Origin of the sequence: Saccharopolyspora rectivirgula DSM 43747 (genome assembly GCF_000497205.1) — a bacterium.
Lineage (GTDB): Bacteria > Actinomycetota > Actinomycetes > Mycobacteriales > Pseudonocardiaceae > Saccharopolyspora > Saccharopolyspora rectivirgula.
In genome coordinates, this window is record NZ_AYJW01000024.1 from 1 (window position 1) to 54,263 (window position 54,263).

The 54,263-nt window shown below is 69.6% G+C and carries 48 protein-coding genes and 3 tRNA genes; 13 read left to right on the forward strand and 38 right to left on the reverse strand.

What is annotated here, in order from left to right; translation table 11 throughout:
- Positions 1 to 73: 73 nt before the first annotated feature.
- Complete coding sequence (locus SREC43747_RS0108730; RefSeq protein WP_051387891.1) at positions 74 to 766, reverse strand: DAK2 domain-containing protein; 693 nt, start codon at positions 764 to 766, stop codon at positions 74 to 76.
- A 293-nt stretch (positions 767 to 1,059) separates the two neighbouring features.
- On the opposite strand from SREC43747_RS0108730, the gene rpmB reads away from it, so the two are divergent.
- Positions 1,060 to 1,251, forward strand: coding sequence for a 50S ribosomal protein L28 (gene rpmB / locus SREC43747_RS0108735; RefSeq protein ID WP_029720808.1), 192 nt, complete (start codon positions 1,060 to 1,062; stop codon positions 1,249 to 1,251).
- A gap of 115 nt (positions 1,252 to 1,366) precedes the next feature.
- Here rpmB and SREC43747_RS0108740 read toward each other — a convergent pair whose 3' ends face one another.
- Entirely contained in the window at positions 1,367 to 2,041 is a 675-nt protein-coding gene (locus SREC43747_RS0108740) for a uracil-DNA glycosylase (RefSeq protein WP_029720809.1), read from the reverse strand.
- Between the two features lie 374 nt (positions 2,042 to 2,415).
- On the opposite strand from SREC43747_RS0108740, the gene SREC43747_RS0108745 reads away from it, so the two are divergent.
- The gene (locus tag SREC43747_RS0108745; protein WP_029720811.1) at positions 2,416 to 3,762 is read left to right on the forward strand and encodes an MFS transporter; all 1,347 of its coding nucleotides are present in this window, start codon (positions 2,416 to 2,418) and stop codon (positions 3,760 to 3,762) included.
- A 54-nt stretch (positions 3,763 to 3,816) separates the two neighbouring features.
- Here the strand turns inward: SREC43747_RS0108745 and SREC43747_RS0108750 are convergent, their stop codons facing one another.
- Entirely contained in the window at positions 3,817 to 4,782 is a 966-nt protein-coding gene (locus tag SREC43747_RS0108750; protein WP_029720812.1) for a thiamine-phosphate kinase, read from the reverse strand.
- Between the two features lie 96 nt (positions 4,783 to 4,878).
- Between SREC43747_RS0108750 and SREC43747_RS0108755 the strand changes: the two genes are divergently transcribed.
- Both SREC43747_RS0108755 and SREC43747_RS0108760 read left to right on the forward strand, forming a co-directional pair.
- The gene (locus SREC43747_RS0108755; protein ID WP_029720813.1) at positions 4,879 to 5,112 is read left to right on the forward strand and encodes an Lrp/AsnC family transcriptional regulator; all 234 of its coding nucleotides are present in this window, start codon (positions 4,879 to 4,881) and stop codon (positions 5,110 to 5,112) included.
- 49 nt (positions 5,113 to 5,161) lie between these two features.
- The gene (locus SREC43747_RS0108760) at positions 5,162 to 5,740 is read left to right on the forward strand and encodes a DUF3515 domain-containing protein (protein ID WP_236623097.1); all 579 of its coding nucleotides are present in this window, start codon (positions 5,162 to 5,164) and stop codon (positions 5,738 to 5,740) included.
- A gap of 9 nt (positions 5,741 to 5,749) precedes the next feature.
- On the opposite strand, the gene SREC43747_RS0108765 is transcribed toward SREC43747_RS0108760, so the two are convergent.
- The 6 genes from SREC43747_RS0108765 to SREC43747_RS0108795 all read right to left on the reverse strand — a co-directional run bounded on the left by SREC43747_RS0108765 (position 5,750) and on the right by SREC43747_RS0108795 (position 12,326).
- Positions 5,750 to 6,841: a D-alanine--D-alanine ligase family protein gene (locus SREC43747_RS0108765; RefSeq protein ID WP_029720815.1), complete on the reverse strand. Its 1,092-nt coding sequence runs from the start codon at positions 6,839 to 6,841 to the stop codon at positions 5,750 to 5,752.
- Positions 6,842 to 6,877: 36 nt separating this feature from the next.
- The gene (pdxR, locus tag SREC43747_RS0108770) at positions 6,878 to 8,290 is read right to left on the reverse strand and encodes a MocR-like pyridoxine biosynthesis transcription factor PdxR (protein ID WP_029720816.1); all 1,413 of its coding nucleotides are present in this window, start codon (positions 8,288 to 8,290) and stop codon (positions 6,878 to 6,880) included.
- A 397-nt stretch (positions 8,291 to 8,687) separates the two neighbouring features.
- Positions 8,688 to 9,176 carry a cysteine dioxygenase gene (locus tag SREC43747_RS0108780; protein WP_051387893.1) on the reverse strand — a complete coding sequence of 163 codons (489 nt, stop codon included), beginning with the start codon at positions 9,174 to 9,176 and terminating at the stop codon, positions 8,688 to 8,690.
- Between the two features lie 255 nt (positions 9,177 to 9,431).
- Positions 9,432 to 10,553 (reverse strand): cystathionine gamma-lyase, encoded by a 1,122-nt coding sequence (locus SREC43747_RS0108785; RefSeq protein WP_029720818.1) that lies wholly within the window; start codon positions 10,551 to 10,553, stop codon positions 9,432 to 9,434.
- Complete coding sequence (locus tag SREC43747_RS0108790; protein WP_029720819.1) at positions 10,550 to 11,557, reverse strand: NAD(P)H-dependent glycerol-3-phosphate dehydrogenase; 1,008 nt, start codon at positions 11,555 to 11,557, stop codon at positions 10,550 to 10,552. The genes SREC43747_RS0108785 and SREC43747_RS0108790 overlap by 4 nt, the downstream gene beginning before the upstream one ends.
- Complete coding sequence (locus SREC43747_RS0108795; protein WP_029720820.1) at positions 11,544 to 12,326, reverse strand: lysophospholipid acyltransferase family protein; 783 nt, start codon at positions 12,324 to 12,326, stop codon at positions 11,544 to 11,546. The genes SREC43747_RS0108790 and SREC43747_RS0108795 overlap by 14 nt, the downstream gene beginning before the upstream one ends.
- Before the next feature lie 142 nt (positions 12,327 to 12,468).
- Between SREC43747_RS0108795 and cofC the strand changes: the two genes are divergently transcribed.
- Genes cofC through SREC43747_RS0108810 form a run of 3 tightly spaced genes read left to right on the forward strand, consistent with a single transcriptional unit; the run spans position 12,469 to position 16,384 of the window.
- Entirely contained in the window at positions 12,469 to 13,101 is a 633-nt protein-coding gene (gene cofC, locus SREC43747_RS0108800) for a 2-phospho-L-lactate guanylyltransferase (protein WP_029720821.1), read from the forward strand.
- A gap of 35 nt (positions 13,102 to 13,136) precedes the next feature.
- Positions 13,137 to 15,383 carry an RNA degradosome polyphosphate kinase gene (locus SREC43747_RS0108805; RefSeq protein WP_029720822.1) on the forward strand — a complete coding sequence of 749 codons (2,247 nt, stop codon included), beginning with the start codon at positions 13,137 to 13,139 and terminating at the stop codon, positions 15,381 to 15,383.
- Positions 15,383 to 16,384, forward strand: coding sequence for an NUDIX hydrolase (locus tag SREC43747_RS0108810; protein WP_081722492.1), 1,002 nt, complete (start codon positions 15,383 to 15,385; stop codon positions 16,382 to 16,384). Before SREC43747_RS0108805 ends, SREC43747_RS0108810 begins: the two co-directional genes overlap by 1 nt.
- Before the next feature lie 247 nt (positions 16,385 to 16,631).
- Here SREC43747_RS0108810 and SREC43747_RS20555 read toward each other — a convergent pair whose 3' ends face one another.
- The 3 genes from SREC43747_RS20555 to leuC all read right to left on the reverse strand — a co-directional run bounded on the left by SREC43747_RS20555 (position 16,632) and on the right by leuC (position 19,636).
- A complete protein-coding gene (locus tag SREC43747_RS20555; RefSeq protein WP_081722499.1) occupies positions 16,632 to 17,327 on the reverse strand; it encodes an HU family DNA-binding protein in 696 nt (231 codons plus the stop codon).
- 233 nt (positions 17,328 to 17,560) lie between these two features.
- A complete protein-coding gene (gene leuD, locus SREC43747_RS0108820) occupies positions 17,561 to 18,163 on the reverse strand; it encodes a 3-isopropylmalate dehydratase small subunit (protein WP_029720825.1) in 603 nt (200 codons plus the stop codon).
- A gap of 69 nt (positions 18,164 to 18,232) precedes the next feature.
- A complete protein-coding gene (leuC, locus tag SREC43747_RS0108825) occupies positions 18,233 to 19,636 on the reverse strand; it encodes a 3-isopropylmalate dehydratase large subunit (RefSeq protein ID WP_029720826.1) in 1,404 nt (467 codons plus the stop codon).
- A gap of 88 nt (positions 19,637 to 19,724) precedes the next feature.
- Here leuC and SREC43747_RS0108830 point away from each other — a divergent pair, with 88 nt between their 5' ends.
- On the forward strand, positions 19,725 to 20,426 hold the full coding sequence (locus SREC43747_RS0108830; protein ID WP_051387894.1) for an IclR family transcriptional regulator: 702 nt from the start codon (positions 19,725 to 19,727) through the stop codon (positions 20,424 to 20,426).
- Positions 20,427 to 20,483: 57 nt separating this feature from the next.
- Here SREC43747_RS0108830 and SREC43747_RS0108835 read toward each other — a convergent pair.
- From SREC43747_RS0108835 to gltX, 5 genes are all read right to left on the reverse strand, one after another.
- Positions 20,484 to 20,556 (reverse strand) — tRNA-Glu (locus SREC43747_RS0108835).
- 204 nt (positions 20,557 to 20,760) lie between these two features.
- Positions 20,761 to 20,833, reverse strand: a tRNA-Glu gene (locus SREC43747_RS0108840).
- Positions 20,834 to 20,866: 33 nt separating this feature from the next.
- Positions 20,867 to 20,938 (reverse strand) — tRNA-Gln (locus tag SREC43747_RS0108845).
- Positions 20,939 to 21,113: 175 nt separating this feature from the next.
- The gene (locus tag SREC43747_RS0108850; RefSeq protein ID WP_081722493.1) at positions 21,114 to 21,872 is read right to left on the reverse strand and encodes an HAD family hydrolase; all 759 of its coding nucleotides are present in this window, start codon (positions 21,870 to 21,872) and stop codon (positions 21,114 to 21,116) included.
- A gap of 187 nt (positions 21,873 to 22,059) precedes the next feature.
- Positions 22,060 to 23,550, reverse strand: a complete 1,491-nt coding sequence (gene gltX, locus SREC43747_RS0108855) for a glutamate--tRNA ligase (RefSeq protein ID WP_029720829.1) — start codon at positions 23,548 to 23,550, stop codon at positions 22,060 to 22,062.
- 96 nt (positions 23,551 to 23,646) lie between these two features.
- Here gltX and SREC43747_RS0108860 point away from each other — a divergent pair, with 96 nt between their 5' ends.
- Positions 23,647 to 24,876 (forward strand): FAD-dependent oxidoreductase, encoded by a 1,230-nt coding sequence (locus tag SREC43747_RS0108860; RefSeq protein WP_029720830.1) that lies wholly within the window; start codon positions 23,647 to 23,649, stop codon positions 24,874 to 24,876.
- 10 nt (positions 24,877 to 24,886) lie between these two features.
- Here the strand turns inward: SREC43747_RS0108860 and SREC43747_RS0108865 are convergent, their stop codons facing one another.
- The 8 genes from SREC43747_RS0108865 to SREC43747_RS0108900 form a co-directional block, all read right to left on the reverse strand.
- Positions 24,887 to 25,669: a fumarylacetoacetate hydrolase family protein gene (locus tag SREC43747_RS0108865; protein ID WP_029720832.1), complete on the reverse strand. Its 783-nt coding sequence runs from the start codon at positions 25,667 to 25,669 to the stop codon at positions 24,887 to 24,889.
- Between the two features lie 112 nt (positions 25,670 to 25,781).
- Positions 25,782 to 27,416 carry a citramalate synthase gene (gene cimA / locus SREC43747_RS0108870; protein WP_029720833.1) on the reverse strand — a complete coding sequence of 545 codons (1,635 nt, stop codon included), beginning with the start codon at positions 27,414 to 27,416 and terminating at the stop codon, positions 25,782 to 25,784.
- A 291-nt stretch (positions 27,417 to 27,707) separates the two neighbouring features.
- Positions 27,708 to 28,751 carry a 3-isopropylmalate dehydrogenase gene (locus SREC43747_RS0108875; protein ID WP_029720834.1) on the reverse strand — a complete coding sequence of 348 codons (1,044 nt, stop codon included), beginning with the start codon at positions 28,749 to 28,751 and terminating at the stop codon, positions 27,708 to 27,710.
- A 212-nt stretch (positions 28,752 to 28,963) separates the two neighbouring features.
- Positions 28,964 to 30,559 (reverse strand): phosphoglycerate dehydrogenase, encoded by a 1,596-nt coding sequence (serA, locus tag SREC43747_RS0108880; RefSeq protein ID WP_029720836.1) that lies wholly within the window; start codon positions 30,557 to 30,559, stop codon positions 28,964 to 28,966.
- A gap of 199 nt (positions 30,560 to 30,758) precedes the next feature.
- Positions 30,759 to 31,004: a DUF397 domain-containing protein gene (locus SREC43747_RS0108885; RefSeq protein WP_029720838.1), complete on the reverse strand. Its 246-nt coding sequence runs from the start codon at positions 31,002 to 31,004 to the stop codon at positions 30,759 to 30,761.
- A gap of 117 nt (positions 31,005 to 31,121) precedes the next feature.
- Positions 31,122 to 32,117, reverse strand: a complete 996-nt coding sequence (gene ilvC / locus SREC43747_RS0108890; protein WP_029720839.1) for a ketol-acid reductoisomerase — start codon at positions 32,115 to 32,117, stop codon at positions 31,122 to 31,124.
- 71 nt (positions 32,118 to 32,188) lie between these two features.
- Positions 32,189 to 32,695 carry an acetolactate synthase small subunit gene (gene ilvN, locus SREC43747_RS0108895; RefSeq protein ID WP_029720840.1) on the reverse strand — a complete coding sequence of 169 codons (507 nt, stop codon included), beginning with the start codon at positions 32,693 to 32,695 and terminating at the stop codon, positions 32,189 to 32,191.
- An 8-nt stretch (positions 32,696 to 32,703) separates the two neighbouring features.
- On the reverse strand, positions 32,704 to 34,533 hold the full coding sequence (locus tag SREC43747_RS0108900; RefSeq protein ID WP_037331646.1) for an acetolactate synthase large subunit: 1,830 nt from the start codon (positions 34,531 to 34,533) through the stop codon (positions 32,704 to 32,706).
- 267 nt (positions 34,534 to 34,800) lie between these two features.
- On the opposite strand from SREC43747_RS0108900, the gene SREC43747_RS20230 reads away from it, so the two are divergent.
- Positions 34,801 to 35,361, forward strand: coding sequence for a PH domain-containing protein (locus tag SREC43747_RS20230; RefSeq protein WP_051387895.1), 561 nt, complete (start codon positions 34,801 to 34,803; stop codon positions 35,359 to 35,361).
- Between the two features lie 147 nt (positions 35,362 to 35,508).
- Complete coding sequence (gene ilvD, locus SREC43747_RS0108910; RefSeq protein WP_029720843.1) at positions 35,509 to 37,353, forward strand: dihydroxy-acid dehydratase; 1,845 nt, start codon at positions 35,509 to 35,511, stop codon at positions 37,351 to 37,353.
- A gap of 64 nt (positions 37,354 to 37,417) precedes the next feature.
- Here ilvD and SREC43747_RS0108915 read toward each other — a convergent pair whose 3' ends face one another.
- Positions 37,418 to 38,101: a DoxX family protein gene (locus SREC43747_RS0108915; protein ID WP_081722495.1), complete on the reverse strand. Its 684-nt coding sequence runs from the start codon at positions 38,099 to 38,101 to the stop codon at positions 37,418 to 37,420.
- Between the two features lie 193 nt (positions 38,102 to 38,294).
- Here SREC43747_RS0108915 and SREC43747_RS0108920 point away from each other — a divergent pair, with 193 nt between their 5' ends.
- Positions 38,295 to 39,452, forward strand: coding sequence for a PQQ-dependent sugar dehydrogenase (locus SREC43747_RS0108920; RefSeq protein WP_306413772.1), 1,158 nt, complete (start codon positions 38,295 to 38,297; stop codon positions 39,450 to 39,452).
- A gap of 87 nt (positions 39,453 to 39,539) precedes the next feature.
- Here the strand turns inward: SREC43747_RS0108920 and gatB are convergent, their stop codons facing one another.
- From gatB to gatC, 4 genes are read right to left on the reverse strand one after another with little or no spacing between them, the layout of a single operon-like run.
- Positions 39,540 to 41,045 (reverse strand): Asp-tRNA(Asn)/Glu-tRNA(Gln) amidotransferase subunit GatB, encoded by a 1,506-nt coding sequence (gene gatB, locus SREC43747_RS0108925; protein WP_029720846.1) that lies wholly within the window; start codon positions 41,043 to 41,045, stop codon positions 39,540 to 39,542.
- On the reverse strand, positions 41,042 to 41,239 hold the full coding sequence (locus tag SREC43747_RS0108930; protein ID WP_029720847.1) for a hypothetical protein: 198 nt from the start codon (positions 41,237 to 41,239) through the stop codon (positions 41,042 to 41,044). Before SREC43747_RS0108930 ends, gatB begins: the two co-directional genes overlap by 4 nt.
- Positions 41,239 to 42,768: an Asp-tRNA(Asn)/Glu-tRNA(Gln) amidotransferase subunit GatA gene (gatA, locus tag SREC43747_RS0108935; RefSeq protein ID WP_029720849.1), complete on the reverse strand. Its 1,530-nt coding sequence runs from the start codon at positions 42,766 to 42,768 to the stop codon at positions 41,239 to 41,241. Before gatA ends, SREC43747_RS0108930 begins: the two co-directional genes overlap by 1 nt.
- A complete protein-coding gene (gene gatC, locus SREC43747_RS0108940; RefSeq protein WP_029720850.1) occupies positions 42,768 to 43,067 on the reverse strand; it encodes an Asp-tRNA(Asn)/Glu-tRNA(Gln) amidotransferase subunit GatC in 300 nt (99 codons plus the stop codon). Before gatC ends, gatA begins: the two co-directional genes overlap by 1 nt.
- 289 nt (positions 43,068 to 43,356) lie before the next feature.
- On the opposite strand from gatC, the gene SREC43747_RS0108945 reads away from it, so the two are divergent.
- Positions 43,357 to 44,010, forward strand: a complete 654-nt coding sequence (locus tag SREC43747_RS0108945) for an ACT domain-containing protein (protein WP_029720851.1) — start codon at positions 43,357 to 43,359, stop codon at positions 44,008 to 44,010.
- A gap of 58 nt (positions 44,011 to 44,068) precedes the next feature.
- Here the strand turns inward: SREC43747_RS0108945 and ligA are convergent, their stop codons facing one another.
- From ligA to SREC43747_RS0108985, 8 genes are all read right to left on the reverse strand, one after another.
- Positions 44,069 to 46,207, reverse strand: coding sequence for an NAD-dependent DNA ligase LigA (gene ligA, locus SREC43747_RS0108950; RefSeq protein WP_029720852.1), 2,139 nt, complete (start codon positions 46,205 to 46,207; stop codon positions 44,069 to 44,071).
- A gap of 83 nt (positions 46,208 to 46,290) precedes the next feature.
- Positions 46,291 to 46,980, reverse strand: coding sequence for a hypothetical protein (locus SREC43747_RS0108955; protein WP_029720854.1), 690 nt, complete (start codon positions 46,978 to 46,980; stop codon positions 46,291 to 46,293).
- A 46-nt stretch (positions 46,981 to 47,026) separates the two neighbouring features.
- Positions 47,027 to 48,043: a DUF6461 domain-containing protein gene (locus SREC43747_RS0108960; RefSeq protein WP_029720856.1), complete on the reverse strand. Its 1,017-nt coding sequence runs from the start codon at positions 48,041 to 48,043 to the stop codon at positions 47,027 to 47,029.
- 81 nt (positions 48,044 to 48,124) lie between these two features.
- Positions 48,125 to 49,561 carry an NAD(P)/FAD-dependent oxidoreductase gene (locus tag SREC43747_RS0108965; protein ID WP_051387897.1) on the reverse strand — a complete coding sequence of 479 codons (1,437 nt, stop codon included), beginning with the start codon at positions 49,559 to 49,561 and terminating at the stop codon, positions 48,125 to 48,127.
- Positions 49,562 to 49,944: 383 nt separating this feature from the next.
- Positions 49,945 to 50,976, reverse strand: a complete 1,032-nt coding sequence (locus tag SREC43747_RS0108970; RefSeq protein ID WP_029720859.1) for a methionine synthase — start codon at positions 50,974 to 50,976, stop codon at positions 49,945 to 49,947.
- A 45-nt stretch (positions 50,977 to 51,021) separates the two neighbouring features.
- Positions 51,022 to 52,554 (reverse strand): acyl-CoA synthetase, encoded by a 1,533-nt coding sequence (locus tag SREC43747_RS0108975; protein WP_029720860.1) that lies wholly within the window; start codon positions 52,552 to 52,554, stop codon positions 51,022 to 51,024.
- A 122-nt stretch (positions 52,555 to 52,676) separates the two neighbouring features.
- The gene (gene mnmA, locus SREC43747_RS0108980) at positions 52,677 to 53,765 is read right to left on the reverse strand and encodes a tRNA 2-thiouridine(34) synthase MnmA (RefSeq protein WP_029720861.1); all 1,089 of its coding nucleotides are present in this window, start codon (positions 53,763 to 53,765) and stop codon (positions 52,677 to 52,679) included.
- A gap of 4 nt (positions 53,766 to 53,769) precedes the next feature.
- A partial coding sequence (locus SREC43747_RS0108985) for an aminotransferase class V-fold PLP-dependent enzyme (protein WP_029720862.1) occupies positions 53,770 to 54,263 on the reverse strand: 494 nt, incomplete at its 5' end.

The window sequence follows — 54,263 nt, forward strand, 5'->3', positions numbered from 1 at the left end:
AGAAGCAGATCGACGGCACCGACGTGCGCGGCACCGCCCGGCTGTTCGATCTGCTTCTCGAGCTCCCCGATGCTCAGCCGGATGATGCCGAGGTCGAGGGCGACCCGTGCTCACCGGGGTCGCCGCCACCAGCTGCGGGAGCGTCCGGCGCCACCCGCTCCCCGTCGCACACCACCGCGTGCAGCGCGTCCAGCACCACCACCAGGCCCCGGCCGCCGGCGTCCACGACACCCGCCGCCGACAGCGCCGGCAACTGCTCGCGCGTGGCCGCCAGCGCTTTGACCGCGGCGCGGGTCACCGCACGGACCACCACGTCCAGCCGCTGGCTCTCCGGAGCCGCCGCCACGGCTTCGCCCAACACCGAGAGGAAGGTGCCGGGAGCGGGTTCGGCCACCGCCCGGCGGGCGCGCTCCTCGGCCCCGCGCAGCGCGTCGCGGAAGAGTGCCCCGTCCGCGTCGGCCGCTTCCTCCGGCACCTGGTCGGCCAAGCCGCGCAAGAACTGCGACAGCAACATCCCGGAGTTGCCGCTGGCCCCGGCGAGCGCTCCGCGGGCCAGCTCGCGCAGCACCCCGCCGAGGGTGTGGCAGTCCGACTCGTCCAGAGCCGCCACCGCCGAACGCGCGGTCTGCAGCAGATTGGTCCCGGTGTCCCCGTCGGCCACCGGGAACACGTTGATCCGATCGATCGCGTCACGCTCCGCGGTCAGCAGGGCCAGCGCCAGATCTGCCCAGCGGCGCGCAGCCGCCGCATTCAGCGTCCGCAGCAATCAGACCTCCACCGCAGCTGTTGACGTTCCGGCAACCGACCCTAGCCGCGCAGCCGCCGGGCCCCGCGGGCCGCGCCCTGCCCCCTGCATCGGCGGATACCGCCGGGTGGGCTACACTGATCCGGTCTTAGGTGGCGATGGCCCAGGGCAACCGGAACAACTCCGGGCGACGCCGCCGCAACGGCGGTGAACAGCAAGCGCAGTCACCCCTGGGTGACCGGACTCACGCAAGTGAGACTCGCTTGCGTGGCTTCATCGCTGTAACCGTCAACGCAAAGTTAGGGGTGTCTGACGTGGCTGCCGTCTGCGACGTCTGTGGCAAGGGACCAGGCTTCGGCAACTCGGTCTCACACTCCCACCGGAAGACCAGGCGCCGGTGGAACCCGAACATCCAGACCGTGCACGCCAAGATCGGTCTTTCGCAGCGCAAGCGCATGAACGTGTGCACCTCCTGCATCAGGGCCGGCAAGGTGGTGCGCGGCTGAGCTGAGCCGCGTGTAGCTTCACGAAAACCCCGGGTGGTCCACCCGGGGTTTTCAGCGTGCGCGCAAAACCGCAGAAGCCACCGGCAGCGGCCCGGCCGGAGGGCGTCGCAGCTGCTTACGGCAGCTTCCAATCCACCGGTGGCACGCCGTGCTTCTCCAGGATCTCGTTGGCCCGGCTGAACGGCCGGGAGCCGAAGAAGCCGCGGTCGGCGGACATCGGACTGGGGTGCGCGGACTCGATGCACTCCACACCGGGCATGAGCGGGCGCAGCTCCCTGGCGTGCCGGCCCCACAGGATCGCCACCATGGGCTCCTCCCGGGCGGCCAGCGCCCGGATCGCCTGGGCGGTGACCTCTTCCCACCCCTTGCCGCGGTGCGACCCCGGCTTGCCGGGCTCGACGGTCAGCGCCCGGTTGAGCAGCAGCACCCCTTGCCGCGTCCAGGGGGTCAGGTCTCCGCTGGACGGCGTGGGGTGCCCCAAGTCGTCGGAGTACTCGCGGAAGATGTTGACCAGACTGCGCGGCGGCTTCACCCCCGGAGCCACCGAGAAGCTGAGGCCGACCGGATGCCCCGGAGTCGGGTAGGGGTCTTGCCCGACGATCAGCACACGAACGTCGTGGAACGGCTGCTGGAACGCGCGTAGCACGTGCTGCGGCGCGGGCAGGTAGGTGCGGCCTGCGGCGACCTCCGCGCGCAGGAATTCACCCATGGCCCGGATCCGGTCCTCGACCGGGGCCAGAGCTTCCGCCCAGCCCGCTTCCACCAGTTCATGCAGGGGACGTGGGGCCATGACTGAGAACGATAGCGGCACGCCGAGATCAACCGACTGGAGCCCCTCCTGAACACGATTCAGCGCAACGTCAAGTGACTGAAATCACACAACGTGTTGCCCCAACTACGTGTGTCCGCTATCACACCACACGAATTGGTGCGCGTCCGGGCGCCATTTCCGCCTGTCAGGCAGCGAATATTGATGTCAAACCCACCCCGCGTCCCCCGCGCCCCCGCGGCACCGGTTCCGTGAGGTTTCACATAAAGAAAAAGCTAACGAAAAGGCTCCATCTCGGGGAATTGGTGGCCCAGCTCTTGCTGCTCAGCTAGGTTCCCGGTATTCGCTGTCAACCGCGTCCGAGGAACTGAAGACCGGAGGTGGGCCGCATTCCCATGAGTTCGCAGGCAAAGGCCGAAAACCCGGACAAAGAGCAACGGTCGCTGCTTCGCCGTGCAGTGGGTGCTGCGGCTATCGGAAACTGCACCGAGTGGTACGACTTCGGTGTCTACGCTTACGTAGCGGCTTACGTGGGCCACCAGTTCTTCCCCGGACCGTGGGAAACCCTCTCCGCTTTCGGGGTATTCGCAATTTCGTTCCTGCTCAGGCCGCTCGGCAGTTTCTTTTTCGGCCCCCTCGGCGACCGCATCGGCCGGCAGCGCGTGCTGGCCCTGACGATCCTGCTGATGTCGGGCTCGACCTTCGTCATCGGCCTGTTGCCCACCTACCACACCATCGGTCTCCTGGCGCCGATGCTGCTGCTGGCCTGCCGGATGTTGCAGGGCTTTTCCACCGGCGGTGAATACGGTGGTGCGGCCACCTACATCGCCGAGTACGCCCCGGACAAACGGCGCGGTTTTTACGGCAGCTGGCTGGAATTCGGAACGCTGGTCGGATTCGGCCTCGGCGCCCTCATCCCCACCATTCTGATCTTGAATCTGGAACCCACCCAGATGGAGACCTGGGGCTGGCGCATCCCGTTCTTGATCGCCGGTCCGCTCGGTGGTGTCGGGCTTTATCTGCGCTCCAAACTCGAAGACACGCCGGCGTTCAAGCAGTTGGAGCAAAAGCAGCAGATCGCCCGCTCCCCGCTCAAGGATTTGGTGCGCGACTGGTGGCGGCAGCTGCTGATTTTGATGGGGATCGTGCTCCTCATCAACATCGCCAATTACACGATCCTCACCTACATGGAGACCTACCTCGGCGACGCGCTCGACATCGAGCAGGGCCAGGAATACCAGGTCCTGGTTCCGCTCCTGCTCGCCGTGGCGTTCATGCTGGTGCTGATCACCCCGGTGGGGGCGCTGTCCGACCGGGTCGGTCGCAAGCCGGTGTTCCTGTCCGCCGCGATCTGCTTCCTGGTGCTGCCCATCCCGGCGTTCACCCTCATCAGCCAGGGCACCATGCTGAGCATCGTGGCCGGCCTCGGCCTGCTGGCGATCGGACACGTGCAGCTGATCGGTCCGCTCGCGGCGACCCTGCCCGCCATGTTCCCGACCAAGGTCCGCTACGCGGCCTTCTGCGTCGGGTACAACATCTCCACCGCCCTGTTCGGCGGCACCGCGCCGCTGATCAACGACTCGGTGGTCACCTCGACCGGGAACACCTTCTTCCCCGCGTACTACCTGATGGGGGCGGCGCTGGTGGCCCTGGTCCCGATCATGCTGATGACCGAGACCGCCCGGCGGCCGCTGCTGCAGGAAGCGCAGACCCCGTCGACCAAGCCCGCCGCGGCGAACTGACCGGCGGAGCGAAGCCGGCCGCTCCACCCGCTCACCAGCGCGGAGCGGCCGGCTTCACCGCCAGTGCTGCCAGCCGCCCGGGCCTTCGTAGACCGCTCCGTCCACGGTGACCCCGGATCCCTCGCCGACCACACCGATCTGCCGCCACCCCTCCGGTAACGGCCGGCCGGCGGGAAAAGTGGCCGCCAACGCCTGGTCCTCCCCTCCGGTGAGAACCCAGTGCCTGGCGTCAGCACCCAGCGCCGACGCCACCTCGCTGAGCCGTTGCGGCACCTCGAGCATCTCGGTCCGGACGTCGATGGAGACCGCCGAAGCGTCCGCGATGTGCCCCAGCTCGGCCAGCAGACCGTCGGAGGTGTCGATCATCGAAGTCGCTCCGCCCGCCGCGGCCCGCGGCCCCGCCGCGTACGGCGGCTCCGGCACGCGATGGGCCCCGACCACCGAGAGCGGGGACCGGAACCCGCGTCCCAGGACCGCCAACCCAGCGGCCGACCAGCCGATCCGGCCGGCCACCGCCACCACGTCCCCCGGCCGAGCCCCGGACCGGGTCACCGGATCCCGCCCCTGCAGATCGCCGAGCGCGGTGACCGAAATGGTCAGCACCGGGGACGAGACCATGTCCCCGCCGACCAGGCTGATCCCGGCGCGACCGGCTTCCTCCCACATGCCCTCGGCCAGCTCGTCGACCACGCTCGACGACAGGTCCGGCGGACAGCTGAGACCGACCAGCACCCCGGTGGGCACCGCGCCCATCGCGGCGACGTCGGAGAGGTTCACCGCCACCGCCTTGCGCCCCACCTGGTGCGGAGAAGACCAGTCGAACCGGAAGTGGACCTGCTCCACCAGCACATCGGTGGTGGCCACCACCCGCCCGTCAGGGGCGGCGACAACCGCCGCGTCATCTCCCGGCCCGATCAGCGTGCCCGGCGACTGCTCGCGGCCGGAGGTCACCCGGTCGATAAGACCGAACTCTCCCACCTGGGAAACGGTCTCTTCGTCCCGCGGCGTTTGCGCAGCCAACTGGGACCTTCCTTCCTTGAGCATCCGCTCGATTCAATGGGGTAACTTTCTGCCAGTTTCCTATCCGAGCACATGGGCGAGACGAAAGGGCACACCGTGGTGCAGGCGTACATCCTGATCCAAACCGAAGTCGGCAAGGCCGCCGCGGTGGCGGCGCAGATCTCCGGCACCCCCGGCATCATCAGCGCCGAGGACGTGACCGGCCCCTACGACGTGATCGTGCGCGCCGAGGCGGAGAACGTGGACCAGCTGGGGCAGCTGGTGGCCACGCACATCCAGAACGTGGAGGGGATCACCCGCACCCTCACCTGCCCGGTGGTGCACCTGTAGCAGCCGGGGGGTCGCGGAGATCAGCGAGCCGCGTGCTGTAGTGGGAGGCGTGGACGACCAGTCTCCTTCCGGAGTGCCCAAGCCGGTGCTGATCGTGGCGGTCACCCTCACCGCGCTGCTGGCGGTAGCGGTCGCCGCCCTGGGCGGCTACTCCCGCTACACCCAGCACCAGCAGGAGCAGCAACAGCAAGCTGCCGAACAAGCGCGGCGCAGCGGCCCACTGCCACTCGCCCCTGTGCCAGCGGCCGAAGCCGACACCCCGGAGTGCCGGGCGGTGCTCGACGCGCTGCCCGCCGAGCTCGAGCTCGACGGAGACCGGGTCCCGCGTCGGCAGCTCGCCGAACCGGCACCACCGGCCACCGTCGCCTGGGGCGACCGCGATCACGACCCGGTGGTGCTGCGCTGCGGCCTGGACGACCCCGCCGAGCTGACCCCCACCTCGAAGCTGGTGGACGTGTCCGGAGTGAGCTGGTTCGAGCTCGCCGAAGGCAGCAACAGCACCTGGCTGGCCGTGGACCGACCGGTCCGCGTCGCCCTGACCCTGCCGGCGGGCACCGGAACCGGACCCATCCAGGACATCTCGGAGCTGTTGGCCAAGACGCTGCCGAAGCAGCCCGTCTTCCCGTGACCCGCTCCCTCAGCGCAGCCCGGTGCCCCGGGCCAGCGCGGTTTCGATCAGGGTGGTCAGCAGGTCCGGGTAGGCCAGACCGGCGTGCGCCCACATCCGCGGGTACAGCGAGATCGAGGTGAAGCCGGGCATGGTGTTGAGCTCGTTGACCACCGGCCGGCCGTCCTCGGGCAGGAAGAAGTCCACGCGAGCCAGCCCCTGGCAGTCCACCGCTCGGAAGGCGCGCACCGCCTGCTGCCGCAACCGCTCGGTCACCTCGTCGTCGAGCTTGGCCGGCACGTCGAACTCGGTGACGTCGTCGAGGTACTTCGACTCGTAGTCGTACCAGTCGGTCTTGCCGGTGACCCGCAGTTCCGAGGGGTAGGAGGACTCCACCCTGCCGTCCGGGAACTCCAGCACGGCGCACTCCACTTCCCGGCCCACCACCGCGGCCTCGACGATGACCTTCGGATCGGTGCGCCGGGCTTCGGCGATGGCGGCGTCCAACTGCGACCAATCGGTGACCTTGGAGATGCCCAGCGACGATCCGCCGCGCGCGGGTTTGACGAACACCGGCAGCCCCAGCCGCTCCCGCTGGCGCTCGTCGAGCGTCTCCTCATCGCGGCGCAGGATCTCGTAGCGGCCCACCTCGAGCCCCTCGGCCTGCAGCAGCTTCTTGGTGAACTCCTTGTCCATCGACACAGCGCTGGCCAGCACGCCCGCCCCGACGTAGGGCACCCCGGCCATCTCCAGCAGCCCCTGGATCGTGCCGTCCTCGCCGAACGGGCCGTGCAGCACCGGGAAGACCACGTCGACCTCCGACAGCACTTCCCCAGCGCGGTCGGACTGCAACGACAGCAGCTCGTGCCGGGTGGTGTCGGCGGGGAGGACGACCGGCGTGCCGGGAGCCACTTCCGGCTCCTTGCGGTCCCGGATGCGCAGCTGCTCCGGGTCATCGGTGCCGAGCACCCACGCGCCCTCGCTGGTGATGCCGACCGGGACGACCTCGAAACGCTCGCGGTCCAAGTTCTCCAGGACGCTACCGGCGGACACGCAGGAAATGCCGTGCTCGGTGCTGCGCCCACCGAAGATGACCGCTACCCGGATCTTGCGCTGTGTCATGCGCGGGACCATACCTGGCCCTCCCCGTTCTGCTGATTACGTGTCCGTGCACAGCCGGGCCAGCACCGGCAGGGCCCGCTCCAGGTCATCGCGGTCGCACGAAGCGTAACCAAGAGCTATGCCGAACCACTGCTGCGGCCCGCAATGGTGGCGCTGCAACCCGTCCAGCACCAGCCCCTCGGCCCGTGCCCGGGAAACCACCCGCTGTTCAGTCTCTGCGTCCGCCAGGGGCACCACCACGTGAGCCCCCGCCCGGTCACCGAATGCGCTGATGCCCGCCGCGGCCAGCTGCTGGACCACCAGCTGCCGCCGCTGGGACAGCTCCCTCCGCAGGCGGCGCAGGTGCCGCCCCAGGTCGCCGTGCCGGACGAACTCCACCAGCACCCGCTGACCGGCCATGGCCGGCCCCGTCCCGGTGCGTTCGCGGTGGCGGAGCACCGCGTCGACCACGTGGCCGGGAGCCAGCATCCACCCGGCGCCCAGCGTCGGGCTGAGGATCTTGCTGGTGGTGCCCAGGTGCACCACCACGTCCGGGGCCAGCGCCGCCAGCACCGGCAGCGGAGCGACATCGTAGCGCAGCTCGCCGTCGTAATCGTCCTCGATGATCAGCCAGTTCTCCTCGCGGGCGCGGTCGACCAGAGCGCTGCGCCGCCCGGCGGGCAACCGGCCACCGAGCGGGTACTGGTGCGCCGGGGAGCAGTAGACCGCGCGGACCCCGCGCGGCACCGCCTCCACCACGAGCCCGGCGTGGTCCACCGGGGCCGGCACCACCCGCACCCCGGCCTGCCGAAAGGTCTCGACGGCCCGCTGGTACCCGGGCTCTTCGACCGCCACCGCAGCTCCTGGCGGGAACACGGCCGCGGCCAGCTCGGCCACGGCCGCCGTGGTCCCACCCGTGGCGAGCACGCTCTCCGGGGTCAAGCCGTGCACCACCAGCCCGCGGTGCCGCAGCAGGTGCTCCACGACCACGTCGCGGTACTCCGGCAACCCCGCGCGCACCGGCCGGGAATCCGGTCCGCGGTCGGCGGCCGCCCGCCACGCCCGGCGCCACGCCGCGCGGTCGATCCCAGCCACCCACGGCTCGCCGGGGGTCAGCGTCACCAGCGGTTCGGCCGGCGAGCGCTGGGCGTCCACCGCGACGTGCCGCGGGACCGGGCGACTGCCGGGCGGTGCGGTGGTGACGTAGGTGCCCGAGCCGCGACGACCGGCGATCCACCCCTCGGCGTGCAGCTGTTCGTACGCGGCAGCGGTGACGGTGCGGCTCACCCCCAGGTGCTTGGCCAGCGACCGGGTGGAGGGCAGCCGGTCGCCACCGCGCAGTTGCCCGACCACCGCTGCGTGCCGCAGTGCGTCGGCGAGCTGCACGGCCAGCGGCCGGGGATCTTCGCGGCGCAGTTCGACGGCCAGCTCCAGCAGCGGGGAACGCATCGCCGGCACAGCAGGTGGCATTTCGCAGAGCTCCTCAATCCGCCCCTCGATGATGCCACTCGCCGGATTCCCCCGTCCGGTGGGCGACTTCCGATCACGCCCTCCCGCGCAGCCCCGTGCTGGCCGCAGCGAACGCGGCAGCCGCTCCGGACCCTCCCGGGAACACCACCGGTTCCTCCACGGCGACCGGGAAATCCCCGCGGTGGCGGCGAAAACCGAGCGGCGCACCGCCGCGGTCGTCCACCGGGGCGCGCGTTCCCGGCGCGGACCTCCCCCGGAACCGCTCAGGAGACCGGGAATCCCACCCCGCGCTCGTCGCCCACCCGAACCACCCAGCACGACTTCCGCGTCCTCCGTCCGGGATCACTGTGGACGGGAAACGGGTCGCTGGGAGGGCAACGAAACGGCCGCTCCGCGATCACCGCTCCCGACGAGCTCGGCAAGAGCAGGTGTCATCCGCTTCCAGCGCGGGCAGCGGACCGGGAACGGGCCGGTGGTGGCGGCTCGGCCGGTACACGTGGATGCTCACCGCCGGGTCCGTGCCGGCGTTGCGCACCTGGTGCACGTACCCGGGGGCGAAAACCCGCGTCTGACCGGCCACCAGTTGGTGGATGACCTCGACCCCGCGCACCACCCGCTCGGTGAGCGCACCGGTGATCAATGTGAACGCTCCGGTCGCCGGGCCGTGCTCGTGCAGCTCCGTTCGCTGACCGGGCAACCAGCTCAACAGCCACACCTCGTAGCCGTCGGTGCGCTCCAACAGGCCCGCCCAACGCTGGTCCGGGTCGTACCGGAGCAGGTGCGCCCACCGGTCGCGCCGGGCGGCGAACTCCAAGGCGATGCGGGCAGGATGCGCGATGGCCAAATCAGCTGGCAAGGCCACCGTGTTCGGTGGTACGGCGAACATGGGAAGTCCTTCGTGGGATGCGGAGACGAGCCGCGGTGCTCAACCGGGCTGCGGGGAAGGGGAATTCGGTCAGCACGAACAGCACGAAGGACAACAACACAGCGCGCGAGCAGCAGGACGGACCCGACCATGCCCCGCTTCGCTGACTACTGCGCGCAACAACACGCCGGGTAGAAAAGCAGCCGCGCGCCGGTCGCGTCAAGCGGAGCGCGGCCATCTCACACCGCCGTGGGGCCCGGGTGGGCGGACGCCCGTTCAGCCGAGGGCTCGCAGCACGTCCGCCACCAGGTCAGCGGAATCCTCGCAGCCGGCGGAAAACCTGACGAAGCCGTCCGGAACCGGATCTCCCCACTGCGCCCGCCGGTCCACGGTGCTGTGCAAACCGCCGAAGCTGGTGGCCGCCACGACCAGTTCACTGCGCTGGACGAACTCCTCCACCGCCCGGGCATCGGCCAATTCGAACCGGAAAACCCCGTTCCAGCGCCGCATTTGCCGCTTCGCCACCTGGTGCGCCGGGTCCCGCGGATCCCCCGGCCAGCGCAGCCCGGACACCCGCGGGTGGTCCCTCAGGGCTTCCACCAGCGCCGCGGCGTTGGCCTCCTGCCGGGCCAGGCGCAAGTCGAGCGTTCCGAGGCTGCGGTGCACCAGCCAGGTCTCGAACGGCCCCGGTATCGAACCGAACAGGGTGCGGGCTCGCACCAACCGGTCGGCGAGTTCGGGGTCCCGCACCGAGATGTGCCCCATCAACAGATCGCTGTGGCCGGACAGGGCTTTGGTGTCGCTGGCGATCACGATGTCCGCGCCCAACTCGAGCGGACGCTGCCCCAGCGGTGTCGCCGTCGTGTTGTCCACCGCCAGCAAAGCGCCCGCCGCGTGCGCCCGCTCCGCCAGGGCGGCGATGTCGCAGACGTCCAGCCCCGGGTTCGACGGGGTCTCCAACAGCACCAGCCGGACCCCGTCGAAGACGTCGTCCTCCCACGGGCCCGCGGTCGGGACTTCCCGGACGCGCAAGCCCAGGCCGCCCAACTCCTCCCGGACGAACTCCCGGGTCGCGTAGTAGCCGTCGCTGGGCAGCACCAGGCCGTCGCCGTTGCGCAGCACGGTGTGCAGCAAGGTGCTCACCGCGGCCATTCCGGACGGCAGCAGCACGCAGCGCCCGCCGTCGAGATCGCCGATCGCGGCTTCCAGCGCGCGCCACGTCGGATTTCCGGCCCGGCCGTAGTGGTCGGCGCCCTGCGAATCGGCGCCACCGAGGTGGTACGGCGCCGCGAAGACCGGTCCGGGGTGCAGCGGAGCTCCCGGAGCAGGTGTGGACTGTCCGCCGTGCACGCACCGGGTGCCGTCACCGAACAAGGTCTCTCCTTCCCGCCGGCTCATTCCGGCTTGTGCTCTCGGCCGAGCAGTTCTGCGGCCGCTGGTGCCGGACCGAGCCCGCGGTGGCAAACCCGGTACACCACCTCGGTGATCGGCATCTCCACCCCGTACCGGTCGGCGAGCTGTCGGATCGACGAGCACGACTTGACGCCTTCGGCCACTTGCCCGTGCGTGGCCTGCTGCGCCTGCTGCAGGGTTTCCCCGCGGCCGAGCCGCTCGCCGAAGGTCCGGTTGCGGGACAACGGCGACATGCAGGTGGCCACCATGTCCCCCATGCCGGCCAATCCGGCGAAGGTCTTCGGTTCCGCCCCCAGCGCCACGCCCAACCGGGTCGTTTCGGCCAACCCGCGAGTGATCAAAGAGGACATCGTGTTGTGGCCGTAGCCGAGGCCGACGGCGATCCCGCAAGCCAGGGCGATCACGTTCTTGCACGCGCCGGCCAGTTCGACACCGACCAGATCGGTGTTGGTGTAGGGCCGGAAGTACGGGGTGGAGCAGCTCTGCTGCAGCGCGGTCGCCCGCTCGTGGTCCAAGCACGCGACGACGGTCGCGCCCGGGTGCTCCGCGGCCACCTCCTTCGCCAGGTTGGGGCCAGAGACCACCGCCACCTGCGCCAGCGGGACGTCGGCCACTTCGCTGACCACTTCGCTCATCCGCTTGAGCGTGCTCAGCTCCACCCCCTTGGCCAAGCTGACCAAAGTAGCCCCCGCGGGCAGCAGCGGCCGCCACTCGGCGAGGTTCTCCCGCAGCGTTTGGCTGGGCACGGCGAGCACCACGGCTTCCGCCCCGCGCAGCGCCTCGGCCGCGTCGTCGGTGGCGCGCAACCCGGCGGGCAGGTCCACCCCCGGCAGGTAGTCGGGGTTGCACCGGGTTTCGTTCACCGCCACCGCGACTTCCTTGCGCCGCGCCCACAACACGGTTTCGCACCCCGCGTCGGCGAGCACCTTGGCGAAGGCGGTCCCCCAGGAACCGGCGCCCAGCACCGCGATGCGCTCAGGCCGCGCCATTGCCGCTCCGCTTCGCGTTCCGCGGGTCGAAGAACTCCGCGGGAGGTTGTTCGCCCCGGATCTCCGCGAGCAGTTCTCGCACCCGGAGCATCAGGAGCCGGGTCACCTCCTGCAACGTCCCCTTGTCCTCCTCCTTGCCCTTGCCGCGGTAGCTGGACAGGTCCACCGGTTCACCGAACTTGATGGTGACTTCCTTGCGCGGGAACGGCTGGAACTTCTTCTGGTAGTGGTCGTAGATGTCCCGGGTGCCCCACCGAGCCGCCGGGACCACCGGCACGTCGTTGCTCAGCGCCAGCCGGGCCACCCCGACCTTCGGCGTCATCGGCCAACCCGCGGGGTCCTTGGTGATGGTCCCCTCCGGGTAGATCAGGATCACCTTGCCGTCGGCCAGGCCGCGGTGGGCTTCCCGCAAGCTCTTCTGGGCGTCCGAGGTGCCCCGGAAGACCGGGATCTGGCCGGTGCCGAGCATGATGTTGCGCAACACCGGAACGTCCCACAGGGTGTTCTTCGCCAAGAAGCGCGGGATGCGCCCCGCCCGGTGCACGGTGACCGCGTCGTAGACCGGGTCCAGGTGCGACACGTGGTTCATCACCAGCAGCGCCGGTCCGGTCGCCGGGATGTTGCTCATCCCCGAAACCCGGGTGCGCCCCAGCGCACCGGTGATCGGGTAGAACGTGGTCCTGGCCAAACCGAGCCACAGCTTCCCGGAGCCGTGCACCGTCTCACAGGTCTGCTTCCGCTGTCGTCGAAGACTCCTGGGTTCCGTCACGACAACTCCTTTTCGCTCGGGGGGCGGCAGCCAAATTACCTGCTGGCCGTCCGGGAAGTATTAACCGCTCGCCCGGTTCCGGAGTTCCGCCTTCCCAGGCCCGCCCGACCCACCGCGGCGGAGGAGCGGGCAAGATGGCGGGGTGCCCGCAGGTTCATACCTACTGGTCCCGGTCAAACCGCTGCACGCGGCGAAGTCGAGGCTGCGCAGCGTCACCAGGGGCGCGGCCCAGGCGCACGCCGAGCTGGTCACGGCAGTGGTGCTGGACACGGTGACCGCCGCCCGCCGGGCCCGCGGGGTCCGCGAAGTCATCGCGGTGACCTCCGATCCGGACTTGGCGGCCGCGCTCGGTTCGACCGGGATCGACGTGCTGGCGGACCTCCCGGGGCGCGGGTTGAACGCCGCGCTGCGGTGCGCTGCCGAACAATTGCGGGAAACCGGTCGTCCCCCGGGCCGGATCGGGGCCTTGCAGGCCGATCTGCCCGCGTTGCGCACCGCCGAGCTGGAGCGGGCGCTGCAGGCTGCCGGGGACGAGCGGGCGTTCTGCCCCGACCGGCACGGCACCGGCACCACGCTGCTGCTGGCGGCCACCGGGCAGCCGCTGGACCCCCGTTTCGGGCCGGGTTCGGCCCTCGCGCACACCGGTTCGGGCGCCAAGGAGCTGCGCGGTCCGTGGGAATCCCTGCGCTGCGACGTGGACACCGCCGAGGACTTGGCCGCGGCCCGCGCCCTGGGCGTGGGCCCGCGCACCGCCGCGGTGCTGGCCGGAAGATGACCAGCACAACATTCACCGGTCGGAACGGCCGTGAAATGGGTGACAATGGTGGGGTGAGCACCGACAGCAGCGATCCGTCCACCGGCCACCGGAGAAGACGCCCGTCCGCGCGCCGCTCGCCGAAACCGGCCCCGCGGCCCAGCAACCGGGCGGCCACGGGGTCGGTGCAGCTCTCCGGCGCCCGGGTCCCCTCGGCTCCCCCCGCCGTCACCCGGGCAGCGGCCAGCAACGACCTGCCCGAGGACCGCTACCTGAACCGCGAACTGTCCTGGCTGGATTTCAACGCCCGGGTGCTGGCGGTGGCCGAGGACCGGTCGCAGCCGCTGCTGGAACGGGCGAAGTTCCTGGCGATCTTCTCGTCGAACCTGGACGAGTTCTACATGGTGCGGGTGGCCGGGCTCAAACGCCGGGAGGAAACCGGGCTGTCGGTCCGCAGTGCGGACGGTCTCACCCCGCACGAGCAGCTGGTGCGGATTTCCGCCCGCAACCAGGACTTGATGGAGAAGCTGAGCCGGATCTTCCTGGACGAGCTGGTTCCCGAACTGGAAGAGCAGGGCATCCGCATCGTCTCCTGGGCGGACCTCGACGCCGCCGACCAGCGCAAGCTCACCGACTACTTCCAGGACCAGATCTTCCCGGTGCTCACCCCGTTGGCGGTGGACCCGGCGCACCCGTTCCCCTACATCTCCGGGCTTTCGCTGAACCTCGCGGTCACCGTGGCCGATCCGGAAGCCGGTATCCGGCGCTTCGCCCGGGTCAAGGTCCCGGCGAACGTGCCCCGGCTGATCCGCCTGGAGGACGAACGGGAAAGCGAGCAGGCCACCTTCCTGCCGCTGGAGGAGCTCATCGCCGCGCACCTGGACCGGCTCTTCCCCGGCATGCAGGTGACCGAGCACCACGTGTTCCGGGTGACCCGCAACGCGGACCTGGAAGTCGAGGAAGACCGCGACGAGGACCTGCTGCAGGCCATGGAGCGGGAGCTGGCGCGCCGCCGGTTCGGTCCGCCGGTGCGGCTGGAAGTCACCGACACCATGAGCGAGCACATGCTCGAACTCCTGCTGCGCGAACTGGAAGTGGACCGGCACGACGTGGTGGAGGTCAAGGGCCTGCTGGACCTGTCCTGCCTGTTCCAGCTGGCCCAGTTACAGCGACCGGACCTGAAGAGCCGGGCTTTCGTGCCCGCGACCCACCCGGCCTTCACCGAAGGTCCGAAGAGCATCTTCGCCACTCTGCGGGAAGGCGACGTGCTGCTGCACCACCCGTACCACTCGTTCTCCACTTCGGTGCAGCGGTTCATCGAACAGGCCGCCGCGGACCCGAACGTGCTGGCGATCAAGCAGACGCTGTACCGCACCTCGGGCGATTCGCCGATCGTCAACGCCCTGATCGACGCCGCCGAAGCCGGCAAGCAGGTCGTCGCGCTGGTCGAGTTGAAGGCCCGGTTCGACGAGCAAGCCAACATCCAGTGGGCGCGAACGCTGGAGCGGGCCGGCGTGCACGTGGTTTACGGCCTGGTGGGCCTCAAAACCCACTGCAAGATCGCCTTGGTGGTGCGGCAGGAAGGCTCGACCATCCGCCGCTACTGCCACCTCGGCACCGGCAACTACAACCCGAAAACCGCCCGCCAGTACGAGGACCTCGGGCTGCTGACCGCCTCCCCGGAGATCGGCGCCGACCTCACCGACCTGTTCAACGTGCTGACCGGCTACGCCCGGCACAGCCAGTACCGGCGGATCCTGGTGTCCCCGCAGGGCATCCGCAACGGGATCGTGGAGCGGATCGAAGCCGAGACCGCCCGCGCCCGCCAAGGGCTCTCCTGCGGCATCCGGATGAAGGTGAACTCGCTGGTCGACGAGCAGATCATCGACTCGCTGTACCGCGCTTCCCAGGCCGGTGTGCCGGTGCAGATCGTGGTGCGCGGCATCTGCTCCCTGCGAGCCGGGGTGGAGGGGCTCAGCGAGAACATCGAAGTCCGGTCGATCCTCGGCCGATTCCTGGAGCACTCCCGGATATTCCACTTCATCGGCATCGACGAGTACTGGATCGGCAGCGCCGACATGATGCACCGCAACCTGGACCGCCGCATCGAGACGCAGGTCCGGGTGACCGACCCGAAGCTGACCGCCAAGCTCAAGGCGGTCCTGGATTCGGCCCTGCACCCGTCCACCCGGTGCTGGGTGATGAACGCCAAGGGCGATTGGGAAGCCTTCCCGCGCGGAGAAGAACAAGTGCGCGACCACCAGGTGAACATGATTCGGCTGCACGGAGCTCAGGTGTCGTGATGGCGTCAACGGACAACCAGCCAGTACCGCAGGAGGAGAGCCCACTGGCGGATCCGGCCGCCCAGCCCACGTTGATCCGGGCCGCGGGGGTCGTGCTGTGGCGGTGCGGGAACAACGGGGTGGAAATCGCCGTGGTGCACCGACCGCACTACGACGACTGGTCGCTGCCGAAGGGGAAGCTCGACCCCGGGGAACTGCCGCCGCACGCCGCCGTGCGGGAGACCCAGGAGGAAACCGGGTTCCGCGGTGTGCTCAACCGGTTCTTGACCCGGATCAGCTACCAAGTTCCGGGCAAGTCCGGGAAGCCGGTCGGCAAGACCGTGGACTACTTCGCCGCCCGGGCGACGAGCGGGGCGTTCGTGCCGAACAGCGAAGTGGATGAACTGCGGTGGCTTCCGGTTCCGCAGGCCCGGGAACTGCTCAGCTACCGGCAGGACTCGGTGGTCCTGGACGCGTTCGAGCAACTGCCGGTCGACTCCGCCACGGTTCTGCTGGTGCGGCACGCGAAAGCCGGCAACCGCTCCGAGTGGTCCGGTGATGACGACGCCCGACCGCTGAGCGAAGCCGGTCTCCGGCAGCGGGACGCGCTGGCCGCGCTGCTGCCGCTGTACAACCCGAAGCGGATGTATTCCGCGCCTCGAGTTCGGTGCACGCAAACCGTGGCCCCCGTGGCCGAGAACCTCGGAATTGAGATAAACCGGGAGCCGGTGTTCGCGGAAGAGGACTACCGCCGCAATCCACGAGCTGCTGTGGACCGGATGCTGGCCATTGCGGCCGGGAATGGTCCGGCGGTGGTGTGCAGCCAGGGCGGCGTCATTCCGGATTTGATTGCCCGATTGGCCGACAGCAGCGGTTTGGTGCTCGGGGAGATAGCCAGCAAAAAAGCCAGCGTGTGGACGCTGACATTCCGTCGGAGCGGGTCGCGGAACGACGGTGCACCGGCACTGGAATTGGCGGCGGCCGACTACTTGCCGAGCCCGCTGCCGGCGACCGCGGACTGAACCACCGGACGGAGCGCTCTGCGGGCCGCTGAGCCCGCCGCACACGCCTTTTCCTCCGCCGGGGAGGCAAATCCCCCCGGCGCGGGGCTTACCGCTCGGTAGAGGCCGTTCTGGCGTCGTTTCGGCGTGGTCGGAATTGTGCGGGCAACCACGCCGGAAATGCAATGAGCGGGCAGCCTAACGCCCCGATAGGGCTATAACGCTGCCCGCTCACACAGTCCACTGGGAATCGCTCGGAAGCGAACGCTCACTTCTTCGTGGACTTGCGGCTCGTCGTCTTCCGGGTGGACGGCCGGGTCGACTTGCTGGCCGAAGCCTTGGCCGTGGACTTGGTTTTGGCCGCGGTCTTCGGAGTGCTCTTGGCCGCGGTAGCGCGCTTGGTGGTGCTCCGAGCCGTGGTCGACTTCGCCGCGGTGGACTTCGCCGCCGTGGACTTCGCCGCGGTCGAGCGGGTGGAGCGCTTCGCGGTGCTGGCCTTCGCGGTGCTCGCCTTGGCGGTGCTCGCCTTCGCGGTGCTGGCCTTGGTGCCCGCCTTGGTGGTGCCGGCCTTGGCGGTGCTGGCCTTGGTCGACCGGGTGGTGGTGGACTTCGCCTTGGTGCCGGCCACGGTGCGGGTGGTGGCACCACGGGTGGTGGCAGCCTTCAGGCTGGACACCCGGGGCAGTTTCCGCTTGCCGGCGACGACTTCCTTGAACTGAGTACCGGCGCGGAATGCGGGCACGTTGGTCTTCTTAACCTTGACGGTTTCACCGGTACGGGGATTGCGGGCGGTGCGGGCCGCGCGAGCGCGCTTTTCGAAAACCCCGAAACCAGTGATGTTGACCTTCTCGCCCTTGTTGACGTTGCGGACGATGATGTCCACAACATTTTCCACTGCCTGGCTAGCGGTCTTCTTGTCTCCGAGACGTTCTGCCAGAGCCTCGATCAGTTGGGCCTTGTTCACTTTCAGTCCCTCCCAGGACACAACAACGGCCCCATTGGGCCGACTCGTGTGTCAACGGTAAAGCCACAGACAGGCAAATGCCATTCGCCACGCCTCATTTTTTCATTGAAGCGCCGGCAATCGGAAAGCGGCCCAACAGGTGCCGTTAAGCGGGGGAGGGACTGACCGGTTATCCCCGGTGGAAAGTTTTTCCTTTGCTCGCAAGGAAAAACTTGATCCACCGGGGAAACCAGCTATGCCGTGCGCGGCGGCAGGGTGGTCGGCTTGAAGCTCGGCCGCTGCTTCTCAAAAGTGTCGATCATCTCTACGTGTCGCAGCGTCAGACCGATGTCGTCGAGGCCTTCCATCAGCCGCCAGCGGGTGTAGTCGTCGATGCTGAACGGCACGGTGAGGTCCTCGGCCTGCACGGTTCGCTCTTCCAGGTCGACCGTCACCTGGGTGCCGGGGTGGTTCTCCAGCACCTTCCAGAGCAGTTCCACATCGGACTGCTCGCACTGGGCGGCCAGCAGCCCCTGCTTGCCCGCGTTCCCCCGGAAGATGTCAGCGAACCGGGAGGAGATCACGACGCGGAAACCGTAGTCCTTCAGCGCCCAGACGGCGTGCTCCCGGGACGAGCCGGTGCCGAAGTCGGGCCCGGCGACCAGCACGCTCCCGTTCCGGAAAGGCTCCTGGTTCAGGATGAAGTCCGGGTCCGCGCGCCAGGCGGAGAACAGGGCGTCCTCGAAACCGGTCCGGGCGACCCGTTTGAGGTAGACCGCCGGGATGATCTGGTCGGTGTCTACGTTGGACCTCCGGAGCGGGACGCCGACCCCGGTGTGTTTTTTGAACGGTTCCATGTCACTGCTCCCGATGGGTGTTGTGCGTCGTGGCTGTGGACTGGATCACTGGTTGAGCCATTCGCCGGCTCAGTCGAGGTCTTCCGGCGAAGACAGCGTGCCGCGGACCGCGGTGGCCGCGGCCACCAGCGGGGAAACCAGGTGCGTGCGGCCACCCTTGCCCTGGCGTCCCTCGAAGTTGCGGTTCGAGGTGGAAGCGCTGCGCTCCCCCGGGGTCAGCTGGTCCGGGTTCATGCCCAAGCACATCGAACAGCCCGCCGAACGCCATTCAGCGCCCGCCGCGGTGAAAATCTCGTGGAGGCCTTCCTCCTCGGCCTGCTTGCGGACCCGCATCGACCCGGGGACCACCAGCATCCGCACCCCGGAGGCCACCTTGCGCCCCTTCAAGACCTCCGCAGCGGCCCGCAGGTCTTCGATCCGGCCGTTGGTGCAGGAGCCGAGGAAGACGGTGTCCACAGCGATGTCCCGCAGCGGGGTCCCCGGCTTGAGGTCCATGTACGCCAACGCCTTCTCCGCCGCCAGCCGCTCGGCCTCGTCGGCCATCTGCTCCGGGTCCGGAACCCGCTCGCTGAGCGGCAGGCCCTGGCCGGGGTTGGTTCCCCAGGTGACGTAGGGGGTCAGCTCGTCGGCGTTGATGGTGACTTCGCGGTCGAAGACGGCGTCGTCATCGGTGCGCAGGGTCTTCCAGTACTCGACCGCGGCGTCCCACTCGGCGCCCTGCGGGGCGTGCGGCCGGCCCTTCAGGTAGGCGAAGGTGGTTTCGTCCGGGGCGATCATGCCGGCCCGGGCACCCGCCTCGATCGACATGTTGCAGATCGTCATGCGGGCTTCCATGGACAGCTGGCGGATCGCTTCACCGCGGTACTCCAGCACGTAGCCCTGCCCGCCACCGGTGCCGATCTTGGCGATGATGGCCAGGATGATGTCCTTGCTGGTGACCCCCGGCCGCAGCGTTCCCTCGACGTTGATGGCCATCGTCTTGAACGGCTTCAACGGGAGGGTCTGGGTGGCCAGCACGTGCTCGACCTCGGAAGTGCCGATGCCGAAGGCCAGCGCGCCGAACGCGCCGTGCGTCGAGGTGTGGCTGTCACCGCAGACGACCGTCGTGCCCGGCTGCGTCAATCCCAGCTGCGGGCCGACCACGTGCACGATGCCCTGCTCGGTGTCGCCCATGGGATGCAGCCGGATGCCGAAGTCCGCGCAGTTCTTGCGCAGGGTTTCCACCTGGGTGCGGGAGACCGGGTCGGCGATCGGCAGCTCCAGACCGACCGTCGGCACGTTGTGGTCCTCGGTGGCCAGAGTCAGGTCCGGACGGCGCACCTTGCGGCCGGCCAGGCGCAGTCCTTCGAAGGCCTGCGGGCTGGTGACCTCGTGCACCAGGTGCAGGTCGATGTAGAGCAGGTCGGGCTCGTCGCCCTCGCCGCGGCGCACGATGTGCGCGTCCCAGACCTTCTCAGCAAGCGTTTTTCCCATCGCTGCTCCCGTTGCGACTGTTGTGATCTGGGACCGGTCCACTCCCACGAAGTGGACTTCCCAGATTACGGGACGTTAGTATCGCTACGTGGGACAGCATAGCGGTATCGGAGTTTTGGACAAGGCGGTGGCCGTCCTGCACGCCGTCGCCGACGATCCGTGCGGGCTTGCCGAACTGTGCAACCGCACCGGCTTGCCGAGAGCGACCGCGCACCGGCTCGCCGTCGGCCTGGAAGTGCACCGTCTGCTGCGGCGCGGCCCGGACGGGCGCTGGCGCCCGGGGCCGGCGCTGGCCGAACTGGCCGGCGGCGCGGTGGATCCCCTGCTGGACGCGGCGTCGGCCATACTTCCCAAACTCCGCGACATCACCGGGGAGAGCGTGCAGCTCTACCGCCGGGACGGAATGCAGCGCCTGTGCATCGCCACCGCCGAGCCGCCGAGCGGTCTGCGCGACACCGTGCCGGTCGGCTCCGCGCTGCCCATGAACGCCGGATCAGCCGCAAAAGTGCTTGCCGCCTGGGCAGATCCCGCGACCCAGCGCGCCGTGCTGGCGGAGGCCGTCTTCGGCGAGCGCACTCTGATGGAGGTGCGCCGCCGCGGATGGGCGCAGAGCGTCGCCGAACGCGAATCCGGTGTGGCCAGCGTCTCGGCCCCCGTCCGGGACTCCAACGGCAACGTCATCGCGGCCATCTCGGTGTCCGGACCGATCGACCGAATGGGCCGCCGGCCGGGGGCCCGCTGGGCGGCCGACCTGTTGGCCGCCGCCGAAGCGCTGCAGAACCGGCTGTGAACCACCCGGAAAAAGATCGAGGCCGGGGCGGCTCTCAGGCCACCCCGGCCTCACTAGTAGTCCCGACGGGATTTGAACCCGCGCTACCGCCTTGAGAGGGCGGCGTCCTAGGCCGCTAGACGACGGGACCGCGTTGCGGGACAGACTCTACACGCCGGCCCATCCGCCCCCGCACCCACCCCCACCCCGGTCCGGTTCGCGTCTTTTGCGCACCTGCGATCGCGGAGCACCGAATTGCTGGCCGGGAAAACAAAACCGTGGGCAATGCCACGGTGAGGAATTGCGCGAAAAAGAAAGCCGGCGCACATGAAATGTGCGCCGGCTTAATGGCACGTAGCCCCGACGGGATTTGAACCCGCGCTACCGCCTTGAGAGGGCGGCGTCCTAGGCCGCTAGACGACGGGGCCAAGTAAGGAGAGATTCAGAGCTAGATCTACTCGCTGGGGTACCAGGACTCGAACCTAGACTAACTGAACCAGAATCAGTCGTGCTGCCAATTACACCATACCCCATCGCAACGAGCTTCCAGCGGCTTTCCGCCCACCCCCTCTCGGGGGCTTGCTTCCGGACCGCTGTCCGCCGTGCTGATACAAATATAGCCCATCTTCCCCGGGGGGTGAAAAGGGGGTGGGGTTTTGCTGTTTTACCTGGTCAACACGGATACAGCGGTCCGGAGCAAAGCTGCGACTAGCCAGTCAGCCCAACAAGCCCGGGAAGCTCGGATATTGTGACGTCGCACACCAGCAGTTCGGTGAGTTCATAAAGGTTCCGAATAACCGGAACCCCGGGCTCGGAAAGCCCACCGCGCCGCTTGCGGTCCAGCCACACCCCGTGCAGACCGGCCCGAGCAGCCCCCAGCGCATCGGTTTCCAAGCGGTCCCCCACGTGGACCACTTCCTCGGGCGAGACATCCAACGCAGCGCAGGCTGCCGCGAAAATCCGCGGGTCCGGTTTGGCGAACCCCACTTCCTCGGAAATGAGGACCGCGTCGAAAGCATCGGCGAGCCCCAGCGCGGCGATCTTGCCCCGCTGGTACGCGCTCGGCGCGTTCGTGATCACCGCTGTCCGCAGCCCGGTCGCCCGCAACCACTCCAAGCACGGCCAGGCGTCGCCGAACAGGCACCAGGAGCGCTGCACGGCCGCCATCCGGGCGGTTTCCCGCCGAACCGCCTCCGCGGCGCTCAACTGCTGCCCGAACGCGGCGAAGAAAGCCCGCGTGCGTTCGACGCACATGCTCTCGTAGTCGATCCGGCCGGCGACGAACCGCGCGTAGTGTTCGTCCGTGATCGCTTTCCACACCGGCCAGGCCCGCTCATTGCCGACCAGCGCCCGAAGACCTCGCCGGGACGCCCCCTCGCTGTCCAGCAGAGTGTCGTCGATGTCGAGACAAACGGCCTTGATCCGTCCGGGTTTGTAACTACTCGATTGCTCTAGCGCGGATGTCACCCAGAGAGATTAGGCGTTCACCGGTCGCATCCGATTCGGCCAACGCGGTGATCCTTCGCGGACAACGCGGTTGCGTACGCCACTCCCGTCCTCTGCGGCCGGTCCTCGGCGCGGAAGAGCAACGGGCGGGGCCGCTCCCGCAGAGCGAACCCCGCCCGCACGAACGAAATCGCGGGACGACCCGGTGTCATCCGAGCGCGTTGCGCAGCCGGCGCAGGGAGACCTCGCGGCCGAGCAACTCCATCGACTCGTACAGCGGCGGCGAAACCGTCCGCCCGGTGACCGCCACCCGCACCGGCGCGAACGCCTTGCGCGGCTTGATCCCCAGGCCCTCCACGACGGATTCCTTGAGCGCCCGTTCGATGTTGCCGGCCGTCCACGCGGGAATGGCCTCCAGCGCCTCGATCGCCGCGCGCAGCACCGGCTCGGCGCCTTCGCCCAACGCCTTCTCGGCCGAGGCGGGCTCCGGGGCGAAATCCTCGCCGGCGAACAGGAAGCCCATCATGCCGACCGCGTCCGAGAGCACCACCAGGCGCTCCTGCACCAGCGGGGCGGCCGCGCGGACGATCGCCAGCTGGTCCTTGGACGGCTCGGCCGGCAGCACGCCGCCCTGGATCAGGTAGGGCACCACCCGCTCGACGAAGTCGTCCGGCGCCAGCGCGCGCAGGTGCGCGGCGTTGATCGCCTCCGCCTTCTTCTGGTCGAAGCGCGCCGGGTTGGCGCTGACCCGGCTGATGTCGAAGGCCTCCACCATTTCGTCGAGGGTGAACACGTCCCGGTCGTCGGCGATCGACCAACCGAGCAGCCCGAGGTAGTTCAGCAGTCCCTCGGGGAGGAAACCGCGCTCGCGGTGGTGGAACAGGTTGGACTTCGGGTCCCGCTTGGACAGCTTCTTGTTGCCCTCGCCCATCACGAAGGGCAAGTGGGCGAATTCCGGGGTGAAGTCGGTGACGCCGATGCGCTGCAGCGCTTCGTAGAGGGCGATCTGCCGCGGCGTGGAGGACAGCAGGTCCTCCCCGCGCAGCACGTGGGTGATCTGCATGAGGGCGTCGTCGACCGGGTTGGTCAGGGTGTAGAGCGGGTAGCCGTTGGCCCGCACCAGCACCGGGTCCGGCACGCTGCCGGCCTTGAAGGTGATCTCACCGCGGACCAGGTCGGTGAACGTGATGTCCCGGTCGGGCATGCGCAGCCGCAGCACCGGCTTGCGCCCCTCCGCCCGGAACGCCTCCTTCTGCTCCTCGGTGAGGTCCCGGTCGTAGTTGTCGTAGCCGAGCTTGGGGTCCCGGCCGGCCTCCCGGTGCCGGGCCTCGATCTCCTCGGCGGTGGAGAAGGATTCGTAGAGCTCGCCGGCTTCCAGCAGCCGCTGGGCGATGTCGGTGTAGATGTCCCGGCGCTCGCTCTGCCGGTACGGACCGTGCGGCCCGCCGACTTCCGGCCCCTCGTCCCAGTCCAGGCCGAGCCACCTCAGGGCGTCGAGGATGGCCTGGTAGGACTCCTCGGTGTCCCGGCTGGCATCGGTGTCTTCGATGCGGAACACCAGGGTGCCCCCGTGGTGGCGGGCGAAGGCCCAGTTGAACAGAGCGGTGCGGATCAGGCCGACGTGCGGGGTGCCGGTCGGCGACGGGCAGAACCGGACCCGGACCGGCTTCGTTTCTGCTGCAGCTTCTGGCGTGCTCATAACACATCCAGCCTAGCCAGTGGGGCACGAGGGTTGACGGGCGCGTCCTCCGGAGGGAGGCTGGAATTATTCAACGCACGTTGAATTGGAGTTGCGATGGAGCGGACGACGTGCTGCGTGGTCGGGGGCGGCCCGGCCGGCATGGTGCTCGGATTGCTGCTGGCGCGCTGCGGAGTACCGGTGACCGTGCTGGAGAAGCACGGCGACTTCCTGCGGGACTTCCGCGGGGACACGGTGCACCCCACGACCTTGGACCTGCTGGACGAACTGGGGCTGGCCGAGCGGTTCGCACAACTGCCGCAGCGGAAGATCGAACGGCTGCAAGGCCTCGTCGGCCCCGACGGGGAACTGCTCACCCTGGGCGACTTCACCCAGCTGAAGATCAAGCACAACTACATCAGCATGGTCCCGCAGTGGGACTTCCTGGACCTGCTCGCCGACGAAGCGGCCACCGAGCCTTCGTTCGAACTGCGGATGAACACCGAAGTCACCGGGTTCATCCGGGAGAACGGGCGGATCAACGGCGTCCGCTACCGCACCAGCAGCGGTGGGACCGGAGAACTGCGGGCCACCATCACCATCGCCTGCGACGGACGGCACTCCCTGGTGCGGCGGATTCCCGAACTGCAGCTGCGGGACTTCCCCACCCCGATGGACGTGCGCTGGTTCCGGCTCCCGCGCCGACCGCACGACCCGTCCGGCGGTGTCGCTCTGATCCGCGAAGGGGCGTTCAACATCCTCATCGACCGCGGCGACTACTACCAGATGGCGTGGATCATCCCGAAGGGGACGGACGCCGCGGACCGCGCCCGGCCGGTCGACGAGCTCAACAAGACCCTGATCGAGAACATCCCGTGGCTGGGCGACGGACGCGAACTGGTGACCGACTGGGACGACGTGAAACTGCTGCACGTCACCTTGAACCGGCTGCAGCGCTGGCACGTCCCCGGCCTGCTGGCCATCGGCGACGCCGCCCACGCCATGTCCCCCGTCGGCGGCATCGGCATCAACCTCGCCGTCCAGGACGCGGTGGCAGCGGCCCGGCTGCTGGCCGAACCGCTGCGCACCGGACGACTGGAACGCCGGCACGTGGCCGCCGTGCAGCGCCGTCGCTGGCCGGCCACCGTCCTGGTCCAGCAACTGCAGCGGATGGCCCACGACCGGGTCGTCGGTCCCGCGCTGCGCGGGGAGATCGACCTCGCCACCGCGACACCGCCGTGGCTGGTGCGCGAGCTCGCCCGGCTGCCGTGGCTGCGGCGGCTCCCGCCGTACCTGATCGCCTACGGCGCGTTCCGCGAACGCCCGCCGGCCGGAGCCCTGCGGTAGTGGCGGACGGTCAGGCCTTCTGCACCGGATTGGTCAGCGTGCCGAGCCCGTCGATGGACACCGACACCTTCTGCCCCTCCTGCATCGGCCCCACCCCGGCCGGGGTGCCGGTCAGGATCACGTCACCGGGCAGCAGCGTCATGATCCGCGACACCCAGGACACCAGCGCCGAGACGTCGTGGATCAGCAGCGAGGTGCGGGAGTCCTGTTTGACCTCGCCGTCCAGTTCGGTGCGGATCGCCAGATCGGACGGGTCGACGGTGGTGTCGATCCACGGCCCCAGCGGGCAGAAGGTGTCGTAGCTCTTCGCCCGCGTCCACTGGCCGTCCGCCTTCTGCTGGTCCCGGGCGGTCACGTCGTTGGCGATCGTGTACCCCCGCACCACATCGGTGGCTCGAGCCTCCGGGACGTCCTTGCACGGCTGGCCGATGACCACCGCGAGCTCGCCCTCGTAGTCCACCCGCTCGGAGTTCGGCGGCAGCTTGATCGGCGCGTGCGGGCCGATCACCGAGGTCGACGGCTTGAGGAAGATGACCGGGTTCTCCGGCGGCTCGCTCCCCATCTCCCGGGCGTGCTCGGCGTAGTTCTTGCCGACGCAGATGATCTTCGTCGGCAGGATCGGAGCGAGCAGCCGGACGTCGGCCATCGGCCAACGGCGCCCGGTGAAGGTCGGCTCACCGAACGGGTGCTGGTCGATCTCCACCGCCAGCACCTTCTCCTCCGGTGAGGACGGATCGGGCTCCAAGGCGACGAAGGACACCCCTTCGGAGTGAGCGACACGTGCCAGGCGCAAGACGACCTCCGGATTGACCGTTGTTGACCGGAAAGGCGCCCTGCACCGGCAGGACGCCTCCACATCAGACCTCAGACCAGCGTACCCGGAGCACCGGGCGCTCCCGCGGCCGTCAGCTCCACTCGGCGGCCGTCCGCTGCAGCGAGGCGTAGGCCAGTGCGTCGCACAGCGCCAGCCAACTGGCCTCCACGATGTTGCCGTGCACCCCGACCGTGGTCCACTCCGCGTCCCGGCCGGCGGTGTTGATCAGCACCCGGGTCACCGCGTCGGTGCCCGATTCACCGGTGAGGATGCGGACCTTGTAGTCCGCCAGCTGCACGCTCTCCAGCCACGGCAGGTAGGGCACCAGCGCTTTGCGCAGCGCCCCGTCCAGCGCGTTGACCGGACCGTTGCCCTCCGCGGTGGCGATGACCCGCTCCCCGGCCACGTGCACCTTGACCGTCGCCTCGGAAACGACCGCGCCGTCCGGCCGGTGGTCCAGCACCACCCGGTAGGACTCCAACTGGAACGGGGCGTCGACCGGCTCGCCGGCGTCCACTTCGGCCAGTTCCCGGCGCAGCAGCAGCTCCAGCGAGGCGTCCGCGGCCTCGAACGACCATCCGGTCGCCTCCAGCTCCTTGACCCGGTGCACCGCGGACGTCAACGCGTCCGGAGCGCTGGTCAGGTCCAGACCGAAGTCCGCCCCCTTGAGCTCCAGGCTGGCCCGGCCCGCCATCTCGGTCACCAGCACCCGCATGTCGTTGCCGACCACAGACGGATCGATGTGGTTGTACAGCTCGGGATCCACTTTGATCGCACTGGCGTGCAGCCCGGCCTTGTGGGCGAACGCCGAGTGCCCGACGTAGGGCTGGTGGGTGTCCGATGCCAGGTTGGCGATCTCGGCCAGCGCGTGCGAGGTGCGGGTGAGCTCGCCGAGCTTGCCCTCCGGCAGCACCGGCATGTTCAGCTTGGTCGCCAAGTTCCCGATGACCGCGAACAGGTCGGCGTTCCCGGCCCGCTCCCCGTAGCCGTTGGCGGTGCACTGCACGTGCGTGGCGCCGGCCTGCACCGCGGCGATGCTGTTGGCCACCGCGCAAGCGGTGTCGTCCTGGCAGTGGATGCCCACCCGGAAGCCGGTTCGGGAGATGACCTCACCGACGGTCTCGGCCAGCTGCAGCGGCAGCTGGCCGCCGTTGGTGTCGCACAGGACGACCACGTCGGCGCCGGCTTCCACCGCCGCCTCCAGCACCCGCAGCGAGGTGTCCGGGTCGAAGGCGTACCCGTCGAAGAAGTGCTCGGCGTCCAGGAAGACCCGCCGGCCTTCCCCCACCAGGTAGCGGACGGTGTCGGCCACCATGCTGCAGTTCTCCGCCACGTCGGTGCGCAGCGCCCGCTCGATGTGCCGGCGGTCCGACTTGGCGACCAGGGTCACCACCGGGGCCTGCGAATCCAGCAGCGCCTGCACCTGCTGGTCCTCCTGGACCTTCACACCGGCCCGCCGGGTGGAGCCGAACGCGGTCAGCACGGCGTGCTGCAGCTCCAGCTCGCCCTCGGCGGCGCGGCGGAAGAACTCGGTGTCCTTCGGCAGCGCACCCGGCCAGCCACCCTCGATGAAACCGACCCCGAGCGAGTCGAGCAGGCGGGCGACCGCCAGCTTGTCGGTGACGGAGTACGAAATGCCCTCCCGCTGCGCACCGTCGCGCAGGGTCGTGTCGTAGACGTGGAATTCGTCGCGCAGAGGGGTTCCAGCCGGGGTGGTGCGAGTCACTGGTCTCTCCCGTCGATGTCGGTGGAGCTTGCGGTGACCGTCCCCGCGAGCGGTCAGCGGGCAAAAAAGAAGACCCCCCGCGAGGTGCGAGAGGTCGGCGCGCCGGGTTTGCGGAGTCTTACCCGACGCGCTGCCCAATAATGATCACGCTGCGGAAGGCCACGTCCGTATGCTGCCACAATCGGATCCCGTGCCAACAAGTGGGCCCCACCGTCCCATCGGGTGAGACGGGCGCGGAAATGGGAACGGGGCACCTCCGCGTGCGGAGGCGCCCCGTCACGACCAAGCCGCTCAGGACTGCTGCGCGACCTCGCGCGAGGAGACCAGCGCGGCGAGCCGGTCCCCGATCGCCTGGGTGCTCCCCGGGGCCGAGTGGTCCCGGGTCGCCAGGTCGAAGGCCACCGCGGCCTCGACCCGCTTGGCCGCCTCGCTCATCCCCACGTGGTCCAGCAGCAACGCCACCGACAGCACCGCGGCGGTCGGGTCCGCCTTGCCCTGCCCGGCGATGTCCGGAGCACTGCCGTGCACCGGCTCGAACATGCTCGGGTTGCGCCGGGTCGCGTCGATGTTGCCGCTGGCCGCCAACCCGATCCCACCGGTGATGGCCCCGGCCAGGTCCGTGATGATGTCGCCGAACAGGTTGTCGGTGACGATCACGTCGAACCGGCCCGGGTCGGTGACCATGTGGATGGTGGTGGCGTCCACGTGCTGGTACGCCACGGTCACGTCCGGGTACTGCAGGGAAACCTCTTCCACCACGCGGGACCACAGCGAACCGGCGTGGGTGAGCACGTTGGTCTTGTGCACCAGGGTCAGGTGCTTGCGCGGACGCGCGGCCGCGCGGGCGAACGCGTCCCGCACCACCCGCTCGATCCCGAACGCGGTGTTGATGCTGACCTCGGTGGCGATCTCGTGCGGGGTGTCCTTGCGCAGCAGACCACCGTTGCCGGCGTAGGGACCCTCGGTTCCTTCCCGGACCACCACCATGTCGATCTCACCGGGGTTGTTCACCGGGCTCTTCACCCCGGGGTACAACCGGGCCGGCCGCAAGTTGACGTGGTGGTCGAGTTCGAACCGCAGCCGCAGCAGCAGGCCGCGTTCCAGGATTCCACTGGGGACCGAGGGGTCGCCCACCGCACCGAGCAAAATCGCGTCTTGCTGGCGGAGCTCGGTCAGAACCGACTCCGGCAAGAGCTCCCCAGTCGCATGCCAGCGAGCGGCTCCCAGGTCGTATCGAGTGATCTCGGTATCCGGGACAACCTCACCGAGGACCTTCAGGGCCTCGGCAATCACCTCCGGCCCGATCCCGTCACCGGGGATCACAGCGAGCCGCATCTACACACCTCCCGAGAACCACCCCGACCCGCGGGGCTCGAACTGTTGGGCCAGAGGCTACCGGCAGCGGTTCTCCCGCCTGCACAGTGGACCCACCAATCGGCTGAACTATCCCGATATGCAGGACACACTGATGGGTTGTCCACAGCGCGCACCTGCTACGAAAACGGGCCGTCCCATCACATGGGACGGCCCGTTCCCGAACGGGACCGTCACTCGAAGCTGACGGTCCGGACGATCCGGGCACCCACGGCGGCCCCGATCGGCTCCAGCACGCCGGCTTCCACCGGACGGTCCACACGCAGCATCATGATGGCGTCGGAACGCTCGGTGGTCTGGCTGACCATCGCCGCTTCGATGTTCACCCCGACCTCGCCGAGCAGCGTGCCGACCTTGCCCATCACACCCGGGCGGTCCGGGTACTCCAGCAGCACCACGGTGCCCTCGGCGCGCAGGTCGAAGTGCCGGCCGTTGACCTCGACCAGCTTCTCCACCTGGTCGGCGCCGGACAGCGCACCGGAGACCACCGCGCTGCGCCCGTCCGGCAGCGTGGCCTTCACCGACACGACGCTGCGGTGGTTGGGGCTTTCCGGAGTGGACTGCACCTCGACCTGGACGCCCAGCTCCTCGGCCAGCTGCGGGGCGTTGACGAACGTCACCTGGCTTTCCACCGCACCGGAGAACACCCCGCGCAGCGCGGCCAGCTGCAGCACCGAGATGTCCTCGTCGGCCAGCTCACCGCGGGCCTCCACGGTCACCGAGTTCGGGGTGCCGGCCAGCAGCGCGGCCAACAGCTGGCCGAGCTTCTGCGCCAGCGGCAGGTACGGGCGGACCTCCTCGCCGACGGCACCGCCCTGCACGTTCACCGCGTCCGGCACGAAGTCGCCGCGCAGCGCCAACTTGACCGACTTGGCCACATCGGTGCCAGCCCGGTTCTGGGCCTCCGCGGTCGAGGCGCCCAGGTGCGGGGTGACCACCACGTTGTCCAGTTCGAACAGCGGGCTGGACGTGGTCGGCTCGGTCTTGAAGACGTCGATGCCCGCACCGCCGACGTGGCCGCTGCGCAGCGCGTCCACCAGGGCGTCCTCGTCGATCAGCCCACCGCGAGCGGCGTTGACGATGATCACGCCCGGCTTGGTCTTCTTCAGCTCCTCGGCGCCGATCAGGCCCAGCGTCTCAGCGGTCTTCGGCAGGTGAACGGTGATCGCGTCGGAGCGCTCCAGCAGCTGGTCCAGGCTGACCAGCTCGATGCCCAGCTGCGCGGCGCGGGCCGGGGAGACGTAGGGGTCGTAGGCGATCAGCTTGGTGCCGAACGCGGCCAGCCGCTGGGCGACCAGCTGACCGATCTTGCCCAGGCCGACGATGCCGATGGTCTTGCCGTTGATCTCCACCCCGGTGAAAGCGCTGCGCTTCCACTCCCCGGAGCGCAGGCTCGCGTCCGCGCGAGCCACGTTGCGGGCGACCGCCAGCAGCAGCGCCACGGCGTGCTCAGCAGCGGAGACGATGTTGGAGGTGGGGGCGTTGACCACCATCACGCCGCGCTCGGTGGCGGCCGGCACCTCGACGTTGTCCAACCCGACGCCGGCGCGGGCGACCACCTTCAGCTTGCTCGCCGCAGCCAGCACCTCCGCATCAACCTTGGTCGCGGAACGGACCAGCAATGCGTCGGCGTCGGCTACAGCCTCCAGCAGCGCCGACCGGTCGGTGCCGTCCACATGGCGGATCTCCACCTCGTCTCCGAGGACCTCGATCACGGACGGCGCCAGCTTCTCGGCGATCAGGACGACAGGACGGCTTGCGTTGGTCACGGGCGAGCTCCAGTAGAAAGGATCACGGTCGGCACGGCGTTGTGCCCGGACGGTTCGGCAGTTTAACGGGAGTTTGAGAAAGTCTTCACAAAGGTGTAGCCCGGATCACCGGGAGGCGTGCCCTCTGCTGAAACCATTCTCCCAGATCAGCGCAGGTGCGGTAGGGGGACCAAACTGCGGGACGGGCGCGCGGGCGCGACTACGGCTCATCGAACTCACCGTCCTTGGCGCCGGCCACGAAGGCGTCCCACTCGCGCTGGGTGAACACCAGGACCGGCCCCTGCGGATCGGCGCCGTTGCGCATGCACACGTAGCCCTGCAGGAAAGCGATCTCCACACCGGGCTGGCCAGGATCGTCGGTGCTGGGGATCCACTCGGCCTTCGAGTAGTCGAGCTGGTCCCGGACGTGGGCCTTGTCGTCGGCGATCTCGCGCTGCTCGGACACGCAGAGCACTCTAACGTCACGCATCGAATGCTGAACCGCCCGGGACGGCCAACTCACGAGAAGAGAGCAGCCGGCCCGGGCGCCGCGGAGGCGCACCGGGCCGGCCGGCTCAGCAGGTCACTTCTGGGTCCACGACATCAAGGAGCGCAGCTTCTTGCCGACCTCCTCGATCTGGTGGGCGTTGCCCTCGGCCTGCAGCTTGGTGAAGTTCGGACGACCGGCCTCGTCCTCGGCCACCCACTCCTTGGCGAAGGTGCCGTCCTGGATCTCGCCCAGGATCTTGCGCATCGACTCCTTGACGTGGGAGTCGATGACGCGCGGGCCGCGGGTGAGGTCGCCGTACTCGGCGGTGTCGCTGCAGGAGTAGCGCTGGCCGGCGATGCCGCCCTCCCACATCAGGTCGACGATCAGCTTCAGCTCGTGCAGCACCTCGAAGTAGGCGATCTCCGGCTGGTAGCCGGCCTCCACCAGCACCTCGAAGCCGGTCTGCACCAGGGCGCTGGTGCCACCGCACAGCACCGCCTGCTCACCGAACAGGTCGGTCTCGGTCTCCTCCTTGAAGGTGGTCTTGATGACACCGGCGCGAGCACCGCCGATGCCGGCGGCGTAGGACAGCGCCAGCGCCTGGGCGTTGCCGGTGGCGTCCTGCTCGACGGCGATCAGGCACGGCACGCCCTTGCCGTCCACGAACTGCCGGCGGACCAGGTGCCCCGGCCCCTTCGGCGCCACCATCGCGACGTCGACGTCGGCCGGCGGCTGGATGAGGCCGTAGCGGATGTTGAAGCCGTGGCCGAAGAACAGGGCGTCGCCCTTCTTCAGGTTCGGCGCGACCTCCTTGGCGTAGATCTCCCGCTGCTTGGTGTCGGGCGCCAGGATCATGATCAGGTCGGCTTCCTCGACCGCCTCAGCGGTCGGCAGCACCCGCAGGCCTTCTTCCTCGGCCTTGGCCTTGGACTTGGAGCCCTCGTGCAGACCGATGCGGACGTCGACACCGGAGTCCCGCAGGCTCAGGGCGTGGGCGTGGCCCTGGCTGCCGTAACCGATGATCGCGACCTTGCGGCCCTGCACGATGCCCAGATCGGCGTCCGACTCGTAGAAGATTTCAGCTGCCATGGTTTCCGTGGTTCCTTTCGGAAATTTTTCGGTTGTCGGCCCGTTGTGGCGGGTTGCCCGCAGGTCGCGGATCAGCGCACTGCGGAAGCGGTGATGGAACGCGGGCCACGGCCGATCGCGATCGTGCCCGACTGGACCAGCTCGCGAATGCCGTACGGCTCCAGCATCCGCAGCAACGCGTCCAGTTTGTCCCTGGTCCCGGTGGCTTCGACAGTCAGCGCCTCGGGTGACACGTCGACCACCTTGGCGCGGAACAGCTGGACCGTCTCCAACACCTGGCTGCGCACCGACGCGTCGGCCCGCACCTTGACCAGCAGCAGCTCCCGCTGCACCGAGGCGTCCGGCTCCAGCTCAACGATCTTGATCACGTTGACCAGCTTGTTGAGCTGCTTGGTGACCTGCTCCAGCGGCTGGTCGCCCACCGACACCACGATGGTCATCCGGGAGATGTCCGGGTGCTCGGTCGGCCCCACCGCCAGGGACTCGATGTTGAAGCTGCGCCGGGAGAACAGCCCGGAGACCCGGGCCAGGACGCCTGGAACGTCTTCCACCAGAACGCTGAGCGTGTGCCGGCTCATCGACGCGCTCACCCCTCGTCCTCGAACAGCGGGCGGATTCCGCGCGCCGCCATGATCTCGTCATTGCTCGTACCCGCGGCCACCATCGGCCAGACCTGCGCGTCTTCCCCCACCACGAAGTCGATCACGACCGGTCGGTCGTTGATCTCCATAGCCCGCTTGATGACGCTGTCGACGTCCTGTTTGGACTCGCACCGCAGTCCCGCGCAGCCGTAGGCCTCCGCCAACAGCTTGAAGTCCGGAATCCGGTGCTTGTGGGTGCCGAGGTCGCTATGTGAGTAGCGCTCGGCGTAGAACAGGTTCTGCCACTGCCGGACCATACCGAGGTTGCCGTTGTTGATGACGGCCACCTTGATGGGAATTCCTTCGATGGCGCAGGTGGCCAGCTCCTGGTTGGTCATCTGGAAGCAGCCGTCGCCGTCGATGGCCCAGACCTCGGTGTCCGGCAGCGCCGCCTTGGCCCCCATCGCCGCCGGGACGGCGTAGCCCATCGTGCCCAGACCACCGGAGTTCAGCCAGGTGCGCGGCTTCTCGTAGGAGATGAACTGCGCCGCCCACATCTGGTGCTGCCCGACCCCGGCGACGTAAACCGCGTCCGGCCCGACCAGCTTGCCGATGCGCTCCACCACGTACTGCGGCGAAAGAGTGCCATCGGCCGGCCACTGGTACCCCAGCGGGTAGCGGTCCCGCCAGTCCCGCAGCTGCTCCCACCAGTCGTCCAGGTCCGCGGTGCCGTTCTCCTCGCGGGCCGCGTCGACCGCGCCGATCAGCTCCCGCAGCACTTCCTTGCAGTCGCCGACGATCGGAACGTCGGCGTAGCGGTTCTTGGAGATCTCCGCCGGGTCGATGTCGGCGTGGATGACCTTGGCGTGCGGGGCGAACGAGGACAGCTGCCCGGTGACCCGGTCGTCGAACCGGGCGCCCAACGTGATCAGCAGGTCAGCGCGCTGCATCGCGGCCACCGCCGCGACGGTGCCGTGCATGCCCGGCATCCCCAGGTGCAGCGGGTGCGTGTCGGGGAACGCACCGCGCGCCATCAGGGTGGTGACCACCGGAATGCCGGTCTTCTCGGCGAGTTCCCGGAGCTCCTCGGCCGCATCCGCCTTGATCACCCCGCCGCCGACGTAGAACACCGGCCGGTGCGACTGGGTCATCAGGCGAGCTGCTTCCCGGATCTGCTTGCCGTGCGGCTTGGTGGTCGGCCGATAACCGGGCAGCTTCATCTCCGGCGGCCAGGAGAAGGACATCGTGGCCTGCTGGACGTTCTTGGGAATGTCCACAAGCACCGGTCCGGGGCGACCGGAGGAAGCGATGTAGAACGCCTCGGCGAGCACCCGCGGGATGTCCTCGGGATCGGTCACCAGGAAGTTGTGCTTGGTCACCGGAAGGGTGATCCCGCAGATGTCGGCTTCCTGGAAGGCGTCGGTCCCGATCAGCGACGTGGCCTGCTGGCCGGTGATCGCGACCACCGGGACCGAGTCCATGTGCGCGTCGGCCAGTGCGGTCACCAGGTTCGTCGCACCCGGACCGGATGTGGCCATGCACACGCCGACCCGCCCCGTCGCCTGCGCGTAGCCGACCGCGGCGTGGCCAGCACCCTGCTCGTGGCGGACCAGGATGTGGCGCACCTTCTGCGAGTCCAGCAGCGGGTCGTACGAGGGGAGGATGGTTCCGCCCGGGATTCCGAAGACGATTTCGCAGCCGACTTCCTCCAGGGAGCGCACGACGGCTTGCGCACCGGTCATCTTCACCGGCGCTCCGCTGGGCGGAGTGGGCTTGGGACGACGTCCCGGCGGTGGCGCTGGGACCGGATTCTGCCTTGCGTTGGCACTGGTCATCAGGTCTGCCTCGGGGTTGGAAATGGGCCGGACACGAAAAAACCCTCGTCGGCCGGCAAAAGGCCCAACGAGGGTTGGCGCGTCGACGCTGCGAACTTCCTTAGGCGTCGACGCGCCAAGGAAGTACGAGAATGTCGTTCAGTCGCAGCATGGTTCGAACGCTAACGGACCGCTGCCCACCCCGTCAACTACGCGAGACAACATTCCCACCATCTGAACAACACGGTGGGTGTCGACAGCACTTGCCCTGGTGAGACCATAGGAAGGGTGAGCGATACCCGCGAGCCAGAGCCACAGCAGACGCCGGAGCAAGGCGCCTCCGACCAGGACGAGCAGCACAGGTCCGACGAAGCGGTGACTCCGGGCACACCGGCGGAGCAGCCGGAGGAGAACACCCCTGCCGCGGAAGGCGGAACCGAGGGCGAACCCGAGCAGCGGTCGCCGGAACTGCCGGAAGAACTGACCTTCCGGATGAACCCGGTCACCCTGCTCGCCGCACTCGCCATCGCGGCGTGCGCCACCCCGCTGGCCACCACGACCGGCCCGCTGGGACTGCTCATCTACCTCATCCCGCTGGCCCTGGCGGTGTGGATCCTGCGCGTGCGCACCACCATCGGCCAACAACGGGTCAAAGTCCGCCACACCTTCACCAGCAGCACCTTCTCGTGGGACGAGGTGACCTCCCTGCGCCTGGACGAGCGCCGCTGGTTGAAGGCGGTGCTGGACTCCGGCGAGGAGGTGTCCCTCCCCGCCGTGCGGGTGCGCGACCTCCCCCGAGTGGCCGCGATGAGCGGCGGGCGGATTCCGAACCCGATTCCGCAGGAGTAATGTCGAGCGCACCGCACCTACGGGGCGCCCACAAGGCACTTCCCCCGCCGCCCGCCGGAACGAACCGGGAAGCCGGGCGCTGCCGCCGCATTCGTCCGCCGCGGCGAGCAGCCCGCACAAAGCGCTGTAGACGAACCCGAGGTTGAAATGCCCCAGCTGCGCTCACGCACCACGACACACGGACGAAACGCTGCCGGCGCCCGCGCGCTGTGGCGGGCCACCGGCATGTCCGACAGCGACTTCGGCAAGCCGATCGTGGCCATCGCCAACTCCTACACCCAGTTCGTGCCGGGGCACGTGCACCTGCGCGACCTCGGCGACGTGGTGGCCGAAGCGGTCCGCGAAGCCGGTGGCGTGCCGCGCGAATTCCACACCATCGCGGTCGACGACGGCATCGCGATGGGCCACGGCGGCATGCTCTACTCCCTCCCCTCCCGGGAACTGATCGCCGACTCGGTCGAGTACATGGTCAACGCGCACCAGGCCGACGCGCTGGTGTGCATCTCCAACTGCGACAAGATCACCCCGGGCATGCTCAACGCGGCGATGCGGCTGAACATCCCGGTGGTGTTCGTCTCCGGCGGCCCCATGGAGGCCGGCAAGGCCGTCGTGGTGGAAGGGGTCGCCCACGCCCCCACCGACCTGATCACCACCATTTCGGCTTCCGCGAACTCCCAGGTCGACGAGGCGGGGCTGACCGAGGTGGAACGTTCCGCCTGCCCCACCTGCGGTTCCTGCTCCGGCATGTTCACCGCCAACTCGATGAACTGCCTGACCGAAGCCCTCGGCCTGGCCCTGCCGGGCAACGGTTCCACACTGGCCACCCACGCCTTCCGCCGGAAGCTGTTCGAGGAAGCCGGTCGCACGATCGTGCGGTTGGCCAAGCGCTACTACGAGGAGGACGACGAGTCGGTGCTGCCGCGCTCGATCGCCAACGCCAAGGCGTTCGAGAACGCGATGGCGCTGGACATGGCGATGGGCGGCTCCACCAACACGGTGCTGCACACCCTCGCCGCGGCGCGGGAAGGCGAAATCGACTTCACGCTCGAGCACATCGAGCGGATCAGCCGGAAAGTGCCGTGCCTGTCCAAGGTCAGCCCGAACTCCGACTACCACATGGAGGACGTGCACCGGGCGGGCGGGATCCCCGCCATCCTGGGCGAGTTGGACCGGGCCGGCCTGCTGCACCGGGACGTCACCTCCATCCACAGCAGCAACCTCACCGAGTGGCTGTCCAAATGGGACATCCGCGGTGAGTCCCCGTCCGACGAAGCGATCGAGCTGTTCCACGCCGCACCCGGCGGCGTCCGCACCACGGAGGCCTTCTCCTCCACCAACCGCTGGTCCTCCCTGGACACCGACGCGGAGAACGGCTGCATCCGGGACGTCGCGCACGCCTACACCGCCGACGGCGGCCTGGCCGTGCTGCGCGGCAACCTCGCCGAGGACGGAGCGGTGATCAAGACCGCCGGGGTGGAAGAGGAGCTGTGGCGCTTCCAGGGACCGGCCCGCGTGGTGGAAAGCCAGGAAGAAGCGGTCTCGGTCATCCTGAACAAGGAGATCCAGCCCGGGGAAGTCCTGGTGGTCCGCTACGAAGGCCCCGCCGGCGGCCCGGGCATGCAGGAGATGCTGCACCCCACCGCCTTCCTCAAAGGCGCCGGACTCGGCAAGAAGTGCGCCCTGATCACCGACGGCCGGTTCTCCGGCGGCAGCTCCGGCATCTCGGTCGGCCACATCTCACCGGAAGCCGCCAACGGCGGCACCATCGGCCTGGTCGAGAACGGCGACCAGATCCTCATCGACGTCCGGAAGCGCAAGCTCCAACTGCTGGTCGACGACGAGGTGCTGGCCGAGCGCCGCGCCAAGATGGAAGCCAGCGAACACCCGTGGCAGCCGGCGAACCGGCAGCGCCCGGTCTCGGCCGCCCTGCGCGCCTACGCCCGGCTGGCCACCTCGGCCTCCTACGGCGCGGTTCGCGACGTCAACAAGTGACCGGCGCAGCGAAACGGGGCTTCCGGGTCCACCCCGGAAGCCCCGTTCTCCCGCGACATCCAGCTCAGCGCAACACCAGCACCACCGCGGCCGCCACCACGGCCAGCACCAGACCGATCACCCCGAACACCCCGGGACGGCGCGACCACGCGCGACCGCGGTCCAACGCCACCCGGCCCGGCCCGGCGAACATCAACCCGAAAGCGACCGCGGCCAGCACCGCCTCGTACTCCACCCCGTTGGGCAGGAAGAAGCCGTTGCCCGCGTGGAGCACCACGGCACTGCCCATCACCCCGAGGATCCCGGCCGCGGCCAGCGGGGTGAACAACCCGAGCACCAGCAGCGCGCCGGCGAGCACCTCGGTGCCACCGGTGATCTGAGCGAGCAGTTCCGTCTGCTCGAACCCCAGGTCGGCGAGCATCCGGGCGAACCCGTCCGGCCCGGGGCCGCCGAGAACGCCGAACAACTTCTGGGCGCCGTGCGCCAGGAAAACTCCGCCCAGCACCAGCCGGACGACCAGCAGACCGAGATCCGCGCTCGCGCTCCAACCGAGCGACGCGCGCTCCTGCAGCTCACCGAACCCCGGTCCCTCCCGCAGATCCTGCGGGGACAGCGACTCCGCAGCGGTGTAGCCGTCATCGTCGTAGTAGTTGTACTGCTGGGTGGACGGGCCCTGGCCCACCCCGGGCTGCGTTCCCGGGGGAGGGACCTGTCCCCCTCTGCTGGGGCGGTCGTCGTGGATGCTCACGCCGGCAGAGGCTAGGGGATGCCCGCGGGGCGCTGAACCGCTTTTCCGGGAAACGTTGCCCAGCGCGTGACTACTTCGATATCAACCGAGCGCAACTGAACAACCTGGTTAACCAATTCGGAGCAGCGCCGCCGCAGCTGCGGAGCCGCCAGGTTCACCTCGACCTCACAGGAACCAAGTACTCTCGGGAAACGTGACGGCCAGGCGCAACTGGAACCTGCGTTCCGCGGCGGCGAGCACCATGATCTGCGCGCTGCTGGCCGGCTGCGCACAATTCCCGGACGAACATCCGGCCCAGTGGGAGGACCAGCCGTCCTTGGAGGCGCAGGCCGGTCCCGAGCCCTCGATCGAAGGCCAGTCCCCACCTCCGCCCAGCGGGTCGCCCCGACCGCAAGAACCGCAGCAACCGGTCGGGTGCACCGACCCGGACCCGGCGGTGGTGGCCACCTGCCTCGCCCCGGTGGGGGCCATCGCAGTGCTGCCCGACGGGCAGAGCGCCCTGGTCGCCGAACGCTCGACCGGCAGGATCCTGCAGGTGCAGCCGAACGCCGAACCGGTGGAGATCGCCCAGGTGCCGGTGGACGCCGCCGGTGGCGGGATCACCGGGCTGGCGCTGTCCCCCAGCTACCACGAAGACGAGCTGATCTACGCCTACGTCACCACCCCGCAGGACAACCGGATCGTGCGGATCGCCCCGGGAGACCGCCCGAAACCGGTGCTCACCGGAATCCCGCGCGGCCCCTCCGGGAACTCCGGGGCGCTGCTGGACGACGGCACCGGGGCGCTGCTGGTGGCCACCGGGAACGCCGGTGACCCGGCGGCAGCGGCCAACCCCGGCTCGCTGGCCGGCAAGGTGCTGCGCATCGACGGGTTCGGCAACCCGGCCCCCGGGAACCCCGACCGCAACTCCCCGGTGATCGCCTCCGGGCTCACCGATCCGACCGGCCTGTGCGGCACCCCCGCCCTCGGCAGCTTCTGGGTGACCGACCGGGGGGACGAGCAGAACGCGCTCTACCGCGTGCAGCTCGGCCAACCCCTGGGCGAACCCGCGTGGAGCTGGCCGGACCAGCCCGGGGTGGCCGGGTGCGCCGCCGACCCGTCCACCGTGGTGGTGGCCCTGCAGGACGCGGCCGCGCTGTACCTGCTGCACACCGCACCGGACGGCACCTTCACCGGCCAGCCCAGCAAAGTCCTGGAGGACACCTACGGCCGGTTCTCCACCGCAACCCTGGCTTCCGACGGACTGGTGTGGCTGGGCACGGCCAACAAGGCCGGCGGCGACCCGGGACCGAGCGACGACCGGGTGCTGCGCCTGCAACCACCCGGTGGCGGCGCCGCCGGCAAGGACTGAACCGGCCGAGTCCTCGTCCGCTCGGGCGCGAACGAGAAGAACCGGTGCCGGGAGGTCCCCGGCACCGGTTCTCCGGTCGAAGTCAGCTCACTGACCGCAAGCGGCCAGCACCAGCTCGCGAACCCGCTTGGCGTCCGCCTTGCCCTTGGTCGCCTTCATGACCGCGCCCACGATCGCACCAGCGGCCTGCACCTTGCCGCCGCGGATCTTCTCGGCCACGTCCGGCTGGGCCGCCAACGCCTCGTCCACGGCCTTCTGCAGCGCCGAGTCGTCGGAGACGACCTCCAGACCCCGGGCCTCGACCACCTCGTCGGGCTCGCCCTCACCGGCCAGCACGCCGTCCACCACCTGGCGGGCCAGCTTGTTGGTGAGCTTGCCCTGGGCGACCAGCTCGATCACCCGGGCCACCTGCTTGGGCGTGATGCTCAGCTCGCCGAGCTCCACACCGCGGTTGTTGGCCTGCTGGGCGAGGTAGGACACCCACCAGGAGCGGGCTTCCCCGGGTGCCGCGCCGGCGTCCACGGTCTCGGCGACCAGGTCCAGCGCCCCGGCGTTGACCAGGTCGCGCAGCTCCTCGTTGGAGAGCTGCCACTCCTGCTGGACCCGCTTGCGCCGCTCCCACGGCATTTCCGGCAGGGTCTTGCGCAGCTCCTCGACCCACTCCCGGGACGGCGCGATCGGCACCAGGTCCGGTTCCGGGAAGTAGCGGTAGTCCTCGGAGGTCTCCTTGCGACGACCGGGCGACGTGGTCCCGGTGGACTCGTCGAAGTGCCGGGTCTCCTGCAGGATCGTCCCGCCCTCGGCCAGCACCGCGGCGTGCCGCTGCATCTCGTAGCGCACCGCGCGTTCCACGCTGCGCAGCGAGTTGACGTTCTTCGTCTCGGTGCGGGTGCCGAACTCGGAGGAGCCCTTCGGCATCAGGGAGACGTTCGCGTCGCAGCGCAGCGACCCCTGCTCCATGCGCACGTCGGAAACCCCGAGCGCCAGCAGCAGTTCCCGCAGCGCCTTCACGTAGGCGCGGGCCACCTCCGGAGCGCGGGCCCCGGCACCGGTGATCGGCTTGGTGACGATCTCGATCAGCGGCACCCCGGCGCGGTTGTAGTCCAGCAGCGAGTGCTCGGCGCCGTGGATCCGGCCGGTCTCACCGCCCACGTGCAGCGACTTGCCGGTGTCCTCCTCCATGTGGGCGCGCTCGATGCCGACCCGGAAGACCTCGCCGTCCTCCAGCTCGACGTCCAGGTAGCCGTCGAAGACGATGGGCTCGTCGTACTGCGAGGTCTGGAAGTTCTTCGGCATGTCCGGGTAGAAGTAGTTCTTCCGGGCGAACCGGCACCACTCCGCGACCTCGCAGTTGAGGGCCAACCCGATCCGGATGGCCGACTCCACCGCCTTGGCGTTGACCACCGGCAACGCACCGGGGAGTCCCAGGCACACCGGGCAGACCTGGGTGTTCGGCTCGGCGCCGAACACGTTGGCGCACCCGCAGAACATCTTGGTGCGCGTGTTGAGCTCGACGTGCACCTCGAGGCCGAGAACCGGGTCGAACCGCTCGACGACCTCGTCGTAGTCCATGATGTCGGCGACCGCCGTCACTTCTCGTCCTCCCCCTTACGCAGGGCCCGCACGGCCAGCGCGGTACCGGTGACCACACCCAGCGCGGTGACGATCACATCCGCCAGTGCGAGCTTGTCGTTGTCCTTGCGCGCCTGGCGGAAACTCGCGCGCAACCCGAACACGGCCGAGAGCGCAGAAGCGAGTTGGAAGGCTGCTTTCAGCTTCGGGTTCATCACGCGACCTCCAGCTGGGGAACACGGTCGATCAGAGGACCGCCCTGCGCGGCGTCGCGGGCCGCCTCGTAGGCGGCGCCGACCCGGTAGAGCCGGTCATCGGCCATCGCCGGGGCCATGATCTGCAGGCCGACCGGCAGGCCGTCTTCCTCGGCCAGCCCGCACGGCACGCTCATCGCCGCGTTGCCGGCCAGGTTCGCCGGGATGGTGCACAGGTCCGACAGGTACATCGCCAGCGGGTCGTCGGTCTTCTCGCCGAGCTTGAAGGCGGTGGTCGGCGTGGTGGGCGACACCAGCACGTCGACCTTCTCGAACGCCGCGTCGAAGTCGCGGGTGATCAGCGTGCGGACCTTCTGGGCCTGCCCGTAGTAGGCGTCGTAGTAACCGGCCGACAGGGCGTAGGTGCCCAGCATGATGCGCCGCTTGACCTCCGGACCGAACCCGGCTTCGCGGGTCAGCGACATGACCTCTTCGGCACTGCGCGAGCCGTCGTCGCCCACCCGCAGGCCGTAGCGCATCGCGTCGAAGCGGGCCAGGTTGGAGGAGCACTCGCTCGGCGCGATCAGGTAGTAGGCGGGCAGCGCGTAGACGAAGTGCGGGCAGGAGACCTCGACCACTTCCGCCCCGAGCGCGACCAGCTGGTCGACGGCGGCGCGGAAAGCCCGCTCCACGCCCGGCTGGTAGCCCTCGCCGGAGAACTCCCGGACCACGCCGACGCGGACGCCCTTGAGGTCGCCCTGCGCGCCCTGCTTGGCGGCGGCGACCACCTGGGGCACCGGCTGGTCGATGGAGGTCGAGTCCATCGGGTCGTGGCCGGCGATGACCTCGTGCAGCAGCGCCGCGTCCAGCACCGTGCGCGCGCACGGGCCGACCTGGTCCAGCGAGGAGGAGAAGGCCACCAGGCCGTACCGGGACACGCCGCCGTAGGTCGGCTTGACTCCGACGGTGCCGGTCACCGCGCCCGGCTGGCGGATCGAACCACCGGTGTCGGTGCCGATGGCCAGCGGCGCTTCGAAAGCGGCCAGCGCGGCGGAGGAACCGCCACCGGAGCCGCCCGGAATGCGCTCCAGGTCCCACGGGTTGCGGGTCGGCCCGTAGGCGGAGTTCTCGGTGGACGAGCCCATCGCGAACTCGTCCATATTGGTCTTGCCCAGGACGACCACGCCGGCTTCCCGCAGCTTGCGGGTCACCGTCGCGTCGTACGGCGGCACCCAGCCCTCCAGCATCTTCGAGCCGCAGGTGGTGGGCATGTCGCTGGTGGTGAGCACGTCCTTGAGCGCCAGCGGCACACCGGCCAGCGGCGAGGGGGCCTCGCCCGCCGCCCGGTCCTCGTCGGCCTTGCGGGCCGCGGCGAGCGCACCCTCGGTGTCCACGTGCAGGAACGCGTGCACATCGCGGTCGACCGCGGCGATCCGGTCCAGGTGGGCCTGCGTCACCTCGACCGACGAGACCTCCCCCGCCTGCAGCTTCTCAGCGAGTTCGGAAGCAGTCAGCCTCGTCAGGCTGCCGCCGGAATCGGTCGACGTCATCAGGCCTCCTCACTCAGGATCCGCGGCACGCGGAACCGGTTCTCTTCCGCAGCAGGAGCACCGGACAGCGCCTGGTCACGCGAAAGCCCAGGCCGCACCTCGTCCGCCCGGAACACGTTGGTGACCGGAACCGCGTGAGAAGTCGGCGGGATGTCGTCCGCGGCGACCTCGCCCACCCTGGCCACCGAATCCAGGATTACGTCGAGCTGGCCGGCGAACGTGTCGAGTTCGTCCTCGGTGACGGCCAGTCTCGCCAGTTTGGCGAGATGCGCGACCTCGTCGCGGGAGATCTTGGACACTACGAAGGCTCCCTGCTCATGTCCGGTTTCACAGCTAACCCCCAGTCTATGAGCGCAGGTGGTCCCGCACCGCAGGGGGCGAGCACCGGCACCGCCGGTGCGCACCACTTCCCGCCACCCCCCGGTCCGACCACAGCATTGCCCTGGACAGCGGTATCCCCATACCCTCACCGGGTCTGCCACAATTTTCTGCGCAGTTCACCCGCCCCGGAACGTCCGCGGAGCCGCGTGGGCTGCTGACCGCGCGGCCGGCAAGGTGCCGCGCATGACGCTGGAGGCGTTGAGTTCGGTGTCCTTCCTCATCCGAGTGCAGATCCCGGACCGCCCCGGTTCACTCGGAGCGGTGGCGACCGCGCTCGGCGAGATCGGTGCCGACATCCTCAGCTTGGATGTCGTCGAACGCGGCAACGGCGCGGCGGTCGACGACATGGTCGTTGAACTGCCGTCCGGCCGGTTGCCCGATGTGCTGATCACCGCGGCGGAATCGGTGGAAGGCGTCCAGGTCGACGCGGTCCGCCCCTACGCCGGCGTGTTGGACACCCGGCGGGAGCTGGAACTGGTGGAGGAAATAGCCGCCGAACCGCGCCGCGGGCTGCAGATCTTCGCCGAAGGGGTCCCGCGCATCATCCGGTCCGGCTGGGCCGTGGTCTTCGGGCACCACTCCGGCGGCGCCGAGCAGCTCGCCGCCAGCACGTCCGCCCCGCAGGAGGGCTACCTGGAGCTGCCCTGGCTGCCGCTGCCGCGGGCGACCATCCTCGACGTCGAGGACTCGTGGGTGCCGGAGACCTGGAAGGAGCTCGGCACCGAACTGGCCGTGACCCCGATCGGCAAGCCCGACCTGGTGCTGTTGACCGGTCGGCCGGGCGGTCCGATGTTCCGGGCCGCTGAAGTCGCTCGACTGGCCCACCTGGCCGGCATCGTCTCGGTCGTGCTGGAGGAGTGAGCGCGGGGGCGCGGCTGCGCGGCCGCGCCCCGCACCGCAGCGCTCCTGGCGCCGGGGATCACTCCGCGGGCAGCACGTGCTGTTGGGCCGCTTCCGGTCCTTCGTCCAGCAGCACCCGGAAGCCGTCCTCGTCCAGGACGGGAACCCCCAGCTGCACGGCCTTGTCGTACTTGGACCCCGGTGAATCGCCGACCACCACGAAGGCGGTCTTCTTCGACACCGATCCGGCGGCCCGACCTCCCCGGGCCACGATCAGCTCCTTGGCCTCGTCCCGGGAGTAGTTCTGCAGCGTCCCAGTGACCACAATGGACAACCCGGTCAGGTGACGCGGGATCGACTCGTCCCGTTCGTCGGCCATCCGAACGCCGGCTTCCCGCCACTTGCGGACGATTTCGCGGTGCCAGTCCACCTCGAACCACTCCCGCACCGCAGCGGCGATGGTCGGGCCGACCCCCTCCGCGCTGGCCAGCTCCTCCTCCGAGGCCGACTCGATGCGGTCGATCGAACCGAACTCCTGGGCCAGCGCCCGGGCAGCCGTGGGACCGACGTACCGGATGGACAGTGCGACCAGGACTCGCCACAGCGGTTTTTCCTTGGCCGACTGCAGATTGTTGAGCAGCTTGACCCCGTTGGCCGACAGGTTGCCCTCTTTGGTGCGGAACAGCGGGACTTCCAGCAGCTTCGCCTCGTCCAGGCTGAAGATGTCCCCTTCGTCCTCGATCACGCCGGCGTCCAGCAGCGCCGTGGCGGACTCGTAACCGAGCACCTCGATGTCCAGCGCAGAACGGCTGGCCAGGTAGAACAGCCGCTCGCGCTGCTGCCCGGGGCAGTACCGCGCGTTCGGGCAGCGCAGGTCGACGTCGCCCTCCTTCTGCCGGCGCAGCTCGGTGCCGCACTCCGGGCAGTTCTTGGGCATGACGAACTCGCGTTCGTCCCCGGTGCGCACGTCCACCACCGGGCCGAGCACCTCGGGGATCACGTCACCGGCCTTGCGGATGACCACCCGGTCCCCGATGAGCACGCCCTTGCGGCGCACTTCGTCGGCGTTGTGCAGGGTCGCCATGGAGACCGTGGACCCGGCCACCTTCACCGGTTCCATCACCGCGAACGGGGTGACCCGGCCGGTGCGGCCGACGTTGACCTGGATGTCGTGCAGCGTGGTGGTCGCCTGCTCCGGCGGGTACTTGTAGGCGATCGCCCACCGGGGTGCGCGGGAGGTGGAGCCCAGCCGGCGCTGCAGCGGCACCTCGTCCACCTTGACCACGATGCCGTCGATCTCGTGCTCCGCGCTGTCCCGGTTCTTGCCCCAGTACTCGATGTGCTCGATCACTTCTTCCACAGTAGACAGAACTACTGTGTGCCGGGACACCGGAAGCCCCCACGCCTTCATGGCGGCGTAGGACTCGGACTGGCGCTGCGGCTCGAACCCCTCGCGCTTCCCCAACCCGTGGCACAGCAACCGCAGCGGCCGGTTGCGGGTGATGCGGGGGTCCTTCTGCCGCAACGATCCGGCGGCCGCGTTCCGCGGATTGGCGAACGGGGGCTTGCCGGCCTCCACCAGGCCGGCGTTGAGCTCGGTGAACTCGTCGACGCGGAAGAACACCTCGCCCCGGATCTCCACCAGCTCCGGAACCGGGTACTCGTCGGTCCCGGTGAGCCGATCCGGGACGTCCTTCATGGTGCGCACGTTGAGCGTGACGTCCTCACCGGTGCGACCGTCCCCGCGGGTGAGCGCCCGCTCCAGCTTGCCGTGGCGGTACACCAAGTTGACCGCCAGGCCGTCGATCTTCAGCTCGCACAGGTAGTGGACCTCGCTGGAGACCTCGCGCTCCACCCGGTCCGCCCACGCCCGCAACTCGTCGGTGTTGAAGGCGTTGTCCAGGCTCAGCATCCGCTCCAGGTGCCGGACCGGGGTGAATTCGGTGGAGAAGGAACCACCGACCACCTGGGTGGGCGAGTCCGGGGTGCGCAGCGCCGGGTGCTCCTCCTCCAGGCGCTGCAGCTCGATGAACAACTCGTCGAACTCGGCGTCCGAGATGATCGGCGCGTCCAGCACGTAGTACCGGAACTGGTGGGAGCGCACCTCTTCGACGAGGTCGTTGTAGCGCTCCCGGATCTCGGCCGGGACGTCCTCGAGCCCTTCGCGCCGGTGGCCGGCCGCCGGATCAGCCGGTAGACCGTTCTCCACACCGGCCACCTGATCGGTGCGGAAGTCCGAATTCTTGCTGGTCACCCTCTGAGCCTAGCGAGCCGCCCCGACACCGGCACACAGCGGCACGATCACTGGTCGGTGCGTTCGTCGTCGAGCTTGCGGGCCAGTTCGCGGAACTCCAGCAGCCCGATGGAACTCTGCGGTTCCAGCTCGGCGGTCTCCACCCGGCCCAACCGAGCGGCCGCCAACCGCTCCCCCAACGTGGCGTCCAGCGTGAGGAAGGTGAGCGCCCTGCGGGCCTCCGCCTCCAGCTGGGCGAACCCCGGGTGGTAGAGGGCCACGTCCACCAAGCCCTCCTCCTCGTCGACCTGCGCCACCACCCGGACCTGGTCGAGCGGGTACTTCTCCCCGCGCAGGTTGACGGTGACCTCGGTCGGGTCCGGCACCGGGGGAACGGAGTCGTGGTACTCCCACAGCGTGTCCGCCGGCGGGGCGGCCGCCATCCAGGCGTCGGTGTAGACCCGCAGCTCAGGATCCTCCTGGCTGCTGATCACCAGGGCGTAGACGGCCTTCTCACCGCGCTCGACGGAGAAGCTCAGGTGCGGGTGGAGCTCCGCGACCGCCTCGGCGATCAGCGGCTCGACCCGGTGCAGCACCTTGTCCCCGAGCGCTGCACTGATCTCGGGCAGCAGCTCCTTCCACCGCTGCCAGAACCGCGCAGCGCGAGCCGCCGCGTCGACGCTGGGGTCGACCGAGCTGGCCTCGACCGACTCGCTGGTGCCCTCGCTTGCAGTCCGGTTGCGGCGGAAGAACTTCATGCGGCACATTGTGCCGCTCCACCGCCGCGCGCGGAGGCGGAATGCCTCAAAAACCGGTGCCCCGCAACGCGGCGGTGGCCAACGCGACCAGTTCTTCGGCCCGCACCCCGCGCACCTCCCGGGCCGCGGCCAGCACCGCCAGCAGCGCGGTCAGCGGTTCTTCCCCGGTGGCTTGCCGCAGCACCTGCACCGCCCGCACCTGGTTGCGCGCGATGCTGGCCGGCCGCTGCTGGATGCTCTCCCAGTGCCACTGCCGGAACAACTCGTCCAGCAGCCCCCGGTCGACCCGGGAACCGACCGTCAGCAACCGCAGCGTGCGCACCACCAGCGGATGCTCCAAGCAGTCCGTCCGCGCCAGCACGTGCCGGGCGACCTGCAGCGCCGCCTGCCGCAGCTGGTGCGGCCCGGACCGGGACGCCAACTCCGCCAGCCGCGGCGGGCACACGTCCGGGTCCGGGTGGACGATCGCGGGCGGATCGTCCGGCCAAGCCGCGACCGGGAACGTCCAGAAGCTGCCGCTCAGCCACGCCTCGGTGGCGGGCAGCCCGGTCACCCGTCCGGCCAGCGCCAGCATCACCGGGACCGGATCGACGCCCTCCCATGGCAAACCGGTCAACAACGAGTCCAGCAGATCCGGGTTGGTGCCCTCCCGGTACTCCGGCAGGGCCGGCTCGAACGACACCCGCACCTTGCCGCCCGCGGCGTAGGAGAAGCTGCACTCCCCCTGCACGTCCCAGTAGATCGAGACCGCCTTGGTGCGCGCACTGGCCCGGCGCAGCACTTCGGGCCGCCTGCCCTGACCACCGGCGTCCTCCACCACCAGCTGCCAGTCACCAAGGCTGCGCACCGCGATCATCGGATATCTCTCCTGGTGCGCGAAGGCCTCCTCGCAGAAGTCGTCGATGTCCAGTTCCCGACCGGACTCCTGGACCGCTCCGAAGGCGGCCGCGGTTTGTCTGATGCCGCCCCCGGCCACCAAGGTCAAGCACGCGGCGTCTTGAATCGTGCTCGTCCTTATCCAGCAGGCCTGTCCGATCTCCTGTTCGGTGCATCTGCGAGCCACGGGGACTTCCTACCAGCCGCCCACGCCGTTCACCGCCGGTTCAGCAAAAATTGTTCGCTCAAAAGCATTTTCCACCAACGCCTACGAGGTGAAGCCCAGCCCCCACGAGTCCAGGCGGCGCAGCCACCAGTTGCGCCGCCCGCCGTGGCGGTCGGCGCTGCCCAACGACCAGCGGGTCAACTGGACTCCCAGCCAGCGCAACGGTTCCGGCGGCCACGGCAGCGGTCGGGTGGTGGCCCACCGCAACCCGGTGTGCTCCCCGGGGCGGCCGGCCAGCAGGTCGAGCACCACCCCGGAAGCGAACCTGGTGGCCGCCACCCCCAGCCCGGTGTAGCCCAGGGCGTAGCCGATCCGCCGGTCCCTGGTGGTGCCCATGAACGGGCAGAAGCGGGAACAGGTGTCCACCACCCCGCCCCAGGCGTGGGTGAACCGGAGCCCCTCCAGCTGCGGGAAGGTGGCGAAGAAGTGCCCGGCGAGCTTGGCGAACGTCTCCGGCCGCACGTGCAGTTCGTCCCGCACCGCGCCCCCGTAGTGGTAGATGGCGTCGTAGCCGCCCCAGATGATCCGGTTGTCGCTGGTGAGCCGGTAGTAGTGGAACTGGTTCCCGGCATCGCTGATGCCCTGCCGACGCGCCCAGCCGATCTCTGCCAGCTGGTCGTCGGTGAGCGGCTCGGTCGCCAGCACGTGGTCGTACACCGGGAGCACGTAGCGGCGCAGCCGGCGCAGCAGCGGCGGGAACCCGTTCGTCGCCAACAGCACCTGGCGCGCCAGCACCGAGCCGTAGGGGGTGCGGGCCAGCACCGCCCGGCCGGTCCGGTCCAGCTGCTCCACCGGGGTCCGCTCGTAGATGCGCACCCCGCGCCGCAGGCAAGCCTCCCGCAACCCCCAGGCCAGCCGGGCCGGGTCGAGCAGGGCAGCCGAATCCCGCATCCACAACGCACCCCGGTAGGTGGGCGAGCGGACTTCGGCCCGCACCTGGTCGGCGTCCAGCAGCTCGACGTCGTGGCCGAACTCGCCGGCCAGCTGAGCGGTTTGGCGCAACCCGCGCAGCTGCCAGTCCGCCACCGCCACTTCGAGCTCCCCGGTGCGCTCGAAGTCGCAGTCGATCCCGCAGGAGCGGATGGTCTTCTCGATGCCGTCGAGGTTCTGCATCCCCAACCGCTCCAGCACCCCCAGTTCCGGCGCGAACCACCGGTGACCGTTGCGAATGCCGTGGGTGAGGCTGGAAACGCAGAACCCGCCGTTGCGACCGGAGGCCGCCCAACCGCACTCGCGCGCCTCGACCAGCACGACGTCGGCCCCCGGATCCCGTTCCTTGGCCTGCAGCGCCGCCCACAGCCCCGTGTAACCGCCGCCGACGATCAGCAGGTCCGCGCGCACCGGCCGGGTCAGGGCAGAAGCCGGCTGCGGGCGCGGAGTGCGGGCCAACCAGTACGGTTCCGGTTCCACGTCGGCCAGCGCCGCGATGTGCGGCCCGGTATGTCGCTGGTGCAGGCTGGATCGGAGCAGGAAAGGCATGGCAGGACTCCCGAAGCCGCCGGATGAGCAGAAGAGCGGAGCAGCACCTGGCACGGCCGTACCCCGGCCACGATGCTGCACAGTGGACAGAACAGGACGTTGGGAGGGCGCAGAGGGGATTCCAGTCGGCCGGTCAGCCGCCGGAGTCGATCGCGAACAGCACGTCTCGCGTCACGGCGACACGGGTACCAGCACTCCGGACCGCCCGGCAGGCAGCGGAGATCGGCCTGCCAACCGGCTGCCGGGGAGCAACCGGGCACCGGCTCACCACGTGGGGCACAACCGCACGCATCGGAGCCACCTCCAGGGCTTATTGCGCCTAGCCCCGACTCTGACACCCGGGAGCGGTTTCGACAAGTGACCGGCCGGGCTACCCGGCTCCGCTACTGGTCAGCTTCGTCGGCGAACAACCGGGCCAAATCCCGGGTGAGACCGATGGCCCGGCGGGCCCACTCCGGGGAAGCCCCGGCCAACCCGCACACCGGGGTGGGGACGCTGCGCTGGGCCAGCACCCAGCGGCCGAAACCGAGCCGGGCGGCCAGGTCGAAAGCCGGCTGGGCCAACTGCCGCAGCTCCACCCGGTCCGCCGGATCGGTCCCGGGGACCAGGCCGAGGAACAGGGCGGTGCCCTCCTCCCAAGCCTCGCCGAGCTCGTCGGCGAACGAACCGCTGACCTCCCCCAACCGGGTCGCGTCCAGCGAGATGGCCGCCGCGCCGGCCTGCCGGAGCAGGGCCACCGGGGGCCGCTGCGCGCAGCAGTGCACGACGACCGGGGACCCGGTGGCAGCACCGAGCCGGTCGACGACCTCGCGCAGCAGCCGCTGCGCCTCCGGCTCCGGCACCGCCGGAACCGTGCCGTAGCCCGACGGGGTGGGCAGGTCCCCGGCCAGCACCGCCGGCAGGGTCGGCTCGTCCAGCTGCACCACGACCCGCGCCCCGGTGCGCTTGGCCACCTGGGCGGCGTGCTCGACGAGCCCTTCGGTGAGCGACTCGGCGAAGTCCCGCAGCGCCCCGCGGTCGGTCAGCACCCGGTGGCCGCGCTGCAGCTCGACCCCCGCCGCCAGCGTCCACGGGCCGGCCGCCTGCACCTTCACCGCCCGCGGCGCCCCGGTCTCCGACACCGCCTGCTCCACCGCGTCCAGGTCCCACCGCAGCAGGTCCACGGCCCGCCGGTGGTCCCGGCCCGGCCGCGCGGTGACCCGGTAACCGGAGGGAACCACCTCCACCGCCAGGTCCACCAGCAGACCGGCGGTGCGGCCGATGACGTCGGCCCCGACCCCGCGGGCCGGCAGTTCCGGGAACGGAACCAGTTCCGGCAGCTCGCCGACCACGGTGCGGGCGGTTTCCACCGGGTCCGTGCCGGGCATCGAGCCGACCGCCGTCGCGGTGCCGGCGCCCCAGACTTCGTCGCTCACGCAGCCATTATGGACACCGCCGGGGGTCGGCACCGCAACCGGCGGTCAGCTCGCGAGCTGTTCGCGCAGCACCCGCTTGAGCAGTTTGCCGGCGCTGTTGCGCGGCAGGTCCTCGACGAAGTGGATCCGCTTGGGCACCTTGAACCCGGCCAAGCGCTGGCGGGCGTGGTCGATCAGCTCCTCCTCGGTGACCGGGCCCTTGGCCACCACCACCGCGACCACCATCTCTATCCACTTCGGATCCGGGACCGCGACCACGGCGGTTTCGGCCACCGCCGGGTGGGTGTAGAGGACGTCCTCGACCTCCCGGGAGGAGACCAGCACCCCGCCGGTGTTGATGACGTCCCTGATCCGGTCCACCACGTAGATGTAGCCCTGCTCGTCCCGGCGCACCAGGTCCCCGGAGTGGAACCAGCCGTCGCGGAACGCCTCCGCGGTCTCCTCCGGCTTCTCCCAGTACCCGGTGCACAGCTGCGGCGACCGGTACACGATCTCGCCCAGTTCCCCGGGCGCGACCTCCTCCCCCTGCTCGTCCACCACCTTGGCTTCGACGAACAGCACCGGGCGGCCGGCCGAGTCCGGGCGCTCCTCGTGCTCCTCGGGGCGCAGCACCGTCGCCAGCGGCGCGATCTCCGACTGGCCGAAGCAGTTGTAGAACCCCAGCCGGGGCAGGGCCTGCCGCAACCGCTGCAGCACCGGTCCGGGCATGATGGAAGCGCCGTAGTAGGCCTTGCGCAGCGAGGAGAGGTCGTGCTCGGCGAACGAGGGGTGGTTGCTCAACGCCACCCACACCGTCGGGGCGGCGAAGAACGACGTGATCCGCTCGGACTCGATGCGGGCCAGCGCACCGGCCGGATCGGGGTCCTCGGCCAGCACGTTCTGCGACCCGATCATCAGGTGCGGAAGCATGAACACGTGCATCTGCGCCGAGTGGTACAGCGGCATCACGTGCAGCGGGCGATCGTCCGCGGAGAAGTCCAGCGCGGTCACGCAGGACAGGTATTCGTGCAGCAGCGCCCGATGGGTCATCATCGCCCCCTTGGGCTGGGACGTGGTGCCGGAGGTGTAGAGCAGCTGCACGAGGTCGTCGTCGGCCACGGCGACGTCCAGCTCCGGGACCGGGCCCGCAGCGCACCGCTCCACCAGCGATCCGACCTCGTCCCGCAGCGGGAGGACACCGGTCACCGCGGTCTCCTCGCGCACCTTCGCCACGTTCTCGGCCAGCCCCGGATCGACCAGCACCAGCGTGCTCCCGGACTGCTGCAGCAGGTAGCTGAGCTCCCCGCCGGTCAGGTTGTAGTTGACCGGCACGTGCACCAGGCCGGCCCGAGCGCACGCCAGGAAGCCGATCAGGTAGGCGTCGGAGTTCCGGCCGTAAGCGGCGACCCGGTCGCCCTTGCTCGCCCCCGCCTCCAACAGCACCGCGGCGGCCCTGGTCACCGCCGCGTCGAGTTCGGCATAGGTCCACACCTGCTCCTGGCCGGTGCGGTCGGCGAACCGCAACGCCACTCGATCGGGATGGCGGGCGGCACTGCGCCGCAGCACATCGGCGACCGTGCTGGCACGGACATCAAGCATGGGACCGCTCCCTTCACCCGGATGTGAGGCCAGACACTAACCGCCGGAGCGGTCCGGTCCAAGCCCTTCCACCGGGCGGAGCAGGAGCGGTTCACCTCCGCGGCGGTACCGGGCGCCGCGCCTCAGCTGGCCGCGGAGATGATGCCGCTGCCGAGCACCAGGTCACCGGCTTCCTCCGGCCGGTACAGCACGATGGCCTGCCCGGGCGCCACCCCGCGCAGCGGCTGCCGCAGCTGCACCCGGATCCCGGTGTCGGTGGCCTCGGCGACCGCCTCGGCGGTGCCGCCGTGGGCGCGCACCTGGACGACGCACTCGGTGGGCTCTGCCAACGGCCGCCCGGACGGCCAGATCGGGCGCTTGGCCTGGATCTCGCTGACCTGCAGCCGTTCCGCCGGACCGACCTTCACCGTGCCCGAGACCGGCTCCAGGGACAGCACGTAGCGGGGCCGGCCGTCCGGTGCCGGGCGGTCGATGCCCAGCCCGCGCCGCTGGCCGACGGTGAAACCGTGCACGCCGGTGTGCTCGCCCAGCACCGCACCGGTCTCGGCGTCCACCAGCTTGCCCGGCCGCTGGCCCAGCTTCTTCTCCAGGAACTTCCGGGTGTCCCCGTCGGGGATGAAGCAGATGTCGTGGCTGTCGGGCTTCTTGGCCACCGCCAACCCGCGCTCGGCCGCCTCCTCGCGCACCTCGCTCTTGAGCGAGTCGCCGAGCGGGAACATGGAGTGGCGCAGCTGCTCCGGCGTCAGCGAGGCCAGCACGTAGGACTGGTCCTTGCCCTCGTCCCGGCTGCGCCGCAGCACCGGCACGTCGTCCTGGATGGACAGCCGCGCGTAGTGCCCGGTGCACACCGCGTCGAAGCCCAGCGCGATCGCCTTCTCCAGCAGCGCCTCGAACTTGATCTTCTCGTTGCACATCAAGCACGGGTTCGGCGTGCGCCCGGCCGCGTACTCGCCGACGAAGTTCTCGATGACCTCCTCGGTGAACCGCTCGGCGAAGTCCCAGACGTAGAACGGGATGCCGAGCATGTCCGCGGCCCGACGGGCGTCCCGCGAATCCTCGATCGTGCAGCAGCCGCGGGCCCCGTTGCGCAGGGTGCCGGGCTTGGCCGACAGCGCCAGGTGCACCCCGACCACGTCGTGACCGGCATCCACCGCCCGCGCAGCGGCGACCGCGGAATCCACGCCGCCGCTCATTGCGGCAAGTACTCGCACGTCCTCACACCTCCGTGGCAGCGGTCGCCGACCTGCGCAATCCTGCCAGACCGGCGTTCCGGGCTCGTTGGACCACCGGGCCGATCGCCTCGATGAGCGCTTGCACGTCAGCTGCCGTCGAAGTGTGCCCGAGGGAGAACCGCAGCGACCCCCGAGCCGCCTCGGGAGACGCCCCCATCGCCAGCAGCACGTGGCTGGGCTGGGAAACCCCAGCGGTGCACGCCGAGCCGGTGGAGCACTCGATCCCCTTGGCGTCCAGCAGCATCAGCAGGCTGTCGCCTTCGCAGCCGGGGAAGGTGAAGTGCGCGTTGCCCGGCAGCCGGGACGGTCCCCCGTCCACCAGGCCGTCGCCCGGATCCCCGTTGAGCACCACGTCCGGCACCTCGGCCCGCACCCCGGCGATCAGCTCGTCGCGCAGCTTGGTCAGCTGCGGGACGTGGGTGCTGCGCTGGTCCACCGCCTCGCGCACCGCCGCGGCCAGGCCCAGCACGGCGGGGG

Bases quoted from the DNA above. Each gene is read 5' to 3' on its own strand.
- SREC43747_RS0108740 (WP_029720809.1), bottom strand. From the start codon at position 2,041: ATGGCCCCACGTCCCCTGCATGAACTGGTGGAAGCGGGCTGGGCGGAA.
- SREC43747_RS0108745 (WP_029720811.1), top strand. From the start codon at position 2,416: ATGAGTTCGCAGGCAAAGGCCGAAAACCCGGACAAAGAGCAACGGTCG.
- SREC43747_RS0108765 (WP_029720815.1), bottom strand. From the start codon at position 6,841: ATGACACAGCGCAAGATCCGGGTAGCGGTCATCTTCGGTGGGCGCAGC.
- pdxR (WP_029720816.1), bottom strand. From the start codon at position 8,290: ATGCCACCTGCTGTGCCGGCGATGCGTTCCCCGCTGCTGGAGCTGGCC.
- SREC43747_RS0108780 (WP_051387893.1), bottom strand. From the start codon at position 9,176: ATGTTCGCCGTACCACCGAACACGGTGGCCTTGCCAGCTGATTTGGCC.
- SREC43747_RS0108785 (WP_029720818.1), bottom strand. From the start codon at position 10,553: ATGAGCCGGCGGGAAGGAGAGACCTTGTTCGGTGACGGCACCCGGTGC.
- SREC43747_RS0108790 (WP_029720819.1), bottom strand. From the start codon at position 11,557: ATGGCGCGGCCTGAGCGCATCGCGGTGCTGGGCGCCGGTTCCTGGGGG.
- SREC43747_RS0108805 (WP_029720822.1), top strand. From the start codon at position 13,137: ATGGGTGACAATGGTGGGGTGAGCACCGACAGCAGCGATCCGTCCACC.
- SREC43747_RS0108810 (WP_081722492.1), top strand. From the start codon at position 15,383: ATGGCGTCAACGGACAACCAGCCAGTACCGCAGGAGGAGAGCCCACTG.
- leuD (WP_029720825.1), bottom strand. From the start codon at position 18,163: ATGGAACCGTTCAAAAAACACACCGGGGTCGGCGTCCCGCTCCGGAGG.
- leuC (WP_029720826.1), bottom strand. From the start codon at position 19,636: ATGGGAAAAACGCTTGCTGAGAAGGTCTGGGACGCGCACATCGTGCGC.
- gltX (WP_029720829.1), bottom strand. From the start codon at position 23,550: ATGAGCACGCCAGAAGCTGCAGCAGAAACGAAGCCGGTCCGGGTCCGG.
- SREC43747_RS0108860 (WP_029720830.1), top strand. From the start codon at position 23,647: ATGGAGCGGACGACGTGCTGCGTGGTCGGGGGCGGCCCGGCCGGCATG.
- SREC43747_RS0108875 (WP_029720834.1), bottom strand. From the start codon at position 28,751: ATGCGGCTCGCTGTGATCCCCGGTGACGGGATCGGGCCGGAGGTGATT.
- ilvC (WP_029720839.1), bottom strand. From the start codon at position 32,117: ATGGCAGCTGAAATCTTCTACGAGTCGGACGCCGATCTGGGCATCGTG.
- ilvN (WP_029720840.1), bottom strand. From the start codon at position 32,695: ATGAGCCGGCACACGCTCAGCGTTCTGGTGGAAGACGTTCCAGGCGTC.
- SREC43747_RS0108900 (WP_037331646.1), bottom strand. From the start codon at position 34,533: ATGACCAGTGCCAACGCAAGGCAGAATCCGGTCCCAGCGCCACCGCCG.
- ilvD (WP_029720843.1), top strand. From the start codon at position 35,509: ATGCCCCAGCTGCGCTCACGCACCACGACACACGGACGAAACGCTGCC.
- SREC43747_RS0108930 (WP_029720847.1), bottom strand. From the start codon at position 41,239: ATGAACCCGAAGCTGAAAGCAGCCTTCCAACTCGCTTCTGCGCTCTCG.
- gatA (WP_029720849.1), bottom strand. From the start codon at position 42,768: ATGACGTCGACCGATTCCGGCGGCAGCCTGACGAGGCTGACTGCTTCC.
- SREC43747_RS0108955 (WP_029720854.1), bottom strand. From the start codon at position 46,980: ATGAAGTTCTTCCGCCGCAACCGGACTGCAAGCGAGGGCACCAGCGAG.
- SREC43747_RS0108965 (WP_051387897.1), bottom strand. From the start codon at position 49,561: ATGCCTTTCCTGCTCCGATCCAGCCTGCACCAGCGACATACCGGGCCG.
- SREC43747_RS0108975 (WP_029720860.1), bottom strand. From the start codon at position 52,554: ATGCTTGATGTCCGTGCCAGCACGGTCGCCGATGTGCTGCGGCGCAGT.